Raw genomic sequence first — 57,671 nt, forward strand, 5'->3', positions numbered from 1 at the left:
AAAGTTAGGTGTCCCTTTAGACCAATCTAGTCGACCATGCTTACGAAGCCAAACCAAAACCGTAGAGCAACCTTGGATGCCATACTTCTCTTGGGCTTGTTTGTAAGTGAGGCTTCCTTTTTCAACCTCATCAACTACAGTGAGTTTAAAAGCGAGGGAGTAATCGCGCTGAGTTCTTTTAGTTGTTGATTTCATAACACTCTCCAATTTTGGGGGTGGAAAGTGTCAACCTTATTTAGGACGGCACAGTATTTACCATAAAAGCTGCGCTTTGAGCGCAGCTTTTTTGTATAGAACTAGTCACTGATATCTGGCAGTTGTTTGGCCATTACCACGCCAGCAAAAGTAATAAAAGAGAACACTAACACCACAGCTGAAAGGCTCAAGAAGTTCGAAATAACACCAAGAGAGCTCATTAGAAGCAGCATTATCCCAACCACTGTGTTACTCACGGCTACATAGCTCGTCCGTTTGTCACCTTCTGCGATATCAACTAAATAGGTTTTTCGTCCGACTCGTATTCCGTCGTGGGCAATACAAACACAAAAGTAAAGCAGAGGAATCACGAATAGGCCGCTTTGGCTAGCGGTGACCCATGTATCGTAAACAAATAACACAACACCAAGTAGCGCGCTCATCATTGCGCCTATGACCATCACACTGCGGCTAGAGCGATCGGACATTCTTCCCCAGAAAGGACCTGACACAAAGGAGGCTAAGCCACTCGCAAACATAAAGAGAGCTAGCACCCAGAGCTGTCCACCCAGAGATTGCTGTGCCAGCACAACGTAGTACGGTGCACTCAGCGCAGAACATAAAAATAATGTCCGCGTGATAACGAATCGACGAAAGGTCACGTCTGTCTTAAGTAACGCGAGTTGTTTAAATGCTTCGAGGACGCCATTTCGACCACCGTCTACCTCACCGGCATACTCATTAATTCGCGCATAGACGAATGCCGCGATGAGCCATATGACGCCCGCTAAGCCTAAACTCAGACCGTAAAAGCGCTCTGTCGGCTCTACGTCCCATAACCAGGCTAGTGCCAGAAGGCTAGCGAAAAGCAGCGTAACCAGGCCAGCAGCGCTTGAAGACCAGCCGTTGACTTGACCTCGTTGGTTTTTAGGGATGGTTTTGCCCAATACATCTTTTGATGCGACGGAATTTAAACCGCGTGAGAGGCTGAAGATCACAAGACATGCAATCACACCATAACCCGCAGCTGCTCCTGTTAGAGTTAATGCGACCAATCCGATTGCAAATATGGAAAGAGCCTGCAAGATGCTGCCAATTACCCAGACCCATTTTCTTACTGGAATGCGTCGGATGTAGTGCGCGATGCTAAGTTGTGGGATAAGGGATCCTGACTCACGAATAGGAACCAGCCAACCAATTAAGTAAACCGGAGCCCCGAGACTTTGTAGTATCCACGGCAACGTGACTTTAGGGTTGATTAACGCATCGCCGACCTTCGTTAAAAACTGAGCGAGAATGATTTTAAGAAAGTTGCCGGGAACTTGATGACAAGCTGATTCAGGAATCGCCTTACAGGCACGGGCATCTTCGTCATTAACGATCTTTTCGTAAATGCTGTTTTGTTTGTCCTTGTTCATCAACCTGCCTATGTTCAACTTATTCATTTCGCGAATAAATTAACATTAAACCCAGTTTGATGTTAAGTGAAGCACGTTATCAAGCCCCCAGAAAACCGGTTGTTATTCGCAGGAGCAGATTGTGCTAAAGTGGCGTAAACAAAATAACAACGATATTCAATAAGGATTCTTTCATGGACGCTCTCGATCTTTTGCTCAATCGCCGATCTATCGCGAAGTTATCCGCGCCTGCACCAGAAGGTAAAGCACTTGAGAACATCATTCGTGCAGGCCTTCGTGCGCCTGACCATGCGGGATTAACCCCTTGGCGTTTCGTTATCGCACAGGGCGATGGTTTGAAAAAACTGTCAGATATCTTGGTAAAAGCGGCAGAAGCTGAAAATAGTGATGAAGCGGTGGTAGAAAAGGTAAAGAATGCCCCATTTCGTGCACCAATGGTGATCACTGTTATTGCTAAAGTAACAGAACATGAGAAAGTACCAGCACTAGAGCAACACTTATCTGCGGGATGTGCTGTACAAGCGATGCAAATGGCAGCCGTAGCGCAAGGCTTTCAAGGGTTTTGGCGCTCAGGTAAGTGGATGTTCCATCCAGAAGTTCATCAAGCATTTGGTTTAGAAGGTGACGATGAGATTGTTGGTTTCTTGTACTTAGGCACGCCTGGTTGTACACCGATGAAAGTTCCTGAGCGTGATCTTTCTCAGTTTGTTGAGTTTCTATAACTGAAAACTCGAATATACTGACTGTTTATTTATACAGTTTTCTTGATTTATTAGGGCTACATTCGATAATGTGGCCCTAATTATATTTATTTCCAAAACGTTATGTCTCGTCTGTTTATTGCTGAAAAACCAAGTTTAGGCCGTGCGATTGCCGCTGCACTGCCAAACCCTCAAAAGAAAGATCAAGGATTCATCCGCTGTGGGAACGGGGATATCGTTACTTGGTGTATCGGCCACTTACTCGAACAGGTCGAACCCGACGCTTACGATGAGCGTTACAAAAAGTGGAATATGGCAGATTTACCAATTGTTCCGCAGCAATGGCAGCTCAGACCGAGGAAAAGTGCAAGTAAGCAATTAACAGTGATTCGTAAATTGCTCAAAGAAGCTAAAGAAGTCATTCATGCAGGAGACCCAGATCGAGAGGGTCAGCTGTTAGTTGATGAAGTTCTGGACTATTGCAAGTTATCTAAAACCAAGAAGGAATCCACACAGCGTTTGCTGATTTCCGACTTGAACTTACCTGCGGTGAAACGCGCACTCAGTTCTATGCGCAGTAATCGCGAGTTTATCCCACTTTCAGTTTCTGCATTGGCTCGCTCTCGGGCTGATTGGTTGTATGGCATGAACATGTCTCGTGCTTATACCTTGCTTGGTCAAAAAGCAGGGTATCAAGGTGTTCTCTCGGTAGGGCGAGTGCAAACGCCAGTTCTTGGCTTAGTGGTGCGTCGTGATGAGGAAATCGAAAACTTTGTCCCGAAGGACTATTTTACCCTACATGCTCTGATCCCATATCAAGACGCCAATGGTACTTTTGATATTCGTGCTCGTTGGAAGCCAAGTGAGGCATGTAAGCCTTGGCAGGACGAAGAAGGTCGAGTATTAAACCGTAAGTTGGTGGAAAATGTTGCAAACCGTATCGCAAATCAACCCGCAAAAGTAACAGAGTCGGAACAAAAGCAAACCAAGCAATCAGCACCATTACCCTATTCGTTATCTGCTTTACAGATCGATGCCGCGAAGCGCTATGGTATGAGTGCGCAACAAGTACTAGATACTTGTCAGGCATTGTATGAAAAGCACAAGCTGATCACTTACCCGCGTTCAGATTGTCGCTATTTACCAATGGAACACTACTCACAAGCAGGGACGGTGACAACTGCTATTGCGAATAACGCAAAAGAGTTGCAAGTTGCCGTTCAGGGAGCAGACTTAACATTAAAGTCCAAAGCCTGGAACGATAAAAAAGTGGATGCGCACCATGCGATTATCCCTACACCGAAGCAAGCTAATGTGAATGCGCTTTCCGGCAATGAGATGAAAGTGTATCAATTGATTGCGCGCCAGTACCTCATGCAGTTCTATCCGGCGGCGGTTTACGCAGAAGCTAAATTGGTTTTCGATATCGCTGGCGGTACGTTTGTCGCGAAAGGTCGTCAGTTAGTTTCGCCGGGTTGGAAAGCGCTAATGGGCAAAACTGACAAGGAAGATGAAGGTATTGATGCCGTGCCACCGCTACCCGAAGGCACCGTGTTAACTTGTCGTGAAGGGGAAATAAAAGACCGAAAAACCGAGCCACCAAAGCATTTTACCGAGGCATCGCTGTTGCAAGCGATGACCGGGATCGCCCGTTACGTTGCGGATAAAGAACTGAAAAAAATCCTTCGTGACACTGATGGGCTAGGCACGGAAGCGACTCGCGCTGGTATTTTGGACACGCTGTTCAAACGCCAACTGCTTACGCGTCAAGGTAAGTCAATTCTCAGTTCTCCTGCGGGAAGAGGTCTCATTCATGCCTTGCCAGAAGATTCAACATACCCTGATATGACGGCTCATTGGGAGCACCAGTTACAAGGTATGGCAGAGAGAAATCAAGCATATCAGCCGTTCATGCAAGCACTGGAACAACGCATTGATAGCTTGATGGCACAAGTAAAAGCAGGCCCTATCCCTGATTCATTACGTCATCTACCCAAGGTGGAACGTCCTGCGTTTAAACGTAAAAAGCGCAGTTATTCAAAGAATGGTGGCGCGACTAAATCTCGTGCAACCAAAGGTAAGCAGGCATAGGACAAGCGCGGTGTAATTAAACACCGCGCATGCTTGAAAATAGATTACTCGAACAGGTCACCGTGGTTTTGGATCGCGCCTCTTACTTCACCTTGAGTTAACACGCGTTTGTCCAGTACCTCTTTCACCTGGTTGCCCAAGTCAACTAATGTATCTCGATTCGCTTGAGTTTGGCGTTTACCAGCACTTCTCAAGCAGTAATTTAGTTCGTGCTCTTCGCTAAAATTAACCAAATCCCTATCTGCTGCCATCGTGCTTTCTCCTTATTTGTTCTACTTTTTCCTAAGTCTGGATTGGATGTAGATAAATTCAAGTTAGATTGCGCGAATTATGCTGGTGGATCACTGATGAACATTATGTTTGCCAACCAAGTCACGATTATGAAGCCTGGCTTTGATGGTATTTGGTTTAGTGATGGTTGTGTCTTAATGCTGCTACCAAGGTAACTCAGTACCATCGTAGTTAATAAATCGACCTGAAAGTTGCGGTGTACTCAGCTCTATCACGTTCGCGAGGCCCTGTGCGGAGGTTTGCGTATCTATCAATGCATTTGGTCCGCCCATTGCCGTTTTTACCCAACCAGGGTGAAGCGCTAAAACGGTAAATCCTTCAGGTGTTAAATCATTACTTAAGCTTTTCACAACCGAGTTAAGCGCCGCTTTCGATGAGCGATAAATATAACCGCCACCGGACGTGTTTTCGGTCATGCTCCCCACTTTTGATGAGATACAAGCAATCTTTTTTATCTTGCCTTGTTGTAAGCGAGGGTAACAGTGCTCAACCAGTTTTAACGGAGCAATGGTGTTTACTTCGAAGACTTTACGCCATGCTTCTACGTCAGTATTTCCAAAGCCATATCCCTTGGGGCCGTAATATCCTGCATTATTGATGAGTAAGTCGATGGCAGGGAGTTTATCGGCAAGCTTAGCGACTTGTTCGTAGTGCGTGACATCCAGTTCGTGCAAAACTAGATTGCTGAATTGTGAGGCTAGAGTTTGTAGTTCTGAACTGTTCTCTAAGGAGCGGCTAGTAGCATGTACTTGGTGGTCTTGGTTCAGGTACAGCTCAGTTAAGCTAAGGCCAATGCCGCGATTTGCTCCGGTAATAAAGACGGTTTGACTCATACAAACACCTATGTTTTTTTGATTTCAGTTGAAAGTCATTGTGTTAGCTAAGCACAATAAAATCAACCAACCACCACGCACCAACAACGAGAGATGAAAATAGGGACAGAGCACAAAGAGAGCCAAACAGTGCGCCGAGAATAGCAAAGAAAGTAGAATTCATATGTATATTAAATTTAATTGATATTGAAAATCATTATCAATTAAATTGCATTTTATTCAACCCTTGAAGTTGATACTATTTCGTTACCATTGTTATTAAGAATTTCTCATGCTGCCATTTATCTACCACCCGATTTATTCTCAACTTGAGTTGCCAGAGGGGCATCGTTACCCAATTATGAAATACCAGTACCTCTATGAATCGGTATTGGTGCACATGGAGAAAGATAACTGGAAAGAGCACACGCAGTTTTTCCAGCCCGAAGCATTAACTGTTGGGGAAGTAAAACGTGTTCATGACGAGGAATACGTCGAGTTGCTTGTTAGTGGAAACATGCCAGCTGCGAAGATGCGCCGAATAGGTTTTCCTTGGAGTGAGTCTCTCATTACCAGAACGCTAACTTCAGCAGCGGGCACGGCTCTGACCGCAAAAAAGGCACTTGAGTACGGAGTGGCCATTCATTTGAGTGGTGGGTATCATCACGCACACAAAGAGTTTGGTAGTGGTTTTTGTTTATTTAATGACTTAGTGATCGCGGCTAGGCAAGCACTCGAAGTTGAGCATGTCGATAAAGTATTGATCATTGACAGTGATGTTCATCATGGGGATGGAACAGCAACTTTATGTGACGATGAGCCAGATATTATCACGCTTTCTTTCCACTGTGATAAAAACTTTCCAGCGAGGAAGCCTCAGTCTGACCTCGATGTGCCTTTGGTGCGAGGAACAGGTGATGAGGATTTTTTAATGGCGTTTAAAGAAGTGGTCGATATGGCACTTAATCTTCATCGCCCTGATTTGGTTATCTACGATGCTGGTGTCGATATACATCAAGACGATGAGCTTGGATATTTTGATGTGTCGACGCAAGGGATTTTAGAACGTGATAGATTTTTAATGCAAACAGTGAAATCTCGAGGTATCCCTGTCGCAGCTGTCGTTGGAGGTGGATATCGAACGAATCATGCTGACCTCGTCCCAATCCATTTGCAGCTTATCAATGCCGCTAAAGAAGTCTTTATTGATGAGTAGATACAACTAGACGTAAATATCAAATTGATTCAACACTGGAACGAACGAAAAGGGCATTAATTTTTTGTGGGTTCTTTCTGAGTGTGGCGGAGTGCTTAGTTGCGTTCAAGAAGTGGTAAGTGATTTGTACAAATCTTTTTAAGTCTGGAGATACGAAAAAGCCCGCTAATTTCTTAGCGGGCTTTTTCTAAAAGTGGCGGAGAGATAGGGATTTGAACCCTAGATACGCTATTAACGTATGCCGGTTTTCAAGACCGGTGCTTTCAACCACTCAGCCATCTCTCCGTTGTTGAGGCGCATAATATAAGGCTTTGAAAATGTTGTAAACCCCTAGTTGAACTGATTGGATGTTTACTGCGCAAATTTGTGGTTTGTGTTGTTTAAATAAACAAAAACTCCCCAAAAAGGGGAGTTTGAATAGTATATGGATTGCTAGGTATTAATCGTTTTTAGAATAAAAACGCTGTAACTCAGTTAAACCTTGCATCAAAACTGGCAACTTCGGTGCATCATCTCGAAGTCGTTTGTAGTTTTTGTCATACAGCTTGTAGTTGCCAAACTTATCGATCACTGTGGTTTGTGAGCTAGTAATTAAGGCAAGCTCGCGAGTATCGCCCGCCAAGATCCAGCGACGACGACTTTCATCGAATAGGTTGCGACCACTACTGTAATCATATGGGTTGGAAGATACGCCGAGCATATCTTGCAACAGTGTAACTGAGAGGTCCAAGTGACTTGTGCTGTGATTAAATTCGCCAGCTAGCATTCCAGGCCAATGGATCACCATCGGAACTTGTAATTGATAACGGCTGTAGTTGCTGTTTGCTCCCCAGCTGTTCGTATTGGTTTCGTTAAATTCACTACCGTGATTAGAAGTGATGATTACGATGGTGTTTGTCAGTTGTCCCGTCGTTTCTAGTTCATCAATAATACCGGCGATAGTTCTATCCGCCGACTTCACTGCATATTCATAAGCTTTTTTGAATCGCTCACTTGCGGGCATTTCTTCGTCATTATTTGAAGGAATCGATTCAAAATTATCAACGGTGGTGACTTCGATGTAACTAAACCATGGCTGACTTGCTTTCTCTGCTAACCATGTATTCCAGTTTGCGATAGATTGTTTATCGGTATGAGCTTGCGTGCCATCTAGGTCTTCCGCTAAGTTCAAGTCGCGGAAAACAATTTCTGAGTAGAGATCATCTTCAAACCCACTGCCACTGAATAAACCAAAGTTGTAGCCCTGATCTTTCAGTACATCGAGCAATACTGGGGACGCACCTTGCGCCTTGATGCTTGATGCATAACTAGTCGGTAAGCCGTAGAACAAACCAAAGGCCCCGTATGTATCATTACTTGAGCTGTAATGATTACGGAAGTTCTGATTGTTTTCAGCAAACTCATAGAGGTTAGGCATCTCTTCTTGGTTCAGCGCATCCGCTCGTAAATTGTTTATGCTGATCATCAACACATTGAGCTTATTAACTCGGCGGTTAAACTCAAGCTTTTCAAGAGGGTAGTTGACTAACTCTACGTTGCCTTCGTTTTCTGCTAAACGTTTTAGGTATTCCTCACGGTCAAGTAGACCATGTTTTTCCATAAAACTCTTCGCTGTCATCGGGTAAGACAACGGGAAGTTTGAACGCTGGCTAGTAATTGGGTTGTAAAAATACGCATCTGCCCAAATGTAAACCAAATGGCTGGTCATAAAGCTGAGGAAAAAGACGGCCGCGAGAGGGCGTCCTACGTGCTTATGAGATAGTTTGCGCTGTTTTCGCCATACCCATTCGGATAGTGCGAGTTGAATAAGGAAGATCAGCGGCATCACAACAAATAAATGTTGTAGGTCAGTGCTGAGCGCACTTTTGTCTTCGCTGAATAGTAACTCCCAGACAACGGGAGTTAAGTGCAAATTGATCGACTGATACGCTTGGGTATCAATTAATAATATGGTTTGCCCAACGGTTGCGAAAATCACTGCCACCAAACGGAACAACTTCCGCGATGGCAGGATAAACGTCAACGGGAATAGAACAAGCAAGTAAAGTGCGAAAACTAGAAAGCCAAAGTGACCAACCCAAGAAACCGCCAGATAAAACTGACCAAGTAACGTCTCGGGCCAAGGAGACTGAACAATGTAGCGTGTGCCTATCAACATCGATGCAACGATATTGAAGAATGCAAACCAGTGACCCCAACCAACTAGTCGAGATACACGTTCGCCGTATGAGTTTCCGCTGTCTACCATGTATGTGTTCTATTGTCCGTGATTAGTGTGTTTTTGGTGTTTCTAAAGAAGACATCAGCGCCTGAGCAAATTTTTCAGCAATCGCTTTGCGTTGTGAAGCAGCAACACGTTGATTTAAGACATTGGTTGCGATATTTCCGGCAATCATTAGCGTCAACTCAGGAGAAGCAGCATGTTTTTCAAGAACTGTTGCTACTTCAGCAAGAATTTTTTCTACTTGCTCGTCAGTATATTTAGATGTAATCGGCATAAAGACTCTAATAATGATAGTAAAAGCGGCTTATGATAACCTACAATGCCCATCAACTAAAACCTTGTAGCAAGATAAAATCACTATGAGTCTTCATCTTTCAAACGTTATTCTGCATCAACTGTGCAAAAACGATCAGGACGAGCTGGTTGTAAACTTTCGTCCAGCATCATTAGAGAACGATGCATCTACAGAAAACTTAGTCGCTGAGCTTCACCGAGTATTCCATTCTAAAGCTGGTAAAGGTTTTGGCGCTTTCCAGTCAGACAGCGAATTTCAATTTTGGCTTCAAGAAATGCGCAAAGGAGAGCGAGATTTTTACGACTTCTCACAAATTAGTGCAAATCGCTTGAAAGAAGAGTTGATTAAGTACCCATTTGCGGATGAAGGTATCTTGGTTTTCGCTGAGTATCAGAGTTTAGCAACGGACTACTTGTTCATCGGTATCTTACCAATGAATCAGAGTTTAAAAGTGACCGAAGGTTTGGACATCAGTGCGACAGATTACTTAGATATCACCAAAATGGATATTGCCGCACGCATCGACCTGTCGAGCTACGAGACCGACAAGGAATCCAATCGTTATCTGCAATACATTAAAGGACGTGTTGGCCGTAAAGTGGCGGACTTCTTCCTAGATTTTCTGCAAGCGGATATTGGCTTAGATACTAAACAACAAAACTTAGTGTTGATGCAGGCGGTGGATGATTTTTGTGCTGACTCGAAGCTAGAAAAGCAAGAAGTGAACGAGTACAAGAAACAAGTTTACGACTACTGCAATGAGCAAATTAAATCCGGTGATGAAGTTCAAATCTCAGAACTTTCCGGAGAGCTTCCTCAAAGCCAAGATGGCACGAGCTTTATGGATTTCACCAAAGAGCAAGGGTACGAACTTGAAGAGTCTTTCCCAGGTGATCGTGCGACGGTTCGCAAACTGACTAAATTTGTTGGAGCTGGTGGTGGTTTGAATATTAGCTTCGATAGTCTCTTACTTGGCGAGCGTATTTTTTATGATCCAGAGACGGATACCTTAACGATTAAAGGGACGCCTCCAAATCTAAAAGATCAGTTAAGTCGCAATTAAAATCATATCGTTAAATAAAGAGAGCAAACGGCTCTCTTTTTTTATGTGAATAAGAAACATCCATAGTATATGCTTGTAATTAATGGAGATATGCGAGGGGCAAGTGTTGCTGAAGCTAAAAGAAGGAATACGGCGGTTTGTTTGGTTCTGGTTCGTTTTGTGGTGTGTTTTAGCACTTGGCATTTGGCTGCAAGCCAAACAAACGATTCAAACGATTTCGACTGTAAATGAGTTAGGAAGTAAAGTTGAAGAAGTCAGGCACTTTTTTAACTTCGATCTGCCTTACCGTGTTAAACACGTCGACCAAATTTCACTGAAACTTCAGTTGGCTTATGCAGTTCGATTACAGCTTGAAAGTGAGTTTTCTGAAGGGAAAATCACACCAGACATCACTCAATTACTTTATACGACCGACCGATTTTTAGAAAGTGCTCGAGCTTTTGTAAGAAGTGACAGTGAATTGGTTTCGTTAGCAGAACAGTTACGAAGCAGCCGTGCTCGAACAGAAAACTCTGAGCAAATTCAGGCAATGTACTATCGCTTAGGTGCGCTTGTTTTTGAGTCTGTCTTTAGTGACTCTGCAACGAATAGCGATACTTACCGTGACTTAGACCGACTTTTTATTGAATCAGAGACGCTCTCTCCCGAAGAGCGAAGTGCTCTTCAGCGCCAGCTTGCTCAAACCTCAAGCGCACTATCTGCTCAGGCACAGGGCAGTTATTTATCCAATCAACTGCTTAATCCAGATTTCCCGAACCAGTTAACTTCGATAAATGATCAGTTGGAACAGAAGCTAATGACTTTTATTGTTTGGTTGTCTGTAATCAGTGGTTTGCTCCTTTTCCTCATTTCATGGGGAGCCTTCTCCCCAAAAACGATTCAACCGATACCACTACCCAGAACCGATGATAAAAAGTCAGAGCAAGTTGGCGATGATGAAAATGGAGCTAACACTGTTCCCTCAGCTCAGTCAGAAAACTTTCAAAACGTCCAAATGAACGAAGAAAGTTGTAATGAGGTGAATTCATCACAAGTAGAAGTAGTGGAACGTGAGCCGTACATAGATATCAATAAAATGTTAGATTCTCTGTCTGGTGACGAGGGCGCTGTGCGGATGTTACTGGAGGTCTTTATTCAGGACCACTCTGGCGATGGCACTAAAATGTATCAGCTGTTAGAAGAGGATAAAGAGCAAGCGCAAAGAGCCGCACACAGCCTTAAAGGGGTCTCAGGGAGTTTAGGTGCAATGCCATTGCACTGTATTTCGGGTGATATTGAACTGTTGATTAAACAAGGGCAAAAAGTGCCGGAAGAGAAGTTGGCATGTTTAGATGATGTCCTAAAACAAACCATACTTTTTGCTAATAATGTTATCAATAGTGAAAAGATAACAGAAGCGCTAACAGATTGATATTGCTCTGACTTAATGTCATAAGAGTTGAGGTAATAAAGGTTCGAACTATATGACTTAGTTCGCTTTATTCCTGTTCTATACAATTTGTTAAAGGTGTTTTCATGTCCGTTCGCCGAATGTCTTCAATGATGTTGATAGGGCTGGTTATGATGCTTTCAGGGTGCTCCCTGCTCGAAGTCAAGATCGAGAGTCAAACCGTCCCTCTTACCAAACAAGAGCTCAATATGCGTCTTTTGACTCGTGAGTATGCGCAGCAGTTTTTTGCTCAGGTTGAGCAAGCAGCAGACGCACTACACGAACAATATGAGCCTCATGATAAAGTTCATCAATCTTATATTTTACTTTGGAAGATAAATGCTGAAGAAGGCATCCAAGCTTCTGCATACCAAGTGTCCCCAATGGCTGCACTGATTGATACATGGACTTTCACGCTACAAATGGAACAGTTCTTTACTACCGCTTCTGGTAATGAGCTCTTTGCGTCTGATGAGGCTAAGTTAGTTTCCGTTTATTTAGCGAAAGAGGTAGATAAACTGGCTCAATCTTTATTGAAGAAAGAAGCATACATCAAGACAAAAACGTTTGTTGCAGAGTTCGCCAAGCAGCATCCATTCGCTGATTTAAGCATGATTAGGACTCCGGCTTACCGTAGGTGGTTAGATGCAAACCAAATTAGCGAAGAGGAAGCCGTTACAACGCTAGGCACGATGCCAGAAGCACTCGGGGATGTCTCTGATCGTCTAAGTCTGGTATCAGAGCAGACACCAAAAATTATGACGTGGAAAGCGCAGTTGTTGGCCTTGAATAGCTCTGCCAGTATCGAAAAAGTCAATGCGGCGCTCAATAGTTTGCAAGTTACCGCTGATTCGATGAGGGATTTTATCGATAACAACCCAGAGTACATGCGCTATTTGGCAGAACAAATGGCGCTGGAGTTACAACCCTTGGTTGACGATATCGATCAAAGGACGGAGGCGCGTTTATCTCAGTTGGGTGAAGAACGCCAAGCTATAGAGCTGATGGTTGCCAGAGAGCGCCAAGAAATCGCACAGATCATTACCCATGAGCGCGAGAAGTTTGCTCAAGATATGGATCGAGTGTCGCAAGAGGTTGTGAATCTCGCCATGACTAAGCTGATTGAACTTGTCAAAAGTACCATCATCTACTTTATTCTGTTCATTGCCGTTATATTCTTTGCACCGCTTGGATTGGGCTATTGGTTTGGGAAGCGTGCAGCCGTGAAAACGCCAGTCAAACAAAGCTAACGATTTGTTTTGGAAATAAAAAAAGAGCGCTTTAAAGCGCTCTTTTTTAGTATTGAATTCGGAAGGTAGGTTCTTCCTATCTCTGCGAAGTTAAGCGGTTTGCTGCTTTAATTTGCCTTCAGCTTCTTCAACTGCTTCTGCTGTTGGTTCGCACTTATCAACAAACCAACCCATGTAAGAAGTGAAGATCGTTACGATGATACATACAAAACTCAGCCACATAAACGGGGCATAAGACAGTGTAGCAACACCCAAAATACTGGCCATGTAGATACCGTTGTCACTCCAAGGGACCATACCTGAGGTTAGCGTGCCGCCAAATTCTGCGTTACGAGACAAATTCTTACGTTTGTAGCCTAGACGGTCATAGTTCTTCGCACAGATTTTTGGGGTCAGAATAAGTGAAACGTACATCGCTGAACCAAATACGTTGCCCATAAAGGCCGTACCAATTGTGCTTGTTGCCAATGAACCTGCACTTTGAACGCGTTTTTCAAACAGCTTCGCGATAGTCTCTAGCACGCCTACTTTATCTAGTAGACCGCCAAAACCAAGGCCGAATACGATAACCGCTACCGACCCAAGCATTGAAGACATGCCGCCACGGTTAAGGATTGAGTCAATGAAATCTACGCCAGATGAGATTGCAAACGGAGCCCAAGCCGTGTTGAACGCGGTTAGGAAATCGACATCTTGGATCATCACTGCCCAAATAATACCTAGCAGAGAACCAAAACTGATCACTGGGAATGAAGGCATACGCATCGCTAGAAGTGACAATACGATGATCACAGGAACAAATGAGTAAGGGGTGATGTAGAACTGCTGTTCCATCGCTTTAATGACAGAGTCTACCTGGCTCATGTCAACTTGACCTGCGTAGTGGAAGCCAAATGCAGTAAACATAATGCCTGTAATAATGTAGCTAATGAGTGCTATCGGCAACATGCCTTTAATATGTTCCATCACTTCAACGTTAGACATAGATGAAGCAAGGATTACTGAATCCGATAGAGGCGACATTTTGTCACCAAAGTAACAGCCTGAAAGTACGGCACCTGCAGTGATTGGCGCAGGAACACCAAGACCTTGACCGATACCCATCATTGCAATACCTGCCGTGCCAGCCGCACCCCAAGACGTGCCAGTCGCTAGCGCAGTCAATGAACAGATGATCATGGTCGCGAGCAAAAAGATGGAAGGGTGGATTGCTTTAAGGCCGTAGTAAATAATGGTTGGAACAATACCACCAGAGATCCAAGTACCTACAAGCGCGCCAACGGCCAAAAGGATTAAAACGGCTCCAAGTCCATTGGAAATGCCATTTAGTGCTGCTTTTTCCAGATCTTTATACTGATGGCCAAGCTTTATGCCCAATATCATGACAATGAACCAACCGATGTATAGCGCTAGCTGAATCGGTAGGTCTAGCTTGGCTGTGAACGAAAATGCCAGCAGGAGAAATAAACCGAGCGAGATAAATACCTGTATCAAGCTTGGTAGGCGTGGTGTAACTTGCTTCATATGTGCCTCTGTCAATCTTGGAGCAATAGAGGAAGGCGCTCCTTGTTGTAATCGCGCATAACATACATTAACAAAAATTATATTTCGAACATTTGGTGTTTTATCTTGATGTTCGTCGGTAAAAACGTTTGCTTGTGAAATTAACTGTTAGTTTGTTTTAACTTTTTTGGTTTTAAATGTTGTGTGATGTGAAATTATTGTGCTTCATGTGTTATTTTCTCATTGAGTGGTAAGACCAATTAGGGGGCTAAAGTGCTTTCCCTACTTGAAAAATGGTTAAAACCGCAAACCAAACACTAAAAAATCTCGTGTAACCCTGTTTTTCAGAGGAAAAGGTTAAAAAACGCGCTTATTTACAAAATAGGGGTTGAGATTTTGCTGTGAAAAATTAACTATGGGGTAGGTTTTTTAATACATGGAGAGTTAATACGATGAGAGTTGGTTTAGTTGGTTGGCGCGGTATGGTTGGTTCAGTCCTTATGCAGCGTATGGTTGAAGAGAAAGACTTCGACCTAATCGAACCAGTATTCTACAGTACTTCTCAAGTTGGTATTCCTGCTCCTAACTTAGGAAAAGACGCAGGCTTACTGCAAGACGCGTATGATATTGAAAGCTTAAAACAGCTTGATGCGGTAATCACCTGTCAAGGTGGTAGCTACACAGAAAAAGTTTTCCCTGCACTTCGTCAGGCTGGTTGGAAAGGCTACTGGATTGACGCGGCCTCCACGCTACGTATGGCTGAAGATTCGATCATCACACTTGATCCAGTGAACTTAAAGCAAATCCAACAAGGCATCCACGGTGGCACGAACACATTTGTCGGTGGTAACTGTACGGTTAGTTTAATGCTAATGGGGCTAGGTGGTCTATTTGAGAAAGGCCTTGTTGAGTGGACAAGCGCAATGACTTACCAAGCCGCATCTGGTGCTGGTGCGCAAAATATGCGTGAATTGATCTCGCAAATGGGCGTTATCAATGACTCTGTTAGCTCTGAACTTGCAAACCCATCAAGCTCTATCCTAGATATCGATAAGAAAGTCGCGGATACAATGCGCAGCGGCTCTTTCCCTACAGATAAATTCGGTGTGCCACTAGCTGGTTCGTTGATCCCATGGATCGATGTGAAGCGCGATAATGGTCAGAGTAAAGAAGAGTGGAAAGCGGGCGCTGAGGCGAATAAAATTTTGGGTTCTCAAAGTTCACCTGTTCCAATTGACGGTACTTGTGTGCGTATTGGCGCGATGCGTTGTCACTCTCAAGCACTTACTATCAAGCTTAAACAAAATGTACCAATGGACGAAATCGAAGAAATCATCGCCACTCATAACGATTGGGTGAAAGTGATTCCTAACGACCGTGACATCACTGCTCAAGAGCTAACGCCGGCAAAAGTTACGGGCACAATGTCTGTACCAGTGGGTCGTCTACGTAAGATGGCAATGGGTGATGATTTCCTAAATGCTTTCACTGTTGGTGACCAACTGCTTTGGGGTGCTGCGGAGCCATTGCGTCGTACTCTGCGAATTATTTTGTCTGAGAAAGCATAATCACATCAATCCTTTATTTGATGACAAAATAAAAGAGCTCCTTAGGGAGCTCTTTTTTCATGCGTCGTCTTCCGTTCGAACGACTCTTTTGTCTGGATCGGCCAGTTCACTACCACAATGTTTACAGTAAATTGCGTCAGAGTCGTGCCCTGCGTGGGAGCAGTTTGGGCATTTCACCAATACTTTGTGCGATTGCATCTCTTGGTGCAGTTCGGCAGTGAAAATACCTGTAGGTACCGCCAAAATGGAATAACCCAGTAACATGGTGAGTGATGCAAGCCCTTTACCTAGGTCTGTTTGAGGGACCAAGTCACCATAACCAACCGTTGTGATGGTCACGATCGCCCAATAAATACTTTTAGGAATGCTAGTAAATCCGTTTTCAGGTCCTTCAATGATAAAAATCAATGAGCCGAAAATCGTTACCATAATGGCGACGGAACTAAAGAAGATAAAAATCTTTCTGCGCGCCATAAGCAGTGAACGTAAGAGGATATTGGACTCTTGGAGGTATCGGACTAACTTGAGTATGCGGAATATTCGCATCACTCGCAGCGCCCTGATCACACCCATAAACGAAGCGGATGGGAAGAAGAGTGCTAAATAGGTGGGCAAAATCGCAAGTAAATCGACGACACCATAAAAACTCTTTGCGTAGGCGGCAGGTTTAGGAGAGCAATAAAGCCTTAGAAGGTATTCAATCGTGAATAGGCCAGTAAATGTGTATTCAATAAACTTCAGCTCTTTTTCCCACTCGGCCCGAACGGAGGGTATCGAATCTAACACCAGTACGATTAACGAACTGATGATCGCGATAATGAGAGCAATATCGAACGTTTTACCAGCTTTGGTATGAGTACCAAAAATGGTGACATATAGAGTATGTTTAAGAGAGTCAGTCGTCATGACAAAGCGATCCATTGTTGAATCGCTCTATCATACAATTTTATAGAAACTCAGGCTAATCCTGGAAATAAGTTGCGTAAGCCATTCGCAATGAACTCTATGCCAAGCGCGCCCAATATCAAACCCATGATACGAGTAATGACGTTGATTCCAGTTTGACCTAAAAATCGTACGATCAATGGGGCAGAACGGAATAATAGCCATGAACAAAGGCAGAACAAACCAATCGTAATACTAATGCCCACGGTATCGAACATGCTTGGGTAGCGTGCACCATAAACAATAGTCGAACTGATTGCACCAGGACCTGCCATTAAAGGCATTGCAAGAGGGACCACACCAATCTGTTCACGACTGACGTATTCCGTTTTCTCTTGTTTGTTCTGCTTATCTTCCCCCAGTTTACCGCTCATCATCGAGAATGCGATGCTAAGTAATAGCAACCCGCCAGCGACACGAAACGAATCCAGAGAAATACTGAACATGTCTAACAGTAACTGACCAGCAAAAAGCGAAATGATCAGGATGACCGCAACAGCCACATTTGCTGTTGTTGCCGTATTGCGCTTTTCGTCTGGTGTCATATGCCCGGTTAGTGACACAAACACAGGCATGATACCAACAGGGTTTACTGCGGCGACCAAACCGAGAAAAAACTGCAAGAAGATAGCAAGTTCAAAAGTTTGCATGTTGCGTACTCATCAAAGTTCACATTAGTGAAAAGGAGAAGGGGTAATTTGGGCGTAATGTAAGGCAAAAGTTAGGTTGTAAGAAATGAAAAAAACTAACGCATTCCCTGCCATTTAAGTGAGAAAAACTAATTCTTTAATAAACTGTATCTAATCTGGAAAGGAAATGTTACGTATAAAGTTGCTGATAAATCGCACTGTTTTACATAAACGTTAACATTCGCACATTTTTGATAAAAACCAAGGTGGTTTGTAGAGAGATGTATTCGGTTCGATATACTCTCAGTAGCACAAAGAATTGGGCCTACATGTAATTTTGTTGGTCAAAAATGAAACTTTTTTACAGGTTGTTGTAGTTTCTTTTATTTATTTGTCCATTTGCTTCTTTTTTACTCAATAAAAAATGAAAGTTAATTTATTTGTTTATCAGTGATTTATGTCATTTTGGTGTGATGAGGCACCACTTTGGTAGTATTTAGGTGGTGAGAACTGATCCAAGTCAATTTTTTTCACACTCTGAAATATTATACTCAGTCCTGAAAGCAATTTACTAAGACGTTTGTTTTCTAAGTGACTGATAAACAGTAAAAACGATAAGTAATAGCCTTAGTAAAAAGTTTTTAATATTTGTTAATTTTAGGAGATTCCCTATGCCTGTAACTAATATGGCTGAACTAGATGCAATGGTTGCTCGCGTTAAGAAAGCGCAAGAAGAGTTCGCTACTTACTCTCAAGAGCAAGTAGATAAAATCTTTCGTGCAGCATCGCTTGCAGCTAACCAGGCCCGTATCCCGCTAGCTCAACAAGCGGTAGAAGAATCTGGTATGGGTATTGTTGAAGATAAAGTAATCAAGAACCACTTCGCTTCTGAGTTTATCTACAACAAATACAAAGACGAACAAACGTGTGGCATCTTAGAAGAGGATGACAACCTAGGTACTATGACTATCGCTGAGCCTGTAGGCATCATCTGCGGTATCGTACCAACGACTAACCCAACTTCTACAGCGATCTTCAAATCTCTAATCTCTTTGAAGACTCGTAACGGTATCATCTTCTCACCACACCCACGTGCGAAAAACTCAACTAACGATGCAGCTAAACTCGTTCTAGATGCAGCAGTAGCAGCAGGCGCACCAAAAGACATCATCGGTTGGATCGACCAGCCTTCTGTTGAGCTTTCAAACGCTCTAATGAAACACGATGACATCGCGCTTATCCTTGCAACTGGTGGTCCTGGCATGGTTAAAGCCGCTTACTCTTCTGGTAAGCCAGCAATCGGTGTAGGTGCAGGTAACGTTCCGGTTGTTATCGATGAAACAGCAGACATCAAACGTGCTGTTGCTTCTATCCTTATGTCTAAGACTTTCGACAACGGTGTAGTATGTGCTTCTGAGCAAGCTGCAATCGTAGTTGATGAAGTATACGACGAAGTGAAAGAGCGTTTTGCTTCTCACAAAGCTTATGTCCTAAGCAAAGCAGAAGCTGATAAAGTTCGTAAAGTGCTTCTTATCGATGGCGCGCTAAACGCGAAAATCGTAGGTCAGCCAGCAGCAGCAATCGCTGAAATGGCAGGCGTTAAAGTTCCAGCAGACACTAAAGTTCTTGTTGGTGAAGGTCTGGGCAAAGTATCTCACGATGACGCATTCGCTCACGAGAAACTATCTCCAACTCTAGGTCTATTCCGTGCTGACAACTTCGAAGACGCGGTTGCTCAAGCGGTAACTATGGTTGAGATTGGTGGTATCGGCCACACATCTGGTCTTTACACTAACCAAGATACTAACGCTGATCGTATCCGTTACTTCGGTGACAAGATGAAGACAGCTCGTATCCTAATCAACATCCCGACTACTCACGGCGGTATCGGTGACTTGTACAACTTCAACGTTGCGCCATCTCTAACGCTAGGTTGTGGTTCTTGGGGTGGTAACTCTATCTCTGAGAACGTAGGTCCTAAACACCTAATCAACAAGAAAACTGTAGCGAAGCGAGCTGAAAACATGTTGTGGCATAAACTACCTAAGTCAATCTACTTCCGTCGTGGTAGCCTTCCAATCGCACTGGGCGATCTAGAAGGTAAGAAACGTGCATTCCTAGTAACTGACCGTTTCCTATTCAACAACGGTTACGCAGATGACGTAGTAAGCCTACTAAAAGCTCAAGGCATGGAAGTTCAAACATTCTTCGATGTTGAAGCTGACCCAACACTGTCTGTAGTAGAAAAAGGTGCGGCTCAAATGGCTAGCTACCAACCTGACGTTATCCTAGCGCTAGGCGGTGGTTCACCAATGGATGCAGCGAAAATCATGTGGGTAATGTACGAGCACCCAGAAACTCACTTTGAAGAACTAGCAATGCGCTTTATGGACATCCGTAAACGTATCTACAAGTTCCCTAAAATGGGTAAAAAAGCTGAGCTTGTATGTATCACTACAACTTCAGGTACTGGTTCAGAAGTTACTCCATTCGCGGTTGTTACTGACGACAAGACTGGTGCTAAATACCCACTAGCTGACTACGAAATCACGCCAAACATGGCAATCGTTGATGCGAACCTAGTAATGAACATGCCTAAGTCTCTAACAGCATTTGGTGGTTACGATGCAGTAACTCACGCTCTAGAAGCTTACGTTTCTGTTCTTGCTAACGAATACTCAGATGGCCAAGCTCTTCAAGCACTTAAGATGCTAAAAGAGTACCTACCATCAAGCTATGCGAACGGTGCAAATGACCCAATCGCTCGTGAGAAAGTACACAACGCAGCTACTATCGCTGGTGTTGCATTTGCGAACGCATTCCTAGGTGTTTGTCACTCAATGGCTCACAAACTGGGTGCTGAGTTCCACTTGCCACACGGCCTAGCTAACGCACTACTTATCTCTAACGTGGTACGTTACAACGCGAACGACAATCCAACTAAACAAACTGCGTTCTCTCAATACGACCGTCCACAAGCACGTCGTCGTTACGCTGAAGTTGCTGACCACCTAGGCCTAAGCCAAGAAGGTGACCGCACTGCTCAGAAGATTGAACGTCTACTAGCATGGTTGGATGAACTAAAAGTTAACCTAGACATCCCAATGTCTATCCAAGCGGCAGGTGTTGCTGAATCAGATTTCGTAGCGAAACTGGATGAGCTAGCGGTAGAAGCGTTCGATGACCAATGTACTGGTGCGAACCCACGTTACCCTCTAATCAGCGAACTTAAAGATGTGTTGATGGCTTCTTACTACGGTAAAGCATTTGTTGAAGGCGAAACTTTCGAAGGTACAACTGTTATCAAGAAGAAAGCAGACCAAGAAGCAGCAAAAGCAGCACCTAAAGCAAAGAAAGAAAAAGCTGACGCGTAATTAAAAAATCGAGTGAGCAAGGTTTTCGCTAGCACGGAACCTTAATCGGGAAAAGGTTAAAGCCCCAGTAAAATGACTGGGGCTTTTTTTTATTTTGGTGCAGGAGTTACATCTGGCTTGGGAAAACAGAGTTGCTGTGTATGCTTACACTTCGGTCGCAACTACTCGGCCACTGAAGTATTCATTCGCGACGATGTATGCTGTGTTGCGGACTAGTTCGTCTTGGATCTCAGCCCAGTGCCTCTCGTTGAGCTCTTCTTTTGTATGATTTACCGAGGGAATAACGCCGCCCACTCGAATGTTGAATGGTGTGAGTTCTTTTGCCCAGCTGTGAGTAAAACCTGACACCAACGCCGCCATGCTTTCAACTCCCGTAAAGTCTTCATGGTTGTCATGAGAAATGACGTTAACAATGACGCCTTTCTTGTTTCTGGCTCGAAAGCGCTCTGCTCCTACTTGGCCGTAGGTATAAAGGAAGCGTGCCGCAGACGACAAGTGATCAATGTAAGTACTCATTGGTTCTGGCGCCATTAAGCCAGGCATAGGGGAGCTGGTCCAGCAATTAACAATCACATCTGGTGTCGCACGTAGCTGTGATTCTATCTGGTCAAACAATAAGTTAATGGACGTTGTGTTATCACTACACACATTCATCGCATACACTTTGTCAGTGAAAGCGCTGATTTGCTCATAGCTCGCTCTCAAAGCGCTAGAATTTTGGTCACAAAGAATCAACGTTGCTCCAAGGTGAGCAAAGTGATTTGCACAGGTTCTTCCTATAACTGAACCTGCAGACGTGACGAGAATAATTGATTCTTTGATATCCATAGCACCTTCACTGTATCCATATGTGAAAAACAATACACCAGTGGTTTGTGCTAATAGCATGGTTGAAATTCGTTGGGTTCAGTGTGAAAGGCTTCAAACTAACGCTTTCGAGTGAGGACTATTGTGCGGTAATTTGTAAGATGTCACATTTCTGACGTGTAGGTATTGCAAGCTATTGGATAAAAAGCGGATCTCTATGCTTTAGCTTGAATTTGATGCTGACGTTGAGCCGTCACTAGCTGATTATATAGCCCAGCATCTGGGATCAGTTGTTTGTTGCGTTCGCCCAATCTGCGTCGCTCATGACCAGATAGGTTGTGATAAACCTCCTCTGGTAGGTTGAATGTGTCTTCAGGCAGGTAAGTCAGCGCATCTGGTTTTAGGTAATGGCTCAGCTTTGCGGAAGGCAATCCTGCATCGTGAAACTGTTTCGCTTGTTCAGCTGCGAGTTCATAGCTGCTGCTATTAGAACGAAGAGCTTGAGGTTGCGATAAACCCAATTGTTGGCGAAGAATACTGTCACTGGTGATGACTTCCTGGACCTCTTCAACTGGGACCACATCGCGAACATCATTAGAGAACATAGACAGAATCAGCGAGAAATCCGCACGACGACCTTCGTGTACGGCATGGTTAATACCATTACCGAACTGAAGTTCGTTGATAATTGCAGCTTTGTCTAACGTATGAATTTGCATGATGTTCCTCGCTCGATGCTCTTTTAACGGCGTGGATAAGAAAAACTTTAGTAAAAGAGGGAATTATTTAAAGGTGCTAGGGAAGGCGAAACAAAAAAGCCCGCTAAATAGCGAGCTTTTGAATAAGACTAAATTGAACTTAGGGGGAAGTATATTACTTCGCTAGGTTCTCAGCTACGAAGTCCCAGTTTACTAGAGCCCAGAAGCCGTTCATGTAATCAGGACGTACGTTGCGGTAATCGATGTAGTACGCGTGTTCCCATAGGTCAACAGTTAGAAGTGGTGTTGTACCTTCTTCTGTTAGAGGAGTAGCAGCGTTAGAAGTGTTAACGATCTCTAGAGAGCCGTCAGCTTTCTTAACCAGCCAAGTCCACGAAGAACCAAAGTTGTTGATTGCTGAATCAGTAAACTTCGCTTTGAATTCTTCAAAAGAACCGAATGCTGCGTTGATAGCGTCTGCAACTGCGCCAGTTGGCTCGCCGCCCGCATTTGGAGCAAGACAGTGCCAGTAGAACGTGTGGTTCCAGATTTGCGCTGCGTTGTTGAATACGCCACCAGTAGAAGTCTTGATGATCTCTTCTAGAGTTTTGCCTTCGAACTCAGTACCAGGGATAAGACCGTTAAGCTTAACAACGTAAGTGTTGTGGTGCTTACCGTGGTGGTAGTCTAGAGTCTCTGCTGAGATGTGTGGTTCTAGTGCGTCTTTCGCGTAAGGAAGAGCTGGTAGTTCAAATGCCATTACTCGATTCTCCATTGATTTGAAAGGATGACCTTTCGATTGCTTCCAGTGTTTTTTTATAGCTATGTCGCCTTTAAGGCTGACTTGGTAAGTATTTTAGCAAGTTTTTACTTTATTAAAACCCCGATATGAAAATATTTTAAGAGGTTAGCAGTGGTGAAGTGCTGCATTGCTCGCCAATGAGCAACCTAAAATTAAGCCTTATTAATTATATGGTTTTTATTCTGTCGTTATTGAGTAGAATGTGGCAAATAAATAAAGTTCAAACCCATGAATGAGGAAGCGATGGAAACTATCGACAAAATCAAACAGCAGATCTCTGAAAACTCAATCCTGCTGTACATGAAAGGATCACCGAAACTACCTAGCTGTGGTTTCTCTTCTCAAGCGTCACAGGCACTAATGGCATGTGGTGAGAAGTTCGCTTACGTAGACATTCTGCAAAACCCAGATATCCGTGCTGAGTTACCAAAGTACGCGCAATGGCCAACTTTCCCTCAACTATGGGTTGAAGGTGAGCTTATCGGCGGTTGTGACATTATTCTAGAAATGTTCCAAAAAGGTGAACTGCAGCCTCTAATCAAAGAAGCAGCAGCGCGCGCTGAAGATCAAGCTGAGTAATTCGTAAATACTCACATTTAGCGATAGAATACGAAGGAGCCGTACTGGCTCCTTTTTCTTTTTAGGTTAGTGGAATGAACATAAAGCTTTGTTCTGACTGCCTATCTCGTAAACCTCGCGAAGCCATGTAAATTCCGCCTAGTGTATACAAAAACTTCAATATGCATTTTAATGCATTTTGGCGCGTAATTACGATGTATGCCGCCATCTATTTCGTAAAGTCGTTTTCAAACATCATTGCTTACAGGTCTTGACAAGGGAGTTGCTACAAATGGTATTTGGTTAAGGAATTACACTAAAGGCAATTTAAGTCCCCCAGAATTTTGAGGCCAACTTATTTCGGTACAAAATGCACTCGAAGAGTAAGCCCCATCATAAATCGGCATTGGACGCTAAAAATCAAGTTTTGGAAGGATTATGACAGTTTACAAGATAATAGATAATTTAAGAGAATTTCAAACGATCTGCTCTGGTCCCGATGAAATCGCTAGCCAGTTAGGTGACTTCGACTATTTTGAGAGGATCTTGTTACAGGCAATTAAAAATCAATCTCTGCAAGATATTTGGAAGCCTGTGGAGGTAAAGTTTCAAGATGTATTTAAGCACAATTCTCTATTGCCTGATATTAGTTTGTGGGCGCGAACATATCTTGTTTTATCTCCGAGGGCATATGAAATATTGAATGATTATCTAACTGAACACGGAGAGTTTTTACCTGCTAACTACCAAGGTGGGCAATGGTATTTATATGCATCACTGACTTTTGGACAAGAAAACAAGAGAAAGTGCGTAGAAAAAATTGCATATGGGAGCCGAGATGAGTTAGATACCCTTGTTTTTATTGACGATGATGTTAAAGACAAAATGGTTTTCAAGTCTCGGCTAGAAGGAGCGGGCACCTTGTACTGTACAGATAAGTTTAAGGCTTTGTGTGAACAAAATCAGCTCAATGGCATCATGTTTTCTTCTAATTTGACAGACCCATTTAATTAGTGATTTTTATTAATATGAAAATACTATTTCTCTGATACTGGGGTTTGGAAGCACTGTAATGGTCGACGAGAAAATTAGCTTTCTCCTCTAAAACGCAGCTTTTTTAGGCCTGTTTCCTTCATGAAGAATGATTTGAAAAGTAACTTACCCATAGGTAGCACCTGGTAGTAAAACATGAGGAGTTGATAGATTAATGACGGTTTATAAAATTTTCGACTGTCACAATGAATATAAAATCGTGAGCACTACGCCTAGTTCTGTAGCTAGGCAGTTAGGTGACATTGATTTAATAGAAAAAATCGTTGTGCAGCCATTAGAAAACTTTTCTTTCAAAAGTATATGGGGTGAAGTAGATATTGAGTTTGAAGATGTTCTCAAGAAAGACTCATTACTTCCTGATATCAGTTTATGGTTACGGGTTTTCTTAGTGCTTTCCCCTAAAGCTTATGCATCTTTAAAAGAGCCATTGAGCAAAGTAGGCGAGTTCTTATCGATTCGTTATAAAGGAGAGGAATGGTACCTGTATACACCGTTGGAGTTTGGGCAAGAAGATGAAGATAAGTGCGTCCAAAAAATTGAATATGGCAGCTTAGCAGGTGTAGAGGTGTTAGTATTTAATGAAAGCGACGTTGCAGAAAAGGTTGTTTTCAAGTCAAAGATGCTAGGAGCGAGCTTTCTGTATTGTACTGAACATTTTAAGAGTTTGTGCGAACAAAATGAGCTAGGTGGGCTAGAGTTCTCAGCTGACAGACTTGTTTATCTAACCTAAGATCTACAATGAAACTTAACACGCCTCGTATAGACTGGCTTTAGAGCGAATTATTAAGATAAAGCAGTTTTTCAACTTATGAGACTGTATAATTACTCTGAGATTTTGAAGTGATTTTAAAGGTTTAATTATTAAAGTGGATATAAAGCTTTACTACGTGCATGACCCAATGTGCAGTTGGTGTTGGGGTTACAAACCAACGCTGGATAAACTAAAACAGCAACTGCCAGGTGTGATTCAGTTTGAGTATGTGGTTGGTGGTCTTGCGCCAGATACTAATTTACCGATGCCGCCCGAGATGCAACAAAAACTCGAAGGTATTTGGAAGCAGATTGAGCGCCAGTTAGGCACTAAGTTTAACTACGATTTCTGGAAGCTTTGTACGCCAGTAAGAAGCACTTACCAATCTTGTCGTGCGGTTATTGCAGCGGGCTTTCAAGACTCTTATGAGCAGATGCTAGAAGCGATTCAGCATGCGTATTACTTACGTGCGATGCCTCCTCATGAAGAAGCCACTCACTTGCAACTAGCGAGAGAAATTGGCTTGAATGTTCAGCAATTCAAGAATGACATGGATGGCTCTTTCTTAGAAGGTGTGTTCGAAGATCAATTGAGCCTTGCAAAGAGCCTAGGTGTGAGCTCTTACCCTAGCTTGGTTCTTAAAATTAACGACGCTTATTTTCCGATTGCCATCGATTACCTGTCGACAGAACCAACCTTGAAGCTGATTCGTGAGCGTATTATTGACAATATGCCAGCGCAATAACCACAGTTATGAATAACAAAAAGCCGCTCATTGAGCGGCTTTTTCGTAACTAATGTACATCCATCCAAACAATAGTATTAAAGCACCATTGCTGCAATCCAACCAAAGATGATTAGAGGGATATTGTAATGGATAAAGGTTGGAACGACTGTTTCCCAAATGTGCTCATGTTGACCGTCGGCATTTAGACCAGATGTAGGGCCTAATGTAGAGTCAGAAGCTGGAGAGCCTGCATCACCTAACGCCGCTGCAGTGCCTACCAGTGCAATCGTTGCCATCGGCGAGAAACCGAATGCTAGCGCAAGAGGAACATAGATAGTTGCAAGGATTGGAATCGTAGAGAACGATGAACCAATGCCCATTGTTACTAATAGGCCAACGATCAGCATCAGTAGTGCAGCTAAAGGCTTATTGTCACCGATGCTGGTTGATAGCGATTGTACTAGTGTTTCAACACCGCCAGTTTGCTTCATTACTGCTGCAAAACCTGCCGCTGCAATCATGATGAAGCCAATCATTGCCATCATGTGTACACCTTTAGTGAATACGTCGTGCGTCTCTTTCCATGCAATAACGCCGCCGAAAGTGAACACCATAAAGCCAGCTAGAGCACCGATAATCATTGAACCCGTGTAAAGCTGAACACCCAAAGCAGCGACAATACCAAGTGCCGCAACTAAGATGTGCTTTTTATTAATGACGTGATCGGTTTCGTCAACGACAGTCAACTCAGTTTCTTTGTAGACACGCGGTTTACGATAGCTCACAAAGATAGCCAGTAATAGACCAAACAGCATCCCTGCACCTGGCAGTAACATGGCGGTTGGGACTTGGCTTGCAACCACATTCTCCAAACCGTTGTCATGTAGGTTCTTTAATAGAATGTTGTTTAAGAAAATACCGCCGAAACCAACAGGTAAGATCATGTAAGGTGTGATCAAACCGAAGGTAAGAACACACGCGACCAAACGTCGGTCGAGCTTAAGTTTCGCGAATACGCCCAAAAGAGGTGGAATCAAAATTGGAATAAAGGCGATATGGACCGGAATTACGTTCTGAGATGACATCGTGACAAGCACTAATGCCACCAACACGGCGTACTTTAACCCGGTAGTTGACGCCGAGTTTTCTTTACCATTTAAGCGCTTGATAACACTTTTGGCCAGTAGATCCGTGATGCCTGATTTCGAGATGGCAACAGCGAAAGTACCTAACATGGCGTAGCTTAGCGCGATAGTTGCACCGCCACCTAGACCACTTTCAAATGCGGCAACCGTATCCCCAAGGCTCATGCCTGCGACTAGGCCGCCTACGATGGCACTAAACGTGAGGGCAACCACCACGTTTACGCGCATCAATGCTAACACGAGCATGACGCACACTGATATAACGACAGGATTCATACTTTTCCTAATATGTTGTGTTTACTTATTATTCTTCGTCGACAAGCGGCCAACCGCCGAGGGCCTTCCATTTGTTGACAATTCCGCAGAATAATTCTGCTGTTTTTTGTGTATCGTAAAGCGCAGAGTGTGCTTCACGGTTATCAAATTCCATCCCGGCTGTTTTGCATGCTTTAGCGAGAACTGTTTGGCCATAAGCAAGGCCACTTAATGTAGCCGTATCAAAAGTAGCAAAGGGATGAAAAGGGACTCTTTTTAGTTTACAGCGTTCATTTGCTGCGTTTACAAAACCCAAGTCGAATGCTGCGTTATGAGCAACCATAATTGCACGTGAGCAATCTGCGGCTTTTTGTTCTTTGCGAATAAGCTTATAAATTTCCTTTAGCGCCTCTTGCTCAGAAACAGCACCACGAAGAGGGCTGAAAGGGTCACGAATACCATTGAATTCAAGCGCTTCTTTTTCTAAGTTAGCGCCTTCAAATGGTTCCACATGAAAATGAATGGTGGAGGCCGGATGCAACACGCCATGTTCGTCCATTTTCAACGTAACGGCACAGATTTCTAAAAGTGCATCAGTTTGAGCATTGAAACCAGCGGTCTCAACGTCTACTACCACAGGGAAATAACCACGAAAGCGTTTTTTCAAGGTTAGAGCTTCATTTTCTAGTGTCATGTTGGCTTATTTTTGTGTGACGAAGGCTGCATTATTGCAGATTATACCGATGAGAAAAACCGCAATTTAAGAGAAAACCGGAATTCTATTTTGCATCCAATCAATAAGTTTGTATTGCATATTATGTAGACGTTTATTCGCCATACTTTGCATCGTGTAAACCGATAAAACATGAGGAAGTAAAACGCTAAGTGGCGGTTAAGGTGATTGGAACACGGTGGCTCACATTAATGTCAGTGTGACAGATAGCCCTATATTGGCGAGATTTTTGCATGCCGGTTGAGGTGGTTTTATTGATGCAAATTGACGGCAACAGACTGCCGTTTAAGAGACAGTATTAGATGAAGAAATGGCTGATTACCAGTGGTGTTGTATTTTCGTTGTTTAGCACAAGCAGCTTCGCTTTGATGGGCAAACGTTATGCTGCAACTCCACAGCAATCTCAATGGGAAATGGTGGTCAATACACCATTAGAATGTCAGCTTGTACACCCCATTCCAAGCTTTGGAGATGCGGTATTTTCATCTCGTGCGAATAAAAAAATTAATTTAGACTTTGAGTTAAAAATGCGTCGTCCGATGGGAGAAACACGTAACGTCAGTCTCATTTCTATGCCGCCACCTTGGCGACCAGGTGAACACGCCGATCGAATTACAAACCTAAAGTTTTTTAAACAGTTTGATGGTTATGTCGGAGGGCAAACAGCATGGGGCATTTTGTCTGAGCTGGAAAAAGGCCGTTATCCGACTTTTAGTTACCAAGATTGGCAGAGCCGAGATCAGAGAATTGAAGTCGCATTGTCATCAGTACTATTTCAAAACAAGTACAACGCGTTTAGCGACTGTATTTCCAACTTATTGAAATACAGTTTCGAGGACATTGCTTTTACGATTTTGCACTACGAAAGACAAGGTGATCAGTTAACCAAGGCTTCTAAAAAGCGTTTATCACAAATTGCAGATTATATCCGACATAATCAAGATATCGATCTCGTGCTGGTGGCGACGTACACAGATTCAACCGATGGTAAAAGTGCGAGTCAAAGTTTATCAGAGCGACGTGCAGAGTCACTTCGTGATTATTTTCAGTCTCTAGGGCTACCGGAAGATCGAATTCAAGTGCAAGGGTACGGCAAGCGTCGTCCTATTGCAGATAACGGTTCGCCAATAGGAAAAGACAAAAACCGCCGAGTCGTGATATCTCTAGGGCGAACCCAAGTGTGATGCTTATAAAAACGCCGAAGCTGAAAGCTTCGGCGTTTTTGATTTACTGACGTTGTTAATAATATTTTAGTGGTATTTTGCCAAGCACCTTTCGGTGATTCCTACTGTATAATTTGAATGTTAGTTTAAGCGGAATTTGGCAATGACTTCGCAATTGGTTGCGGTATCTATTTTTTCAACCTGTTTGGCAATAGCCGGATTAGGGTGACGCTTCATAAAGTCTATCAACGCCTTAGTACAGCATCCTATCGAGTCGATAAAGCTTGCACACTCTTTATTTGGGCATTGTGGGATAAGTGTTAAGACTTTCTCAGAGGCCAGTTGAAGGTATTTGAGTTCATAGTCAGTATCTCCGGCCCAACGCCAGAACTGAGCTAAGTTATGACAAGAAATCACAGAAATTAATAATCGCTCGTCCGCCTCAATTTCCACACATTCGCTAATATCTTCACTCAGGCTTAGGGCTTGCTGGTAATGAAGAATGCTGCGAACAGGGTCATCTAGTTGAAGTGCCGTATCGGCTAGAAGTGTGTGTTTTTCCCATTCACTGATCATTATCGTAATCCCGCATATCGAAGTTGCGGATAAATCTAAACGATAACCATTATCAAGTAAAGAGTTTTGTTTATAAAAGGACAGGCAGATCGCAGACCTGCCTGTAATCGGAGTTCAACTTGCAGTACAAGTGATTATTAGAAGTGCCGCTTAGCCTTCAAGACCTGCTGAAGCTTGCTTATTTTGAATAAGCTCAATCATATAACCATCTGGGTCTTTTACGAATGCAATGTGCGTGCTTCCGCCTTTTACTGGACCTGGCTCACGCGTCACATTACCGCCCGCCGCTTTGATAGCGTCGCAAGTTGTGTAGATATCGTCAACACCAATGGCGATATGACCAAAAGCGGTACCTAAGTCATACTCAGTTTTACCCCAGTTGTAAGTCAGTTCGATCACTGCACCTTGGGATTCGTCACCATAACCAAGAAACGCTAGCGTGTATTCGTACTCTTTATTTTCGTTAGTACGAAGCAGCTGCATGCCCATAACTTCAGTGTAAAACTTGATGGATTTGTCTAGATCACCTACGCGAAGCATAGTGTGGAGAATTCGACCGTTTGACATTTTTTGCTCCTAGCTTTGATTTACAAATAGCGTTAGCTATCTGGGTATACTTTCTCTTTATATTCGCACAAATCTTCGATAATGCAGCTACCGCAGCGAGGCTTTCTTGCTACGCACGTATAACGACCATGAAGAATGAGCCAGTGGTGCACATCGAGTTTGAACTCTTTTGGCACAACTTTTAATAGCTTCTGCTCGACATCATCAACCGTTTTTCCCATCGCAAATTTAGTGCGATTCGACACGCGATAAATGTGCGTATCGACGGCAATAGTTGGCCAACCAAAAGCGGTGTTGAGCACGACGTTTGCGGTCTTGCGACCTACGCCTGGTAGCGCTTCTAACGCTGCACGATCTTCAGGAACTTCACCATTGTGTTTTTCCAACAAGATCTTACAAGTCTTGATTGTGTTTTCTGCCTTTGAGTTAAACAAACCGATGGTCTTTATGTATTCTTTTAAGCCATCGACTCCCAAATCAAGAATGCTTTGAGGTGTATTCGCTACAGGGAAAAGCTTATCGGTGGCTTTATTGACGCTTACATCGGTTGCTTGAGCTGATAGTAATACAGCGATTAGCAGCTCAAAAGGGGAGCTCCAGTTAAGCTCAGTTTGAGGATTCGGATTGTTTTCTCGTAATCGCTCAAGAATTTCGATTCTTTTTATTTTGTTCATTGCTGACTTCCAATACCGTCTCTGCGGTTTATGAAAAAGGCTCCTATGACAGAGCCTTATCTTGTTATGCGTTAGTGACGCGAGCACGTTCTATGGTTGGTTTTTCTTCTTTTGGTTGACGTGCCTGAATTGAATTATCTATGACATTTTTGAGCGCTATCAACAGCCCAACACCGATAAATGCACCAGGTGGGAGAAGCGCTAACAGGAAGCTATTGTCAAATTGGAAAACTTGAATCCGTAGAGCTGAAGCCCAGTCTCCTAGGAGAAGGTCTGCTCCGTCGAATAGTGTGCCATTACCAATTAATTCGCGCATGGCACCTAAAACAACCAAGACGCTCGTCATACCAAGGCCCATCCACAAACCATCTAGCGCAGCGGGCGCAACATCATTTTTTGAAGCATATGCTTCAGCTCGACCAATAATGATGCAGTTGGTTACAATCAGAGGAATAAAGATACCAAGAGATAGGTATAAACCATACGCATAGGCATTCATCAATAACTGAACACAGGTAACGAGAGAGGCAATGATCATCACGAACACAGGAATGCGGATCTCTTTTGGTACGTAATTACGAATAAGAGAAACCGTGACGTTGGAGCCGACCAGCACTAATAAGGTTGCAATACCAAGACCTAAGGCATTGGTTATCGTGGAAGAAACCGCTAGTAGTGGACACAGACCCAGCAGCTGTACGAGAGCAGGGTTATTGCTCCACATACCGTTTTTCATCAGCAATTTATTTTCACTCATTACTGCTCTCCTTCACAGCCCAAAGGCTGGCTAAGAATGTCTTCACGAGATTGGTTTACGTAGTTAACGGTATTTCGCACCACTTTTACGACGGCTCTAGGCGTGATCGTTGCACCAGTAAATTGATCGAAATCACCACCATCTTTACGAACTTTCCATGAGTTCCAGTTACTTTCCGTGACTTGTTTGCCCGTAAAGCTCAGGATCCAGTCGGTGACACGAAGATCGATTTTATCGCCCAGACCAGGGGTTTCTTGGTGGTTTAGGACGCGTGTCCCCAAAATATTGCCCTGATTATCAATCCCAGTAATCACTTTTATCTCACCATTGTAGCCATCTGGCGCGATAGATTCTATTGCGATTGCTGTTGGTTCACCATTCTTCGTGGCGAGGTAGGCTGGCATCGCACGTAATGTCCCCAGATCTGGAGACGTGACCATTGTACAAGCTTGCGTGAGTGCGTTGTCATGCATGTTTTCTGGAATGACTTGATTCAAAACAGAAAGTAATTGTTTTTGCTCTTGTACCTTGATTTGGTCTTTTGTTAGGTACTGAGTAAGGGCGACTAATCCGGTTGTTGCACATGCAAACATCGCGAGTGTCAGACCATTTTTTCTAATAGCGGTTAACATGTTTACCTCAGTGACCGTAAGTTCTAGGTTTGGTGTAGTAATCGATCAGTGGCACACACATATTTGCAAGCAACACTGCAAATGCAACACCATCTGGGAAACCGCCCCAACTGCGAATGATAAAAACCAAAGCACCAATAAGCGCACCGAAGATTAAACGTCCTTTGACGGTGGTAGACGCCGAAACGGGATCGGTTGCAATAAAGAATGCGCCAAGCATGGTTGCACCAGATAACAAGTGTAAAACTGGCGACGCAGTTTCCCCTGGCGTCAGCAACGTGAACACTAGGCTAAACAGAGTCAGACTCGCAAGGAAACCTGCTGGAATATACCATTGGATGATACGCTTTTTGATCATGACTATGCCGCCAAGAAGGTAAGCAAGGTTTACCCATTGCCAACCAATACCACCTAAGCCATCAAATATTGGCTGCGACATTACTTCGCTTGGAGTGGCACCTGTAAGAATGCCAGTCTTAAATGCATCAAGTGGTGTCGCCATTGTCACGCCGTCAACACCTGAGCGAACTTGCTGAAGTGATAAGCCGTCGTAATCATAGCCCGTAAAAATTAAAGAGAGTGTATCTGCAAAATTTACATGATCAGGTATGAGTGATGTCGGTGCACTCCAACTCGTCATTTGTACTGGGAAAGAGATCAACAAGACCACATAAGCGACCATTGCAGGGTTGAATAAGTTTTGTCCAAGGCCACCATAGAGGTGTTTAGCGATTACTATCGCAAAAATAAGCCCGATCACCATAATCCACCACGGAGACCATGGTGGTATAGCAACGGCTAATAACCAAGCGGTAACTATTGCACTGTTATCACGTAGCGCTCTCATTGGTGAGCGTTTACGACAGATCATGACTAAGGCTTCAAGGGATACAGCGACTGCAATGGCAAAAATCAGCTGAATAAGCGTACCCCAGCCAAAGAAGTAGGTTTGAGCTACTAAACCTGGAAGTGCGCAAAGTGCCACCCATTTCATTAAGTCTGGCGTACTACGACGACTGTGGGTATGCGGTGAACTGGCAATAAAAAACGACACTACTCGTTCTCCTCAGTATTATTTTTATTAGCTTCTTGTTGCGCTTTGCGTGCCTTCGCGCGCGCAATTGCTGCGGCAACCGCGGCTTTCTTCGGATCCACTTCTGGTTCTTCGGAGGTTGCTTCTTCAACAGGCTCTGTTTGCGTTTCTTGCTTCGCTTTGCGCGCTTTGGCTCGAGCGATGGCAGCAGCCACGGCGGCTTTTTTCGGATCGTCGGTTTGCTCGGCAGGTGCTTCAGCTTCTTCCGCTTCAGTTGAGTCTGCTTGTTTCGCTTTACGAGCCTTCGCGCGTGCAATTGCTGCGGCAACCGCGGCTTTTTTCGGATCCACTTCTGGTTCTTCAGAAGTTGCGTCTTCAACAGGCTCAGTTTGCGTTTCTTGCTTCGCTTTGCGCGCTTTGGCTCGAGCGATGGCAGCAGCCACGGCGGCTTTCTTCGGATCTTCGGTTTGCTCGGCAGGTGCGTCAGCTTCTTCCGCTTCAGTTGAGTCTGCTTGTTTCGCTTTACGCGCTTTGGCACGTGCAATGGCAGCAGCCACTGCGGCTTTCTTCGGATCGTCGGTTTGCTCAGCAGGTGCTTTAGCTTCTTCCGCTTCAGTTGAGTCTGCTTGTTTCGCTTTACGTGCTTTGGCACGTGCAATCGCGGCAGCCACGGCGGCTTTTTTCGGATCTTTGGTTTGCTCGGCAGGTGCTTCGGCTTCTTCCGCTTCAATTGAGTCTGCTTGCTTCGCTTTTCGTGCTTTGGCACGTGCAATCGCAGCAGCCACGGCGGCTTTCTTCGGATCGTCGGTTTGCTCAGCAGGTGCTTTAGCTTCTTCCGCTTCAGTTGAGTCTGCTTGCTTAGCTTTGCGCGCTTTGGCTCGAGCAATTGCAGCGGCAACTGCGGCTTTTTTCGGATCGTCGGTTTGCTCAGCAGGTGCGTCAGCTTCTTCCGCTTCAGTTGAGTCTGCTTGCTTCGCTTTACGTGCTTTGGCACGTGCAATGGCAGCAGCAACCGCGGCTTTCTTCGGATCGCTGTCTTGCTGTGCAGACGTTTCCGATTCTACAGATTCAGTTGAATCTTCTTGTTGTGCTTTTTTCGCTTTAGCTCGGGCGATGGCGGCCGCTACTGCCGACTTTTTATCATCAGCGTTATTGTCTGGCGTTTCGCCTTGTTCTTTTTGCGCTTTCCGTTCGCGAGCAAGACGTTTGCGTTCTTCGCGCAGTTTTGCCATTTCTGAGTTATCAGGTTCACTAGAGCCTGCTTTAGCTGCTGCCGCTTGTTTAGCCTTCGCTTTGGCAATGGCTGCCGCTACGGCTGGTTTTACTGCTGGCTCTGCTTTTTCAGTGGTTTCTGTCTTTTGAGCTTTCACTCGTGCGATCGCTGCTGCTATCGCATCATCGCTGCCAGAAGACTTCATCTCTTTTCGGCGTTGATCGGCAGCTTTCTTGAAGCGATTTTCACGTTCTGCTTTTTCTCGTTCCATACGCGCTTTTTTCTCTTCAAAACGCAGTTTTGCTCGCTCTGCAGCTTCCGCTTCTTGTGCTCTAGTTCTAATTTCTGCTTTCGCTTGGCGGTAGTACTGTACGAGCGGAATTTCACTTGGACATACAAACGCACAAGCGCCGCACTCGATACAATCCTTTAAGTTTAATTCTTCGAGTTTGTCATACTCTTCAGCTTTTGCATGCCATTGCAGTTGTTGAGGCAGCAGCGAAGCAGGGCACGCTTCTGCACATTGGCTACAGCGAATACATTCCATCTCATACTGGTGCGGAGAGATCTCACGACGAGTCGGAGCAAGGATACAGTTTGCTGTCTTGGTAATCGGCACTTGGGAGTGAGGAAGGGTAAAGCCCATCATTGGCCCACCCATAATTAAACGCTGTAACTTCTTATCTGCTTTATAGCCAAACTCATCCAACAGTGCTTGTACTGGTGTCCCTAACAATGCCCAAACGTTGCGTGGTTGTTTGAAGGTTTTACCAGTGAGAGTCACGATGCGCTTTATCATCGGTTCACCGTCGATGACTGCGCGTTTTATAGCGTAAAGAGAACCAACATTCTGAACCAAAATACCAATATCGGCTGGAATCGCGCCACTTGGTACTTCTTTATTGGTTAAAATTTTGATCAGCTGTTTTTCACCGCCAGAAGGATATTTAGTTGGGATAACGCGAATAACGATATCTTTGTTTATAGCCGCAGCTTCTAGCGCTTTGATTGCTTCTGGTTTGTTGTCTTCAATGCCAATAATCGTGAGCTTTGGTGTCAGGATATGTTCGACAATTTCGATACCTTGAATAAGCTCTTCGGCATGTTCTTGCATGAGCTTGTCATCAGACGTGATGTATGGCTCGCACTCTGCTGCATTAACGATAAGAATCTCGGTACGAGCAAAACCTGATTGGATTTTTTTTGCAGTAGGGAAGCCTGCGCCACCCATACCAGAAATACCAGCGAGACGAATAATATCAATCAGTGCGTCAGGGGTTTCTTGTTGGTAATCTGCGACGGGGTTTCTTTCACACCATGCATCTTTCCTATCAGGCGTGATGACTGCGCACAATTCACTTAACCCAGAAGGGTGCGCGACAGTTCGTGGCTCAATCGCGGTGAGCGTACCTGATGTTGGAGCATGCACTGGAACCGTAAAGCCGGTCTCCGATTGCGTTAATGGCTGACCTTTTAATACGTAGTCACCTTCGGCAACCAGTAGGTTACCCGCTTTACCAATGTGCTGTTTTAGCGGCAATACAATTTCTGACGGGATAGCCGCATGAGCGAGTTCAGTTTTGTTGGACTGCTTTTTATTTTCTGCCGGATGCACACCACCTGGGAAATCCCAAAGCGCGCCTGTACGAATTTGTTCAATCAAAGACAACATGTGAAACCTTACTTAATTGAATCTTTCACGTTCGCTGCATTGTCGGCAGCATCCGTAATGTTAAGTACCGGAATGGAGTGAAGTTGCCACTTCCAGCTTTCTGTGGTCGTTGCCACAGGAATCATTTCAATACAATCAGTCGGACATGGGGCAACACACAAGTCACAGCCCGTACATTCGTCTTTGATTACGGTATGGACCGCCTTTGTTCCGCCTACAATTGCATCCACCGGACACGCCTGAATACACTTAGTGCAGCCAATACACATGTCTTCATGAATAAACGCAACGGTTGGAATTTTGCTGTCGAGATCGTGCGCAGATTCTTCTGGCTCAACACCCATTAAGTCGGCGAGCTTTTCGATTGTTGCCTGACCACCAGGGGGACATTTGTTGATGTGGTCGCCATTTGCAATTGCTTCAGCATAAGGGCGGCAACCAGGGTAGCCACATTGACCGCATTGAGTTTGCGGTAAAATGGCGTCGATTTGATCCACAATAGGGTCCGCTTCAACTTTAAAGCGAATAGAAGCAAAACCAAGTATCGCGCCGAAAATCGCAGCCAGAACCGCTAACGCGATAATCGCAATTAAAATCGTACTCATCGCTTACTTCACCAAACCTGTAAAGCCCATAAAGGCGAGTGACATTAAACCTGCTGTAATCATTGCTATTGACGCACCTTTAAAAGGCACAGGAACGTCGGCGGCGGCTATGCGCTCTCGCATGGATGCAAAAAGTATCAACACCAATGAGAAACCAACAGCGGCGCCGAAGCCGTAGATGATCGATTCAATAAAGTTATGGTTTTCATTAATGTTAAGAAGTGCCACGCCCAATACTGCGCAGTTTGTTGTGATCAGCGGTAAGAAAATGCCAAGCAAGCGATAAAGCGTCGGGCTGGTTTTGTGCACAACCATTTCGGTGAACTGCACCACAACGGCTATCACCAAAATAAAACTCATGGTTCGAAGGTACTCAATACCTAGTGGACGAAGGATGTAGCTTTCCACTAAATACGCACACACTGACGCGAGCGTTAGCACAAAAGTTGTCGCTAAGCCCATACCTATTGCTGTTTCCAGTTTTTTGGACACACCCATGAAAGGACATAGGCCCAAAAACTTCACCAGTACAAAGTTGTTCACCAGCACAGTGCCGACCAACAACAAAACATATTCGGTCATAGTTATTACGTTCTTAAAATCCGATCTTGATATTATCGTGTTTTGTGACACCAATAACAACCAGTGAACGATGTGGTTTTACATACACGATGGAAAAATAGTCGTCTAATTGATGTATTTTGATGAATCAATAAGAAATTGAATCGTTTGCTGAATGTATTGTTAGCGAGAGGATACTACCTATTAATTTTCATCTAATGTGTGATTTTAAAAAAAGCCCGCCTCTCCCAGGTAGAAAAGAGAAGCGGGCAATGCATATTTACAAGCTAATTATTTAAATCTTCTGAGTGCTTGATGGACTATGTTTATATCTTACTTGTGAAAGTACGAGTGATGACGTCTTGCTGTTGCTCTGTCGTTAGAGAGTTAAAACGTACCGCATAACCAGACACTCGAATCGTCAACTGAGGGTATTTCTCTGGATGTTCAACCGCATCCAATAACATCTCTCGGTCTAGAACGTTGACGTTAAGGTGTTGACCACCTTCAATCGCAATACCCTCGTTGCTTGCTTCGTGATGGAAGTAACCATCCATTAGCGCAGCTAGGTTCTTCTTCTGACTCAAGTCATCTTTACCCAATGCGCTCGGCACAATTGAGAAAGTGTAAGAAATACCATCTTTAGCGTAAGCAAACGGTAATTTAGAAACCGATGCCAGAGACGCAACCGCCCCTTTTTCATCACGACCGTGCATTGGGTTTGCACCCGGGCCAAAAGGCATACCTGCGCGACGGCCATCTGGTGTATTACCCGTTTTTTTGCCGTAAACCACGTTAGATGTGATCGTTAGGATCGATTGAGTTGGCACTGCTTCGCGGTAGGTGTGCATCTTCTGAATTTTCTTCATGAAGCGCTCAACCAGATCACAAGCGATGTCATCAACACGGGCATCATTGTTACCAAATTTTGGATAATCACCTTCGATTTCAAAATCAACGGCGATGCCATCTTCATCACGAACAGGCTTTACCGTTGCGTATTTAATTGCTGCCAAAGAGTCTGCGACAACAGACAGACCTGCAATACCACACGCCATCGTGCGGTGCACGTCGCGATCCATCAGTGCCATCAGTGACGCTTCGTAGCTGTAACGGTCATGTGAGTAATGGATGATGTTCAACGCTGTGACGTATTGCGTTGCTAACCATTCCAACATGTTGTCGAAACGATGCATCAAAGCGTCAAAGTCGAGAATTTCATCTTGAACTTTGTCCACTACCGGACCCACTTGCGCTTTCGATTTTTCATCGATACCACCATTGATGGTGTAAAGCAGTGCTTTTGCAAGGTTGGCACGTGCACCAAAGAATTGCATGTGCTGACCAACAACCTGCGGGCTCACACAACAGGCAATCGCGTAGTCGTCATTGTTGAAATCAGGGCGCATTAGATCGTCGTTTTCGTATTGAACCGAAGAGGTATCAATCGACACTTTTGCAGCGTATTGCTTGAACGCTTCAGGTAATTGCTCTGACCAAAGAATCGTCATGTTTGGCTCAGGAGCAGGGCCCATAGTATGTAGTGTATGTAAGTACCGGAATGTCGTTTTAGATACTAGCGTACGGCCATCAACGCCCATACCAGCCATGGCTTCGGTTGCCCAGATTGGGTCGCCAGAGAACAATGAATCGTATTCTGGTGTGCGTAGGAAGCGAACCATGCGTAGCTTCATGATGAAGTGATCAATCATTTCTTGCGCTTGTGATTCATCAATCAAACCGTTTGCGATATCGCGTTCTAGATAGACGTCTAGGAAAGTCGAAGTACGGCCCAGTGACATTGCTGCGCCGTTTTGCGATTTAACCGCCGCTAGGTAGCCAAAGTAGGTAAATTGGATCGCTTCTTGTGCTGTTTTTGCAGGTAGCGACATATCAATGCCGTATTTCAGACCCATTTGACGAATGTCTTCAAGCGCTTGAACTTGATCGGCTATTTCTTCGCGCAGACGAAGTGTTTTCTCAAGATCGTTGCCTTGTTCTAAGAACGTTTGTGTTGAGTTGTATTGTTCTTTTTTGTCTGCTTTTAAGAAGTCGATACCGTATAGGGCGAGACGGCGATAGTCACCAATGATACGACCACGGCCATAGGCATCAGGAAGGCCCGTGATGATGCCGGATTTACGACAGGCTAGAATTTCTTTGGTGTAAAGGTCGAAACACGCTTTGTTGTGAGTTTTACGGTATTCAGTGAAGATCTTTTCAACCGTTGGATCCAGTTCGCGGCCATAAACTTCGCACGAGTTTTTTACCATGCGAATCCCGCCATTGGCGATGATTGCACGTTTTAGCGGTTGATCAGTTTGTAAGCCAACGATCTTTTCCAGATCTTTGTTGATGTAGCCTGCATCGTGGGAAGTGATTGTTGAGGGCAAGTCTGTGTCAAAATCAATAGGGGCGTGTGTGCGGCTTTCTTGTTTTATGCCTTCAAGCACTTGGTTCCATAATGCTGAAGTGGATTTGCTAACCTCGGCTAAGAAAGACTCGTCTCCCTCATAGGGTGTATAGTTTTTTTGGATGAAGTCACGAGTGTTGACAGAGTTTTGCCATTCACCAGCAGTAAATCCAGCCCATGCATCTAGCATGTCAGTTGTCGGAATAGTCATAAGTAAATCCCTAAGTTATTGATAATTAGAATGGAGGCGACGAGTAGGACGGAACCATTCTTAACCTTTTTAATCGTATGGATTTATTTGTTATGAGTAAAATGAATGCTTTTCATTTTTTTAATGATTAAATTGCATTAATAATAGATTCAACTATTTACGATTGTGTTTTGCTAGAAAAGAGACAGAATTAAATGTGTGGTGCTGTGAGAACACTATCTATAACAATGTTATGAGTTCTGTAATTTGAACTTATTTCGGTGTGATTTTATGACGCCTAGATTGGCTTAGATTTCATGGCGATTAAGATACAAAAAAAGCCGTGTCTTGCGACACGGCTTTTCTATAATCTGGCTCCTCCTGCTGGGCTCGAACCAGCGACCTGCGGATTAACAGTCCGTCGCTCTACCAACTGAGCTAAGGAGGAATTGCTTTGCTTGAAAGCGGGACGAATCTTACCGAGCACTCAAACTACTGTCAACAGTAAAAAAATACATTTTTAGCAAAAAATATTGAGTTAAGGGCTTTACTTTTCTGTATGGCTTGCCAGTAAAGGCTCGAGGTTAGTTATCCACTAAATTTGTGGATAAGTATGTTGATGAGATCTGGGTAAAGAAAACCGATATGCAACTAAGTTTTTATTTGATGAATTTTTAGTCGGAGTTATGCGTAAAATAAGCAAATAAAACAGAGATTTATCGATGTTAATCAAAAGGTATTCAAAGTGGATAAAAATCAATCTTTTGGGGATAAGAAAGTTTTAAGCTAATTTTTGGGGAAAAGTTGTGGAAACTATAATGTGAAGAATGTGTGTAGCTCTTCAACTAGGGCGAAGTACTATATCAGAGTCACTTTTGTATGGCTATAGCATTCTAGACAAACAAGAAAATTTATTAACAATGATGGTTAGATTCTCGATAGACGTAGATTTCATTAGCTAAGGTGTATATATATACAGCCAAAGCGCAGTAAAATTGAGGAAGGGTATGAGTAAAGTCTATGAATTGGTCTCCGATTATCAGCCGTCGGGCGATCAACCAGGAGCGATCAATCAGTTGCTTGAGGGGCTCGATGCTGGGCTAGCACATCAAACATTGTTGGGGGTCACAGGCTCAGGTAAAACCTTCACACTAGCGAATGTGATTGCTCAAGCCCAACGACCTGCAATATTACTTGCGCCAAACAAAACGCTTGCTGCTCAGTTATATGGTGAGATGAAGTCATTCTTTCCTAATAATGCGGTTGAGTATTTTGTTTCTTACTACGATTACTACCAACCTGAAGCATACGTTCCCACAACAGATACTTTCATTGAAAAGGACGCTTCGGTTAACGCCCACATTGAGCAAATGCGACTGTCTGCCACTAAAGCTTTATTGGAACGGAAAGACGCTATTATCGTTGCTTCGGTTTCAGCTATCTATGGTTTGGGTGATCCGGAATCCTACTTACAAATGATGCTTCATTTGCGACGTGGAGATGTGATTGATCAGCGTGATATGCTTCGTCGCCTAGCGGAGCTCCAATACTCGCGCAATGACGTTGCATTTGAGCGTGGCCAATTCCGTGTTCGAGGTGAAGTGATTGACATCTTCCCAGCCGAATCAGACCAAGACGCTGTGCGCGTTGAGATGTTTGACGATGAGGTGGATTGCATCAGTGTGTTCGACCCATTGACAGGCGTGGTCAAACAACGAGACTTGCCGCGCTATACCATCTATCCCAAGACGCACTATGTCACGCCAAGAGATCGCATTCTTGAAGCGATTGAAAATATTAAAGTCGAACTAGAAGTGCGCAAAAAGCAGCTTCTAGATAACAACAAGCTACTGGAAGAGCAGCGAATTAGCCAGCGCACTCAATTCGATATCGAAATGATGAATGAGTTGGGCTTTTGCTCCGGTATCGAAAACTATTCTCGTTATCTCAGTGGACGCTCGGAAGGTGAGCCGCCACCAACCCTGTTTGACTACTTACCTCATGATGGCTTGTTGATCATCGATGAATCTCACGTGACAGTACCGCAGATAGGTGCCATGTATAAAGGTGACCGTTCGCGTAAAGAAACGCTGGTGGAGTTTGGTTTCCGGTTACCTTCAGCTTTGGATAATCGTCCACTGAAGTTTGAGGAGTTTGAAGCACTAGCGCCACAAACGATTTTCGTCTCTGCTACGCCCGGAAATTACGAACTAGAAAAATCGGCGGGTGATGTGGCGGATCAAGTCGTTCGTCCTACAGGCTTGCTTGACCCTGAGTTGGAGGTTCGCCCAGTAGCGACCCAAGTCGACGACCTATTGTCTGAGATTCGTATTCGCGCTGCTAAAGATGAACGAGTTCTGGTTACAACACTGACCAAACGAATGGCTGAAGATCTCACCGAATACCTTCACGAACATGATGTTAAGGTACGTTATTTACACTCAGACATTGATACTGTTGAGCGTGTGGAAATTATCCGTGACCTTCGTCTTGGGGAATTTGACGTGCTGGTGGGAATAAACTTATTGAGAGAGGGCCTGGATATGCCAGAGGTCTCGTTAGTTGCAATTTTGGATGCGGATAAAGAGGGCTTCTTGCGGTCTGAACGCTCACTCATTCAGACCATTGGTCGTGCTGCGCGAAACATCGAAGGTAAGGCGATTCTATACGCTGACCGAATCACCAACTCAATGAAAAAGGCGATGGATGAAACTAACCGTCGTCGCGAGAAGCAGGAAGCGTACAACGAAGAAATGGGTATTTCGCCACAAGCGCTCAAACGAAATATCAAAGACATAATGGAACTTGGCGATATCACTAAGTCTAAACGCCAGCGTAACACTAAACAGGTACCATTATCGAAAGTGGCGGAGCCTTCGCAAACTTACGAGGCACTGTCCCCTCAGCAGCTAGAAAAAGAAATCAGTCGACTGGAGGCGGCGATGTATCAGCATGCGCAAGATTTAGAATTTGAGTTAGCGGCACAAAAGCGTGACGAGATTGAAAAACTACGAGCGCAGTTCATCGCAAATAGTTGAACAAACTTACCGATTTAGCTATCCAAGCATTTTAGGTCGCTTGTAAAAAAAAAGAAGCCAATAGGCAGTCGGGTCTATTGGCTTGTTTTGTGAACATATCGTTCACTAACAACGTCAGTTGGCTAGGTGACCCGAGGGGTCACTATCGTTACAGCATGGTTTGTGCCACTTTTTAAATAATTGATATTATTTTTGAATTTTTTCCTTTGCCCATAATTTAGCTAATGTTATTTGCAAAATGCAAAGCGTAATGCGATTATTGTTTAAAACACAACAAAATAATAGCTAGGTTATGCAACAAAAACCCGAAGGCCCAAAGTCTCGTTACCTTTTAATGGTCGAGGACACAGCATCTGTTGCGGCTCTGTACCGCTCATACCTGACACCGCTTGGCATAGATATCAATATTGTCGGCACAGGTAGGGATGCCATTGAGAGCCTAAATCATCGAATTCCAGATCTTATTTTACTCGATCTCCGTCTGCCAGATATGACGGGGATGGACGTTTTACATGCCGTTAAAAAGAGTCATCCCGACGTACCTATAATTTTTATGACCGCTCACGGTTCTATCGATACCGCTGTCGAGGCCATGCGTCATGGCTCACAAGACTTTTTAATCAAACCGTGTGAAGCAGACCGTTTACGTGTCACGGTTAACAATGCAATTCGTAAAGCGACCAAGCTAAAAAATGAAGCCGATAATCCAGGTAATCAGAGCTATCAGGGGTTTATCGGCAGTAGCCAAACCATGCAGCAGGTTTACCGTACGATAGATTCAGCGGCGAGCAGTAAAGCGAGTATTTTTATCACAGGTGAAAGTGGTACTGGTAAAGAGGTATGTGCCGAGGCTATTCACGCAGCAAGTAAACGTGGTGACAAACCTTTTATTGCAATTAACTGTGCTGCAATTCCAAAAGATTTGATTGAGAGTGAACTGTTTGGTCACGTAAAAGGGGCCTTTACTGGCGCTGCGAATGATCGTCAAGGGGCTGCTGAGTTAGCGGATGGCGGCACACTTTTTCTAGATGAGCTTTGTGAGATGGACTTGGATTTACAAACCAAGTTGCTACGATTTATTCAAACGGGCACATTCCAAAAAGTGGGTTCCTCAAAAATGAAGAGCGTGGATGTGCGCTTTGTGTGTGCCACTAACCGTGATCCCTGGAAAGAGGTACAAGAAGGTCGATTCCGTGAAGATTTGTACTATCGTTTGTATGTCATTCCTTTGCATTTACCGCCTTTACGCGAACGAGGCGAAGATGTTATTGAAATTGCATACTCACTGTTAGGTTACATGTCACACGAAGAAGGAAAAAGCTTCATACGTTTTGCGCCTGATGTCATCGAGCGATTCAACAGCTATGAGTGGCCGGGTAACGTTCGTCAGTTACAAAACGTGCTACGCAATATCGTTGTTCTAAACAACGGTAAAGAGATTACGTTGGACATGTTACCGCCACCGTTGAATCAACCGCTTGACCGTCCGTGGTCTGTGGCTAAATTAATTGAGCCGAAAGCGATGACCGCATCTGAGATTATGCCATTATGGATGACGGAAAAAATGGCAATCGAGCAAGCGATTGAAGCATGTGATGGCAATATTCCTCGAGCGGCGGGATACCTTGATGTCAGTCCGTCGACGATTTACCGCAAGTTACAGGCATGGAACGGCAAGGAAGAGCGGCAAAAAGTATGAGTGTAAATGTATTAAATCAGCAAAAAATAGATGAACTGTCGATGGAAATTGGCAGTGACAACGTACCTGTACTGTTCGATATCTTCCTAGGAGAAATGGATACCTATATCGAGAACTTATCCCAACTGCAGGGGGCAGAGCGATTAGCTTACTCAAAAGAAATCAGCCACGCGTTGAAAAGTAGTGCTGCGAGCTTTGGGGCAGATCGCCTTTGTGAACTGGCGATGTCTATAGACAAAAAAGCGAAAGCCGGTGAGTTAACTGCGGAGTCTGAGGAATTAGAGGCGATGTTCGATCTTTTGCACGAAACTCGAGATGCTTATCGCTCTTGGCGACAGTAGCTATTTATTCCTATTAACCATTTTTTCTTAGTAAACATCTGTTCTTACTGGATGCCTGAACTAAAACCCTTCGATGACAGAAGGGTTTTCATTATCAATAAACAACTTAAAAGAGGGCGCTAGTCAGGTAACGTGCTCCTAGATAGAAAGTTGTAGCTGATTTTCAATCGCTAGTTTGAGCTTGTTTCTATCGTGACGCCAGTCTCGGTTAGAGGAGGCGAGTGACTCCGTCACTACATTCCATTGACTTAAGACGTCTTGCTCGGTTTTCTCTGCTAGAACCACGTCTATTTTTCTTCCTTGACAGGCACGTTCACACCATTCTAATTTTTGAGCCATCGTCATTCGTCCCGCTGGGCCGTATTCTGGACTCAGGTTAGCAACAAAAATGACTTTTGCTTTTGTGTTTGCTGCAATCGCTTTGCCGAGTTCAGGCAGCAATAAAGGAGGCATGATACTAGTTAAAAAACTGCCAGGGCCAAGAATAATCGCGTCCGCTTCCGCCAAAGCTGTGATGGCTTCTTTGGTAGCAGGCACTTCTGGTGAAAGATCCAAACGTCGCAAGTCTGCTTTCATTTCGTCGACATTTGTTTCTCCCGTAACCCACTTCCCATCTACGGATAACGCGGAAAGATCCGAAGGGTGTTCGGACATAGGAAGGATGTTAACATCGACTTTTAACATATTGCGAATCAGATTAATGGCATCTAAAGGTCTGACCGATAAGTTATCGAGTGCAGTAAGCATCAAATTACCAAGATTATGACCATCAAGTTCGCCAGTGCCTTTGAAGCGATATTCAAACATCATAGAACTGATCGAAGGCTCTGTAATGAGCTGATTAATACAGTTACGTGTGTCTCCCCAAGCGATTCCTCCTTGGCAGTGACGAATTCTTCCTGTTGAACCACCATTGTCAGTCGTGGCAACAATCCCAGTTGCATTGCTGCCAAAATCTCGTAATGCGGCCAGCATTCGACCTAAGCCATGACCACCGCCAACAGCGACCACTTTTTTATCTGTGTAGATATTCATTATGTTCTTCTAATAATCTAATAAAAAACGGCTACAATTTATCTTAAGGAGTGTCTTAAAGGTACTCACTTAGCGGTAAATTGTGTCTCTAGAGAGTTTTTTATCACTCAAGTCTGGATTCCATTACAAATATTAAGTATTTTACACCGCAAAGCTATCAGAGATTTCATATCTCTGGTTGCCATAACTCCGAGCTCACTATTGCTAAGTCCGAGGATAAGCGTTTTGAGCCAGTGGCGTACTGTCACAAGGGCATGATTGGAAATGGCCATGCCTCCCGTGTTTGGAAAGGTGTTCCGTGGCGCAACAATTCGAAGACAAATTTCATCGTAAGTTCTATTACTTGCGTCTGTCTGTGACCGACGTATGTAATTTCAAATGTACCTATTGCCTTCCTGATGGCTATAAGCCTTCGGGCAATAAAAACTCGTCTTTTTTATCTCTCCCTGAAATCAAACGGGTCGTAAAAGCATTCGCTGATTGTGGCACGTCAAAAGTGCGCATCACTGGTGGTGAGCCTAGCTTGCGCAAAGATTTCACTGACATCATTCATTCTGTCGCAACGACGCCAGGCATCAAAAAGGTGGCGACGACGACCAACGGCTACAGAATGGCGAAGCAAGTTGCAGACTGGCGTGAAGCCGGTTTAACAAACATCAACGTGAGTGTAGATAGCCTTGACCCGCGTATGTTTCGTCAAATCACAGGTGAAAATAAGTTTACTGAAGTCATGAATGGTATCGAACGTGCGTTCGAGGTCGGTTATGAGCAAGTAAAAGTTAATGTGGTGTTGATGAAAGATCTGAACCATCACGAGCTGCCAGCGTTTCTTAACTGGATAAAAGATCGTCCAATCCAACTGCGTTTCATTGAGTTGATGCAAACGGGTGAGATGGATGAGCTATTTAATAAGCACCATGTATCCGGAGTGGCAATTCGTAACCAGCTAATTGCAAATGGTTGGTTGCTGAAAGTGCGCTCGCATAATGATGGTCCTGCGCAAGTATTTGTTCATCCTGATTACAAGGGTGAAATAGGTCTTATCATGCCTTATGAAAAAGACTTTTGTGAAAGCTGCAACCGACTGCGCGTTTCTGCGATGGGTAAGCTGCACCTATGTCTGTTTGGAGACCACGGTGTAGAATTGCGTGATCTTTTGGAACGTGATGAGCAAGAGAGTGAGCTTATTGAACGTATCCAGGCGCAGTTACAAACCAAGTCGGTAAGCCATTTCTTGCATGATGGCAATACTGGTATGACGCCACACCTCGCGTCTATCGGCGGCTAACTTCATTCAATTTTTAGAGCGAGTTCACTGATAAGCTGGCTCTAACTTTTTCCGAATCGATACCAAGCGTATCAAAGCTAATTAAGAGAATAGGTGAACAAATGGGTCACGCTGAAAGCAAATTCCAACCTGCAAATATTGCCGTTCTAACGGTATCTGACACTCGTACTGAAGAAAACGATACCTCTGGTCGTTACCTTGCTGAACATGCTCAAGAAGCGGGTCACAACGTAGTAGACAAGCAAATTGTTATTGATGATATGTACAAGATCCGCGCGATTGTTTCTCAATGGATTGCTGATGAAAGCGTACAAGCGATCATGATTACTGGCGGTACAGGTTTCACCTCACGTGATAGCACGCCAGAAGCACTTAAGCCTCTATTTGATAAAGAAGTTGAAGGTTTTGGTGAGTTGTTCCGTATGGTGTCGTACGAAGAGATCGGTACGTCAACTATTCAGTCTCGTGCGATTGCTGGTTTTGCTAACCACACCGTGATCTTCGCAATGCCAGGTTCAACTGGTGCGTGTCGCACAGGCTGGACAAAAATTATTAAACAGCAGTTGGATGCAAGTCATCGCCCTTGTAACTTCATGCCACACCTATCTGTATAACCTTTCCTAAAAGCGAAGGAAAAACAATGACCCAATTTACACATATCAATGCTTCTGGCGAAGCAAACATGGTTGACGTGTCAGCAAAAACGGAGACGGTTCGTGAAGCTCGTGCTGAAGCATTTGTTCACATGGCCCCAGAAACACTTCAACTGATTGTCTCTGGCCAGCACCACAAAGGTGATGTATTTGCGACGGCTCGTATTGCTGGTATTCAAGCTGCGAAGAAAACCTGGGATTTGATTCCACTTTGTCATCCGCTACTACTCTCTAAAGTTGAAGTTCAACTGGAAGCTATCGAAGCAGAAAACAAAGTTCGCATCGAATCAGTATGTAAACTTGCGGGTAAAACTGGTGTGGAAATGGAAGCGCTCACGGCAGCTTCCGTTGCTGCTCTAACGATTTACGATATGTGTAAAGCAGTACAAAAAGACATGGTCATTGGTCAAGTTCGTCTATTAGAGAAAACGGGTGGTAAATCTGGTCACTTTAAGGTGGAATCATGATTAAAGTACTTTTCTTTGCTCAAACTCGAGAGCTGATTGGCATCGACAGTGTCGAGTTAGACGGGCCGTTTGAAACGGTTGAATCAATTCGTGCACATCTAGTGGAAGAAGGCACTAAGAAAGATGGCAAGTGGGATTTAGCGCTCGAGCCAGGAAAGCTACTTGCTGCAGTGAACCAATCCATCGTCCCTCTGGATACACAAGTAAAAGCAGGTGACGAAGTTGCGTTTTTCCCGCCGGTAACTGGGGGTTAAGATGGATTCTCGTGTTTCTGTACAAATTGAAGACTTTTCGGTTGAGCAAGAATATCAACGTCTATCTGAAGGGACGGCTGCCGGCGCTGTCGTTACATTCGTTGGTAAAGTTCGAGATATGAACCTTGAGGATAATGTCATTGGTTTACATCTAGAGCACTATCCGGGGATGACAGAGAAGAGCTTGAGCGACATTTGTGATCAAGCTGAGTCTCGCTGGCCACTATTAGGTGTACGCGTGATTCATCGTGTCGGAGACATGGATAGCGGTGATCAAATTGTATTTGTGGGCGTTTCCAGTGCGCACCGCGGCGCGGCATTTGATGCGTGCGAGTTCATCATGGATTATCTGAAAACCCAAGCACCATTTTGGAAAAAAGAGCGTACGACGAATGAAGATCGTTGGATTGAGTCGCGCGACACCGATCATCAAGCTGCACAGCGTTGGGAAAAATAGAACTAACCCGCATTCTAGTGAAAAAAGCTAAGTGCTAATGGTACTTAGCTTTTTTTGTATTTATCTTCATTGTATTGCTCACTTTGTTTCAATATTTCCTATCTTTTGTCTGGTGATATTCTTCACAATAAAAGTTTTTTGCCCAATATATAAACAATTATTTGTTAGACTTGATTTGTCATAAATGTTAAATGATGTGTAAATATCTAGCATAAGATGCTAGTAAATGGTTTAAACTCAGATTAATCGAAAGTTTCGCCTGTTAAATGTCGCTTCTGGTCTTTATTTGGCTGGTGAATGCTTTGGGGTTAGAGTTTACTGCTAGATATGTGTGGTTTAGTCAGCATTATTGGTTTTTTTGCTACATTTTTATGGCAAATTACTTCAATGATTGCTAATGTGTGCCGCAGTCTTTGTAAGGTTTTAGACTTTTGTGCTCAGAAAGTGCACTAAAAAAATCTAAAACTCTGACCGTTCCAGGCCCTTACAAAGAAGTCATGGATGCTAACGAAAAAATTTGGAGTTTTACGCATGTATAAGAATAAAATCACGCGCGCTTTATTTATTGGTGCTGGTCTTTCTCTCGCTCTAGCTGGTTGTGGTGAAAAGCCTGCGGAGAAACAAGCTGCTGAGCCTGCTCCGGCTCCAGCCCCTGAAGCTAAATCTGATTCTAAAGAGCCAAAACTTGCTGCTGTTCAAGAATTGGTGCGTGGTAACGGTACAGAAGTTGCGACAATAGACCCTCATAAATCTCAAGGTGTTCCAGAATCCCACGTGATTCGCGATCTTCTTGAAGGCCTTGTAAACCAAGATGCGGACGGTAACACTATCCCTGGTGTTGCAGAATCTTGGGAAACTGAAGACAACAAAACATACACTTTCCACTTACGTGAAGACGCAAAATGGTCAAACGGTGATCCTGTCACTGCAGGTGATTTCGTTTACAGCTTCCAACGTGCAGTCGATCCAGCAACCGCCTCTCCATATGCTTGGTACATGGAATACACCAAGATGAAGAACGCAAAAGACATTGTTGCGGGTAAAAAAGATAAGAGCGAGTTAGGTGTTAAAGCGGTTGACGACCACACGTTAGTGGTTGAGTTAGATACTGCAGTACCATATTTTGTAATGATGATGGGCCACACGACAGTGAAACCTGTTCATCAAGCAACTGTTGAAAAGTTCGGCGATCAATGGACGAAGCCAGAGAACTTTGTAGGTAACGGTGCTTATGTTGTTGACAACTGGGTTGTAAATGAGCGTTTGGTTCTAAAACGTAACGAACAGTACTGGGACAACGAAAACACGACGCTTGATCAAGTGACTTTCTTACCAATCGAGAACCAAGTAGCGGAAATGAACCGCTTCCTAGCGGGTGAAATCGACTTCACGAACGAGCTGCCTACAGAGCACTTCAAGCGTCTGAAGAAAGAGCACCCACAAGAAGTGTCTGTAACCGGTAACTTATGTACTTACTACTACATCTTCAATACGAAGAAAAAGCCGTTTGATGATGTTCGTGTGCGTAAAGCGATTTCTTATGCGATTGACCGTAACATTGTGACTGATGCGATTTTAGGTCAAGGTCAAAAGCCAGCTTACTTCCTAACACCTGAAATTACGGCAGGTTTCAACCCAGAAATCCCTGCATACGGCAAAATGACGCAAGAAGAGCGTAACGCAGAAGCTGCGCGTCTATTGGAAGAAGCGGGTTACGGCGCAGACAACCCTCTTGAATTTAACCTTCTATACAATACATCAGAGAACCACAAGAAACTTGCGGTTGCACTGGGTTCAATGTGGAAGAAGACACTTGGTCTTGACGTTACGCTAGAAAACCAAGAGTGGAAAACTTACCTATCTACCAAAGATTCTGGCAACTTTGAGGTTGCTCGTGCAGGTTGGTGTGGCGACTACAACGAAGCTTCATCTTTCCTAACGCTGATGATGAGTAATAACACTACTGGTGGTATTCACTACGACAGCAAAGAGTACGATGCGATCATGAACAAAGCATTTGCTTCAACTTCTGACGAAGAGCGCCAAGCGCTTTACCTAGAAGCAGAGAAGTTGATGGCAAAAGATATGCCAATCGCACCTATCTACCAGTACGTGAAATCACGTCTACTATCACCGAAAGTTGGTGGCTTCCCAGTAAATAACGCGGAAGACAAGATTTACTCTAAAGATCTCTACATCACAGAGTAATTCGTAACTCGATAGAACTATAAAAATGAGGCCCTACATGTGAGAAATTGCATGTAGCGCCTATCTTTAGTCCAAAAGAATTGGACGACTTCTTTAATTTAACTGTCACAGACTGAAAGAGTGAGTTTATGCTTAAATTCATCGCAAAAAGGATATTTGAGGCGATCCCAACAATGTTGGTTTTGATCACCGTATCTTTCTTTCTTATGCGCTTTGCACCGGGAAACCCTTTCTCGACAGAGCGTCCATTGCCACCCGAAGTAATGGCAAATATCGAAGCTAAATATGGCTTGGATAAACCTGTATTTGAACAATACACCACGTATTTGACCAATGTTATCCAAGGTGATTTCGGACCGTCATTTAAATACCTTGATTACTCAGTAAACGAGCTGATCGCGGTTGCCTTACCTGTTTCGGCTAAAGTGGGCTTCATCGCCTTTATCTTTACTTTGATAATGGGGGTTACCGTCGGTACCATTGCTGCGCTCAAGCAAAATACTTGGATTGATTACACCATTATGTCGACTGCGATGCTTGGTGTCGTAATGCCATCCTTTGTATTAGCGCCTGCGCTTATCTACATATTCTCGCTTCACTGGAATATCTTCCCTGCGGGCGGTTGGCAAGATGGTAGCTGGCAGTATTTAGTGCTTCCTGTTATTGGTATGTCGCTACTGTATGTTGCTACCTTTGCTCGTATCACGCGTGGTTCGATGATCGAAACCCTAAACAGTAACTTTATTCGTACGGCACGTGCTAAAGGTCTAAGTTACCGTTACATCATTATCAAACACGCTCTGAAGCCGGCACTTCTCCCTGTTGTTTCTTACATGGGGCCAGCTTTCGTAGGTATCATCACCGGCTCCGTTGTTATCGAAACCATTTTTGGTCTGCCTGGTATTGGTAAACTATTCGTTAACGCTGCATTTAACCGTGACTACTCGCTAGTAATGGGGGTAACCATTCTGATTGGTTTCCTATTCATTCTATTCAACGCGATTGTAGATATTTTACTTGCAATGATTGACCCGAAAATTCGCTACTAACAGGGACGTTTGGTTATGTTAACGAAAAAAGAAAACCTAGAAGCGATTGAGAAATTCTCCGAAAACTTGGAGATTGAAGGTCGCAGTCTTTGGCAAGATGCTCGTATCCGTTTCATGCGCAATAAAGCGGCGATGGTGAGCTTATTCCTTCTTGTTCTAATGACGTTGGCGGTTATTATCCTGCCAATGATCGCACCGTACACATTTGATGATACTGACTGGTACGCGATGCACGTTGCACCGAATGCTGACCATTGGTTTGGTACTGACAGCTTAGGCCGTGATTTATACGTGCGTACGCTAATTGGAGGTCGTATTTCGTTGATGGTGGGTGTTATGGGTGCATTTGTAGCGGTACTGATTGGTACGCTCTACGGCGCAGCATCTGGTTTCATCGGCGGTAAAGTTGACCGCGTAATGATGCGTATTCTAGAAATTTTATACGCGGTACCGTTTATGTTCCTGGTGATTGTACTGGTAACATTCTTCGGTCGTAACATCATGCTGATCTTCGTTGCGATTGGTGCTATCGCATGGCTAGATATGGCGCGTATCGTACGTGGTCAGACTCTTAGTCTACGTAGCAAGGAGTTTATCGAAGCGGCACATGTGTGTGGTGTAAGCAACTGGAAAATCATTACTCGTCATATCGTACCGAACGTACTGGGTATTGTAGCGGTATACTCTACGCTGCTTATCCCAAGTATGATTCTAACGGAATCATTCCTATCATTCCTTGGTCTTGGTGTTCAGGAACCAATGACAAGTTGGGGCGCTCTTCTACAAGAAGGTGCACAGACAATGGAAGTAGCAATCTGGCAGCTGGCATTCCCAGCAGTGTTCATGGTTGTGACGCTATTCTGCTTCAACTACGTTGGTGACGGCCTGCGCGATGCGCTGGATCCAAAAGACAGATAATTAAAAGATAAGATTAAGGAAGCAATGATGAGCTTATTAGATGTCAAAGATCTGCGCGTCGAATTCACCACGCAAGATGGTATCGTAACCGCAGTAAACGATTTGAACTTCTCTCTCAACCAAGGCGAAACCTTAGGTATCGTTGGAGAGTCGGGATCAGGTAAATCTCAAACCGTATTCGCAATCATGGGCCTTTTGGCTAAGAACGGTATTATTTCTGGTAGCGCAAAGTTTGAAGGCAAAGAAATCCTAAATTTACCGGAAAAAGAACTGAACAAAGTGCGTGCGGAACAGATCGCAATGATCTTCCAAGACCCAATGACATCACTGAACCCTTACATGAAAGTGAGTGATCAGTTGATGGAAGTGCTTATGCTGCACAAAGGCATGGGCAAAGCGGAAGCATTTGAAGAATCAGTACGCATGCTGGAAGCGGTAAAAATCCCTGAAGCGCGTAAGCGTATCACGATGTACCCGCATGAGTTTTCAGGCGGTATGCGTCAGCGTGTAATGATCGCGATGGCGTTGTTATGTCGTCCTAAACTGCTTATTGCCGATGAGCCAACAACAGCACTTGATGTGACGGTACAAGCACAGATCATGGACTTGTTGAATGAGCTGAAATCTGAGTTCAACACAGCGATCATCATGATCACGCACGACCTTGGTGTGGTTGCAGGTTCGTGTGACAAGGTGCTGGTGATGTATGCAGGCCGTACTATGGAGTACGGCAACGTAAACGAAATTTTCTACAATCCAAGCCATCCTTATGCGGAGGGGCTGCTGAAGGCGATTCCTCGCCTCGATACTGAGGGTGAAATTCTGCCGACCATTCCTGGTAATCCACCAAACTTGCTTCGTCTACCGCCGGGCTGCCCTTATCAAGAGCGCTGTCACCGTGTGATGGATCGTTGTAAGCGCGAGGCGCCAATTCTGACACCATTTGGTGATGGTCGTCAGCGTGCATGTTTTTCTGAATGGGAGGCTTGGAACAAATGAACGCAGTAGACAAAAAACTAATTCTGGACATTTCTGAGCTGAAAGTTCACTTCAGCATTGCCTCAAAGTCGGCATGGCCGTGGTCAAAGCCTTCGAGCCTGAAAGCGGTAGATGGCGTGAACGTTCGACTATACGAAGGGGAAACGCTTGGTGTAGTAGGTGAATCAGGTTGTGGTAAATCGACGTTTGCTCGTGCCATCATTGGTCTGGTTGAAGCTACTGACGGCCAAGTAGTTTGGTTGGGTCAAGACCTTACTAAAATGAAAAGCGTTCAGCGCCGTGAGACGCGTAAAGAAATTCAGATGATTTTCCAAGACCCATTGGCATCGCTGAATCCGCGTATGACTGTTGGTGATATCATTGCTGAACCTCTTGAGACATTCTATCCAGAACTGTCTAAGCAGGAAGTGAAAGATCGCGTTAAAGAGATGATGGCGAAAGTTGGCCTATTACCTAACGTGATTAACCGTTACCCACACGAGTTCTCGGGTGGTCAGTGTCAGCGTATCGGGATAGCGCGTGCGCTTATCCTTAAGCCTAAGATGATCATTTGTGACGAGCCAGTATCGGCGCTTGATGTATCTATTCAAGCTCAGGTGGTTAACCTACTTAAAGAGATTCAAAAAGAGTTAGGGCTTTCTCTGGTATTCATTGCGCATGACTTGTCTGTCGTTAAACACATTTCAGATCGCGTTTTAGTTATGTATTTAGGTAATGCCGTGGAACTTGGCGAGGCCGAGGCTCTGTTTGCTGATCCTAAGCACCCATATACGCGTGCGCTGATGTCTGCGGTTCCGATCCCGGACCCGGATATTGAGCGCAATAAGAAAATCCAAATGCTAGAGGGTGATCTTCCTTCACCTATCAACCCACCGTCGGGTTGTGTATTCCGCACTCGTTGCCCACAAGCAACCGAAGAGTGTGCGAAGACGAAGCCAACCATTTTAGGTAATGACGTTCACGCGGTATCTTGTTTACACGTTAGTGTATAAATTCAGCCTGTGACGGGCTTAAGCGCGACACCTTCATCGGGTCGCGCTTTTTTTATGTGTCTGATTTATACATTCGAATTTCTTGAACATGATGTCCTAAGTTCGATGATTCTCTGTTTGATAGGAAACGCTAATATAGACACAAACAGAACGAGAGGAGAGCAATCATGGGTAAGTTGGTTGAAGGTGTTTGGCAAGATGTCTGGTATGACACAAAATCAAATGGTGGCAAATTTGTGCGCGAAGATGCCGGATTCCGTAACTGGGTTAAAAACGACCCTGATGCGGAGTTTACGCCAGAGTCCGGTCGATACCATTTGTATGTCTCTCTTGCTTGTCCTTGGGCACATCGAACCCTCATTTTCCGCAAGCTGAAAGGTTTAGAACCACATATTGATGTCACGGTCGTTTGCCCTGATATGCTCAGCCAAGGTTGGCAAATGGGGCTTCCTGAGCCATTGTTTGGTCACACGCGCATGTATCAAATTTACACGCAGGCCAAACCCGATTACACGGGCCGCGTAACCGTGCCTGTACTTTGGGATAAAAAGACCAATACTATTGTGTCGAACGAGTCGTCAGAGATCATTCGTATGTTTAACTCGGAGTTCAATGCGTTAACAGGGAATCACGACGACTACTATCCAGAACATCTAAAACACGTTATTGATGAGTGGAACGATTTTGTTTATCCGAATGTCAACAACGGAGTGTATCGTTGTGGCTTCGCGACTACGCAAGAGGCGTATGAAGAAGCGTTTGATTCTTTGTTTAATGCGTTAGATAAAATCGATGCTCACCTAGCGACGCATCGTTACTTAGCAGGGAACACAATTACTGAGGCGGATTGGCGTTTGTTTACGACTCTTATTCGTTTTGATGCGGTGTATGTGGGGCATTTCAAGTGTAACAAGCAGCGCATCGCAGACTACGAAAATATACAAGGCTACTTAAAAGAGTTGTATCAAGTTGAAGGCGTCGAAGACACGACGGATTTCTATCACATTAAACGCCACTACTACTTCAGCCACACAGGGATTAATCCGACGCAAGTTGTACCAAAAGGGCCTGATTTAGACCTAAATACTCCTCATGGAAGAGAAAGGATTGGCTAGTTTGCTGCTTCCATCGCAAATGAAAAAGTACTTAACGGTTAGCAATGCCGTTAAGTACTTTTGTGTCATCTAAATACCGGGAGTAGGAAGTTTACTTTTTCATTCATCGTCACCTTACTTAGCGCGTACGATGTCCATCACTAGCTTTCCGTCCACTTTTACAGGACCGTCCTCTTTAGCGCCGAGCGTATACTCAAACACACCAGTCTTCATGCCACCTTTCTCTCCGTGGACCATTAACATCAGCATATCGCCTGATTCTACTGGTTCCATCAAAATTGCATTTACGTTTTCATTCTTTCCCATTTTTAACGGAGCGTAGCCGATAACAGGACCAGGCTTCATTGATTCGTCTGTTCGGTGGACAACCATCCACCCATTGTCATCAGCATGAGCCATTTCAGCGGTCACCGTTCCTCCGGACATATCTTGATCGACGCCTTTAATACTCGGGGCGGAAAAGCTGAATGAAGAAAAACTAATCAGAAACGCAGCTAAACCAAACTTTATCAGTGATGTATTGATGAAATCCTTCATATGTATTCCTTAGCAGTCAATGAGTTTGTGTA

At 44.2% G+C, this 57,671-nt stretch carries 52 protein-coding genes, 2 tRNA genes, 1 pseudogene and 1 riboswitch; of the genes and pseudogenes, 27 read left to right on the forward strand and 28 right to left on the reverse strand.

Annotated features, from left to right (window positions below; all coding sequences use genetic code 11):
* Both NL626_RS10545 and NL626_RS10550 read right to left on the reverse strand, forming a co-directional pair.
* Positions 1-195: pseudogene (locus NL626_RS10545) on the reverse strand (IS3 family transposase); the annotation flags it as partial.
* A gap of 101 nt (positions 196-296) precedes the next feature.
* Positions 297-1,613, reverse strand: coding sequence for an MFS transporter (locus NL626_RS10550; protein WP_253657323.1), 1,317 nt, complete (start codon positions 1,611-1,613; stop codon positions 297-299).
* A 173-nt stretch (positions 1,614-1,786) separates the two neighbouring features.
* Between NL626_RS10550 and NL626_RS10555 the strand changes: the two genes are divergently transcribed.
* Positions 1,787-2,335, forward strand: a complete 549-nt coding sequence (locus NL626_RS10555) for an NAD(P)H nitroreductase (RefSeq protein WP_005380711.1) — start codon at positions 1,787-1,789, stop codon at positions 2,333-2,335.
* Between the two features lie 102 nt (positions 2,336-2,437).
* A complete protein-coding gene (locus NL626_RS10560) occupies positions 2,438-4,405 on the forward strand; it encodes a DNA topoisomerase III (protein WP_253657324.1) in 1,968 nt (655 codons plus the stop codon).
* A 44-nt stretch (positions 4,406-4,449) separates the two neighbouring features.
* Here NL626_RS10560 and NL626_RS10565 read toward each other — a convergent pair whose 3' ends face one another.
* Both NL626_RS10565 and NL626_RS10570 read right to left on the reverse strand, forming a co-directional pair.
* Positions 4,450-4,656: a hypothetical protein gene (locus NL626_RS10565; RefSeq protein ID WP_005380717.1), complete on the reverse strand. Its 207-nt coding sequence runs from the start codon at positions 4,654-4,656 to the stop codon at positions 4,450-4,452.
* Positions 4,657-4,839: 183 nt separating this feature from the next.
* Entirely contained in the window at positions 4,840-5,529 is a 690-nt protein-coding gene (locus NL626_RS10570) for an SDR family oxidoreductase (RefSeq protein ID WP_253657325.1), read from the reverse strand.
* A 271-nt stretch (positions 5,530-5,800) separates the two neighbouring features.
* Between NL626_RS10570 and NL626_RS10575 the strand changes: the two genes are divergently transcribed.
* Positions 5,801-6,724, forward strand: coding sequence for a histone deacetylase (locus NL626_RS10575; protein WP_005384909.1), 924 nt, complete (start codon positions 5,801-5,803; stop codon positions 6,722-6,724).
* Positions 6,725-6,918: 194 nt separating this feature from the next.
* On the opposite strand, the gene NL626_RS10580 is transcribed toward NL626_RS10575, so the two are convergent.
* The 3 genes from NL626_RS10580 to NL626_RS10590 form a co-directional block, all read right to left on the reverse strand.
* A tRNA-Ser gene (locus tag NL626_RS10580) sits at positions 6,919-7,009 on the reverse strand.
* Positions 7,010-7,163: 154 nt separating this feature from the next.
* Entirely contained in the window at positions 7,164-8,972 is a 1,809-nt protein-coding gene (locus NL626_RS10585; protein WP_253657326.1) for a DUF3413 domain-containing protein, read from the reverse strand.
* Between the two features lie 22 nt (positions 8,973-8,994).
* The gene (locus NL626_RS10590; protein WP_005380722.1) at positions 8,995-9,222 is read right to left on the reverse strand and encodes a YejL family protein; all 228 of its coding nucleotides are present in this window, start codon (positions 9,220-9,222) and stop codon (positions 8,995-8,997) included.
* An 85-nt stretch (positions 9,223-9,307) separates the two neighbouring features.
* Here NL626_RS10590 and yejK point away from each other — a divergent pair, with 85 nt between their 5' ends.
* From yejK to NL626_RS10605, 3 genes are all read left to right on the forward strand, one after another.
* Positions 9,308-10,306, forward strand: coding sequence for a nucleoid-associated protein YejK (gene yejK / locus NL626_RS10595; RefSeq protein ID WP_005380723.1), 999 nt, complete (start codon positions 9,308-9,310; stop codon positions 10,304-10,306).
* Positions 10,307-10,388: 82 nt separating this feature from the next.
* Complete coding sequence (locus tag NL626_RS10600) at positions 10,389-11,717, forward strand: Hpt domain-containing protein (protein ID WP_253657327.1); 1,329 nt, start codon at positions 10,389-10,391, stop codon at positions 11,715-11,717.
* A 104-nt stretch (positions 11,718-11,821) separates the two neighbouring features.
* Positions 11,822-12,985: a chemotaxis protein gene (locus NL626_RS10605; RefSeq protein WP_253657328.1), complete on the forward strand. Its 1,164-nt coding sequence runs from the start codon at positions 11,822-11,824 to the stop codon at positions 12,983-12,985.
* Positions 12,986-13,075: 90 nt separating this feature from the next.
* Here NL626_RS10605 and nhaC read toward each other — a convergent pair whose 3' ends face one another.
* Entirely contained in the window at positions 13,076-14,509 is a 1,434-nt protein-coding gene (gene nhaC, locus NL626_RS10610) for a Na+/H+ antiporter NhaC (RefSeq protein ID WP_005384900.1), read from the reverse strand.
* Positions 14,510-14,940: 431 nt separating this feature from the next.
* Between nhaC and asd the strand changes: the two genes are divergently transcribed.
* The gene (gene asd, locus NL626_RS10615) at positions 14,941-16,056 is read left to right on the forward strand and encodes an aspartate-semialdehyde dehydrogenase (protein ID WP_005380727.1); all 1,116 of its coding nucleotides are present in this window, start codon (positions 14,941-14,943) and stop codon (positions 16,054-16,056) included.
* Positions 16,057-16,113: 57 nt separating this feature from the next.
* Here asd and NL626_RS10620 read toward each other — a convergent pair whose 3' ends face one another.
* Together NL626_RS10620 and NL626_RS10625 are read right to left on the reverse strand one after the other, a co-directional pair.
* Positions 16,114-16,977, reverse strand: a complete 864-nt coding sequence (locus tag NL626_RS10620; protein ID WP_005380728.1) for an ion transporter — start codon at positions 16,975-16,977, stop codon at positions 16,114-16,116.
* 35 nt (positions 16,978-17,012) lie between these two features.
* Positions 17,013-17,651 carry a YchE family NAAT transporter gene (locus NL626_RS10625; protein ID WP_104975506.1) on the reverse strand — a complete coding sequence of 213 codons (639 nt, stop codon included), beginning with the start codon at positions 17,649-17,651 and terminating at the stop codon, positions 17,013-17,015.
* Between the two features lie 650 nt (positions 17,652-18,301).
* Here NL626_RS10625 and adhE point away from each other — a divergent pair.
* The gene (gene adhE, locus NL626_RS10630; protein ID WP_005380731.1) at positions 18,302-21,004 is read left to right on the forward strand and encodes a bifunctional acetaldehyde-CoA/alcohol dehydrogenase; all 2,703 of its coding nucleotides are present in this window, start codon (positions 18,302-18,304) and stop codon (positions 21,002-21,004) included.
* Positions 21,005-21,148: 144 nt separating this feature from the next.
* Here adhE and NL626_RS10635 read toward each other — a convergent pair whose 3' ends face one another.
* The 3 genes from NL626_RS10635 to sodB form a co-directional block, all read right to left on the reverse strand.
* Positions 21,149-21,892: an SDR family oxidoreductase gene (locus NL626_RS10635; protein WP_005380732.1), complete on the reverse strand. Its 744-nt coding sequence runs from the start codon at positions 21,890-21,892 to the stop codon at positions 21,149-21,151.
* A 134-nt stretch (positions 21,893-22,026) separates the two neighbouring features.
* Positions 22,027-22,530, reverse strand: coding sequence for a VC2046/SO_2500 family protein (locus tag NL626_RS10640; RefSeq protein ID WP_213874813.1), 504 nt, complete (start codon positions 22,528-22,530; stop codon positions 22,027-22,029).
* A 154-nt stretch (positions 22,531-22,684) separates the two neighbouring features.
* A complete protein-coding gene (gene sodB / locus NL626_RS10645; protein WP_005396533.1) occupies positions 22,685-23,269 on the reverse strand; it encodes a superoxide dismutase [Fe] in 585 nt (194 codons plus the stop codon).
* 285 nt (positions 23,270-23,554) lie between these two features.
* Here sodB and NL626_RS10650 point away from each other — a divergent pair, with 285 nt between their 5' ends.
* The 4 genes from NL626_RS10650 (at position 23,555) to NL626_RS10665 (ending at position 26,418) form a co-directional block, all read left to right on the forward strand.
* Positions 23,555-23,890 carry a Grx4 family monothiol glutaredoxin gene (locus tag NL626_RS10650; protein WP_017635833.1) on the forward strand — a complete coding sequence of 112 codons (336 nt, stop codon included), beginning with the start codon at positions 23,555-23,557 and terminating at the stop codon, positions 23,888-23,890.
* A gap of 417 nt (positions 23,891-24,307) precedes the next feature.
* On the forward strand, positions 24,308-24,883 hold the full coding sequence (locus NL626_RS10655; RefSeq protein ID WP_065274721.1) for a hypothetical protein: 576 nt from the start codon (positions 24,308-24,310) through the stop codon (positions 24,881-24,883).
* 193 nt (positions 24,884-25,076) lie between these two features.
* Entirely contained in the window at positions 25,077-25,652 is a 576-nt protein-coding gene (locus tag NL626_RS10660; RefSeq protein WP_065274720.1) for a hypothetical protein, read from the forward strand.
* 136 nt (positions 25,653-25,788) lie between these two features.
* Positions 25,789-26,418, forward strand: coding sequence for a DsbA family protein (locus tag NL626_RS10665; protein ID WP_017821191.1), 630 nt, complete (start codon positions 25,789-25,791; stop codon positions 26,416-26,418).
* Between the two features lie 77 nt (positions 26,419-26,495).
* Here NL626_RS10665 and NL626_RS10670 read toward each other — a convergent pair whose 3' ends face one another.
* Complete coding sequence (locus tag NL626_RS10670; protein ID WP_017821192.1) at positions 26,496-27,821, reverse strand: Na+/H+ antiporter family protein; 1,326 nt, start codon at positions 27,819-27,821, stop codon at positions 26,496-26,498.
* A 28-nt stretch (positions 27,822-27,849) separates the two neighbouring features.
* Positions 27,850-28,494: a ribonuclease T gene (gene rnt / locus NL626_RS10675; RefSeq protein ID WP_005384888.1), complete on the reverse strand. Its 645-nt coding sequence runs from the start codon at positions 28,492-28,494 to the stop codon at positions 27,850-27,852.
* Between the two features lie 341 nt (positions 28,495-28,835).
* Between rnt and NL626_RS10680 the strand changes: the two genes are divergently transcribed.
* On the forward strand, positions 28,836-29,717 hold the full coding sequence (locus NL626_RS10680; protein WP_005384887.1) for an OmpA family protein: 882 nt from the start codon (positions 28,836-28,838) through the stop codon (positions 29,715-29,717).
* Between the two features lie 120 nt (positions 29,718-29,837).
* Here the strand turns inward: NL626_RS10680 and NL626_RS10685 are convergent, their stop codons facing one another.
* The 11 genes from NL626_RS10685 to NL626_RS10735 all read right to left on the reverse strand — a co-directional run bounded on the left by NL626_RS10685 (position 29,838) and on the right by NL626_RS10735 (position 41,037).
* Positions 29,838-30,272, reverse strand: a complete 435-nt coding sequence (locus tag NL626_RS10685) for a DUF2753 domain-containing protein (protein ID WP_005384886.1) — start codon at positions 30,270-30,272, stop codon at positions 29,838-29,840.
* 150 nt (positions 30,273-30,422) lie between these two features.
* Positions 30,423-30,839 (reverse strand): lactoylglutathione lyase, encoded by a 417-nt coding sequence (gene gloA, locus NL626_RS10690; RefSeq protein ID WP_005380739.1) that lies wholly within the window; start codon positions 30,837-30,839, stop codon positions 30,423-30,425.
* 32 nt (positions 30,840-30,871) lie between these two features.
* Positions 30,872-31,513 carry an endonuclease III gene (gene nth, locus NL626_RS10695; RefSeq protein WP_005380743.1) on the reverse strand — a complete coding sequence of 214 codons (642 nt, stop codon included), beginning with the start codon at positions 31,511-31,513 and terminating at the stop codon, positions 30,872-30,874.
* A gap of 64 nt (positions 31,514-31,577) precedes the next feature.
* Positions 31,578-32,270, reverse strand: coding sequence for an electron transport complex subunit E (locus tag NL626_RS10700; protein WP_005384881.1), 693 nt, complete (start codon positions 32,268-32,270; stop codon positions 31,578-31,580).
* On the reverse strand, positions 32,270-32,902 hold the full coding sequence (gene rsxG / locus NL626_RS10705) for an electron transport complex subunit RsxG (RefSeq protein ID WP_205390966.1): 633 nt from the start codon (positions 32,900-32,902) through the stop codon (positions 32,270-32,272). Before rsxG ends, NL626_RS10700 begins: the two co-directional genes overlap by 1 nt.
* A 7-nt stretch (positions 32,903-32,909) precedes the next feature.
* Positions 32,910-33,956 carry an electron transport complex subunit RsxD gene (gene rsxD, locus NL626_RS10710; protein WP_005390256.1) on the reverse strand — a complete coding sequence of 349 codons (1,047 nt, stop codon included), beginning with the start codon at positions 33,954-33,956 and terminating at the stop codon, positions 32,910-32,912.
* Positions 33,956-36,820 (reverse strand): electron transport complex subunit RsxC, encoded by a 2,865-nt coding sequence (gene rsxC / locus NL626_RS10715; RefSeq protein WP_253657329.1) that lies wholly within the window; start codon positions 36,818-36,820, stop codon positions 33,956-33,958. Before rsxC ends, rsxD begins: the two co-directional genes overlap by 1 nt.
* An 8-nt stretch (positions 36,821-36,828) precedes the next feature.
* The gene (gene rsxB, locus NL626_RS10720; RefSeq protein ID WP_005380760.1) at positions 36,829-37,425 is read right to left on the reverse strand and encodes an electron transport complex subunit RsxB; all 597 of its coding nucleotides are present in this window, start codon (positions 37,423-37,425) and stop codon (positions 36,829-36,831) included.
* Between the two features lie 3 nt (positions 37,426-37,428).
* Entirely contained in the window at positions 37,429-38,007 is a 579-nt protein-coding gene (gene rsxA / locus NL626_RS10725; protein ID WP_005380762.1) for an electron transport complex subunit RsxA, read from the reverse strand.
* Between the two features lie 305 nt (positions 38,008-38,312).
* Positions 38,313-40,610 (reverse strand): formate C-acetyltransferase, encoded by a 2,298-nt coding sequence (gene pflB / locus NL626_RS10730; protein WP_253657330.1) that lies wholly within the window; start codon positions 40,608-40,610, stop codon positions 38,313-38,315.
* 351 nt (positions 40,611-40,961) lie between these two features.
* A tRNA-Asn gene (locus NL626_RS10735) sits at positions 40,962-41,037 on the reverse strand.
* A gap of 559 nt (positions 41,038-41,596) precedes the next feature.
* Here NL626_RS10735 and uvrB point away from each other — a divergent pair.
* From uvrB to luxU, 3 genes are all read left to right on the forward strand, one after another.
* Complete coding sequence (uvrB, locus tag NL626_RS10740; RefSeq protein ID WP_017636056.1) at positions 41,597-43,627, forward strand: excinuclease ABC subunit UvrB; 2,031 nt, start codon at positions 41,597-41,599, stop codon at positions 43,625-43,627.
* Between the two features lie 292 nt (positions 43,628-43,919).
* Positions 43,920-45,326 (forward strand): quorum-sensing sigma-54 dependent transcriptional regulator LuxO, encoded by a 1,407-nt coding sequence (gene luxO, locus NL626_RS10745; RefSeq protein WP_253657331.1) that lies wholly within the window; start codon positions 43,920-43,922, stop codon positions 45,324-45,326.
* A complete protein-coding gene (luxU, locus tag NL626_RS10750; RefSeq protein ID WP_017636054.1) occupies positions 45,323-45,667 on the forward strand; it encodes a quorum-sensing phosphorelay protein LuxU in 345 nt (114 codons plus the stop codon). Before luxO ends, luxU begins: the two co-directional genes overlap by 4 nt.
* Before the next feature lie 138 nt (positions 45,668-45,805).
* Here luxU and NL626_RS10755 read toward each other — a convergent pair whose 3' ends face one another.
* A complete protein-coding gene (locus NL626_RS10755) occupies positions 45,806-46,702 on the reverse strand; it encodes a YvcK family protein (RefSeq protein WP_005388931.1) in 897 nt (298 codons plus the stop codon).
* 175 nt (positions 46,703-46,877) lie between these two features.
* A riboswitch (molybdenum cofactor riboswitch) is annotated at positions 46,878-47,012 on the forward strand.
* Between NL626_RS10755 and moaA the strand changes: the two genes are divergently transcribed.
* From moaA to NL626_RS10810, 11 genes are all read left to right on the forward strand, one after another.
* Positions 47,001-47,990 carry a GTP 3',8-cyclase MoaA gene (moaA, locus tag NL626_RS10760; RefSeq protein ID WP_253657332.1) on the forward strand — a complete coding sequence of 330 codons (990 nt, stop codon included), beginning with the start codon at positions 47,001-47,003 and terminating at the stop codon, positions 47,988-47,990. It overlaps the preceding riboswitch by 12 nt.
* Before the next feature lie 101 nt (positions 47,991-48,091).
* Positions 48,092-48,604, forward strand: coding sequence for a molybdenum cofactor biosynthesis protein B (moaB, locus tag NL626_RS10765; protein ID WP_005388935.1), 513 nt, complete (start codon positions 48,092-48,094; stop codon positions 48,602-48,604).
* Between the two features lie 26 nt (positions 48,605-48,630).
* A complete protein-coding gene (moaC, locus tag NL626_RS10770; RefSeq protein WP_005380779.1) occupies positions 48,631-49,110 on the forward strand; it encodes a cyclic pyranopterin monophosphate synthase MoaC in 480 nt (159 codons plus the stop codon).
* Entirely contained in the window at positions 49,107-49,364 is a 258-nt protein-coding gene (moaD, locus tag NL626_RS10775; protein ID WP_005388938.1) for a molybdopterin synthase sulfur carrier subunit, read from the forward strand. Before moaC ends, moaD begins: the two co-directional genes overlap by 4 nt.
* Position 49,365: 1 nt before the next feature.
* The gene (gene moaE / locus NL626_RS10780; protein WP_253657333.1) at positions 49,366-49,821 is read left to right on the forward strand and encodes a molybdopterin synthase catalytic subunit MoaE; all 456 of its coding nucleotides are present in this window, start codon (positions 49,366-49,368) and stop codon (positions 49,819-49,821) included.
* Positions 49,822-50,352: 531 nt separating this feature from the next.
* Entirely contained in the window at positions 50,353-52,029 is a 1,677-nt protein-coding gene (locus NL626_RS10785; RefSeq protein WP_017633862.1) for an ABC transporter substrate-binding protein, read from the forward strand.
* A gap of 128 nt (positions 52,030-52,157) precedes the next feature.
* Positions 52,158-53,078: an oligopeptide ABC transporter permease OppB gene (gene oppB / locus NL626_RS10790; protein ID WP_005380786.1), complete on the forward strand. Its 921-nt coding sequence runs from the start codon at positions 52,158-52,160 to the stop codon at positions 53,076-53,078.
* 15 nt (positions 53,079-53,093) lie between these two features.
* The gene (gene oppC, locus NL626_RS10795) at positions 53,094-53,996 is read left to right on the forward strand and encodes an oligopeptide ABC transporter permease OppC (RefSeq protein ID WP_017633861.1); all 903 of its coding nucleotides are present in this window, start codon (positions 53,094-53,096) and stop codon (positions 53,994-53,996) included.
* Positions 53,997-54,023: 27 nt separating this feature from the next.
* Positions 54,024-54,995: an ABC transporter ATP-binding protein gene (locus NL626_RS10800; RefSeq protein WP_005380792.1), complete on the forward strand. Its 972-nt coding sequence runs from the start codon at positions 54,024-54,026 to the stop codon at positions 54,993-54,995.
* Complete coding sequence (gene oppF / locus NL626_RS10805; protein ID WP_005387265.1) at positions 54,974-55,987, forward strand: murein tripeptide/oligopeptide ABC transporter ATP binding protein OppF; 1,014 nt, start codon at positions 54,974-54,976, stop codon at positions 55,985-55,987. Before NL626_RS10800 ends, oppF begins: the two co-directional genes overlap by 22 nt.
* A gap of 167 nt (positions 55,988-56,154) precedes the next feature.
* A complete protein-coding gene (locus NL626_RS10810) occupies positions 56,155-57,102 on the forward strand; it encodes a glutathione S-transferase family protein (protein ID WP_042523110.1) in 948 nt (315 codons plus the stop codon).
* 114 nt (positions 57,103-57,216) lie between these two features.
* Here NL626_RS10810 and NL626_RS10815 read toward each other — a convergent pair whose 3' ends face one another.
* Positions 57,217-57,639, reverse strand: coding sequence for a hypothetical protein (locus tag NL626_RS10815; RefSeq protein WP_005380804.1), 423 nt, complete (start codon positions 57,637-57,639; stop codon positions 57,217-57,219).
* Positions 57,640-57,671: the final 32 nt, after the last annotated feature.

Source organism: Vibrio sp. Y58_MX_L22 (genome assembly GCF_024181865.1).
Lineage (GTDB): Bacteria > Pseudomonadota > Gammaproteobacteria > Enterobacterales > Vibrionaceae > Vibrio > Vibrio alginolyticus.

What these genes read in the sequence shown, in the direction of transcription:
- NL626_RS10570 (WP_253657325.1), bottom strand. Translation starts at nt 5,529, where the DNA reads ATGAGTCAAACCGTCTTTATTACCGGAGCAAATCGCGGCATTGGCCTT.
- NL626_RS10600 (WP_253657327.1), top strand. Translation starts at nt 10,389, where the DNA reads ATGGAGATATGCGAGGGGCAAGTGTTGCTGAAGCTAAAAGAAGGAATA.
- moaD (WP_005388938.1), top strand. Translation starts at nt 49,107, where the DNA reads ATGATTAAAGTACTTTTCTTTGCTCAAACTCGAGAGCTGATTGGCATC.
- NL626_RS10625 (WP_104975506.1), bottom strand. Translation starts at nt 17,651, where the DNA reads ATGCAAACTTTTGAACTTGCTATCTTCTTGCAGTTTTTTCTCGGTTTG.
- NL626_RS10635 (WP_005380732.1), bottom strand. Translation starts at nt 21,892, where the DNA reads ATGCTATTAGCACAAACCACTGGTGTATTGTTTTTCACATATGGATAC.
- NL626_RS10650 (WP_017635833.1), top strand. Translation starts at nt 23,555, where the DNA reads ATGGAAACTATCGACAAAATCAAACAGCAGATCTCTGAAAACTCAATC.
- NL626_RS10605 (WP_253657328.1), top strand. Translation starts at nt 11,822, where the DNA reads ATGTCCGTTCGCCGAATGTCTTCAATGATGTTGATAGGGCTGGTTATG.
- NL626_RS10550 (WP_253657323.1), bottom strand. Translation starts at nt 1,613, where the DNA reads ATGAACAAGGACAAACAAAACAGCATTTACGAAAAGATCGTTAATGAC.
- moaC (WP_005380779.1), top strand. Translation starts at nt 48,631, where the DNA reads ATGACCCAATTTACACATATCAATGCTTCTGGCGAAGCAAACATGGTT.
- NL626_RS10700 (WP_005384881.1), bottom strand. Translation starts at nt 32,270, where the DNA reads ATGAGTGAAAATAAATTGCTGATGAAAAACGGTATGTGGAGCAATAAC.
- yejK (WP_005380723.1), top strand. Translation starts at nt 9,308, where the DNA reads ATGAGTCTTCATCTTTCAAACGTTATTCTGCATCAACTGTGCAAAAAC.
- NL626_RS10585 (WP_253657326.1), bottom strand. Translation starts at nt 8,972, where the DNA reads ATGGTAGACAGCGGAAACTCATACGGCGAACGTGTATCTCGACTAGTT.
- NL626_RS10575 (WP_005384909.1), top strand. Translation starts at nt 5,801, where the DNA reads ATGCTGCCATTTATCTACCACCCGATTTATTCTCAACTTGAGTTGCCA.
- luxO (WP_253657331.1), top strand. Translation starts at nt 43,920, where the DNA reads ATGCAACAAAAACCCGAAGGCCCAAAGTCTCGTTACCTTTTAATGGTC.
- NL626_RS10620 (WP_005380728.1), bottom strand. Translation starts at nt 16,977, where the DNA reads ATGGATCGCTTTGTCATGACGACTGACTCTCTTAAACATACTCTATAT.
- rnt (WP_005384888.1), bottom strand. Translation starts at nt 28,494, where the DNA reads ATGACACTAGAAAATGAAGCTCTAACCTTGAAAAAACGCTTTCGTGGT.
- nth (WP_005380743.1), bottom strand. Translation starts at nt 31,513, where the DNA reads ATGAACAAAATAAAAAGAATCGAAATTCTTGAGCGATTACGAGAAAAC.
- NL626_RS10785 (WP_017633862.1), top strand. Translation starts at nt 50,353, where the DNA reads ATGTATAAGAATAAAATCACGCGCGCTTTATTTATTGGTGCTGGTCTT.
- oppB (WP_005380786.1), top strand. Translation starts at nt 52,158, where the DNA reads ATGCTTAAATTCATCGCAAAAAGGATATTTGAGGCGATCCCAACAATG.
- luxU (WP_017636054.1), top strand. Translation starts at nt 45,323, where the DNA reads ATGAGTGTAAATGTATTAAATCAGCAAAAAATAGATGAACTGTCGATG.
- NL626_RS10655 (WP_065274721.1), top strand. Translation starts at nt 24,308, where the DNA reads ATGACAGTTTACAAGATAATAGATAATTTAAGAGAATTTCAAACGATC.
- NL626_RS10560 (WP_253657324.1), top strand. Translation starts at nt 2,438, where the DNA reads ATGTCTCGTCTGTTTATTGCTGAAAAACCAAGTTTAGGCCGTGCGATT.
- NL626_RS10640 (WP_213874813.1), bottom strand. Translation starts at nt 22,530, where the DNA reads ATGCAAATTCATACGTTAGACAAAGCTGCAATTATCAACGAACTTCAG.
- rsxG (WP_205390966.1), bottom strand. Translation starts at nt 32,902, where the DNA reads ATGTTAACCGCTATTAGAAAAAATGGTCTGACACTCGCGATGTTTGCA.
- moaE (WP_253657333.1), top strand. Translation starts at nt 49,366, where the DNA reads ATGGATTCTCGTGTTTCTGTACAAATTGAAGACTTTTCGGTTGAGCAA.
- oppC (WP_017633861.1), top strand. Translation starts at nt 53,094, where the DNA reads ATGTTAACGAAAAAAGAAAACCTAGAAGCGATTGAGAAATTCTCCGAA.
- pflB (WP_253657330.1), bottom strand. Translation starts at nt 40,610, where the DNA reads ATGACTATTCCGACAACTGACATGCTAGATGCATGGGCTGGATTTACT.
- oppF (WP_005387265.1), top strand. Translation starts at nt 54,974, where the DNA reads ATGGGAGGCTTGGAACAAATGAACGCAGTAGACAAAAAACTAATTCTG.
- uvrB (WP_017636056.1), top strand. Translation starts at nt 41,597, where the DNA reads ATGAGTAAAGTCTATGAATTGGTCTCCGATTATCAGCCGTCGGGCGAT.
- NL626_RS10565 (WP_005380717.1), bottom strand. Translation starts at nt 4,656, where the DNA reads ATGGCAGCAGATAGGGATTTGGTTAATTTTAGCGAAGAGCACGAACTA.
- gloA (WP_005380739.1), bottom strand. Translation starts at nt 30,839, where the DNA reads ATGTCAAACGGTCGAATTCTCCACACTATGCTTCGCGTAGGTGATCTA.
- NL626_RS10670 (WP_017821192.1), bottom strand. Translation starts at nt 27,821, where the DNA reads ATGAATCCTGTCGTTATATCAGTGTGCGTCATGCTCGTGTTAGCATTG.
- rsxB (WP_005380760.1), bottom strand. Translation starts at nt 37,425, where the DNA reads ATGAGTACGATTTTAATTGCGATTATCGCGTTAGCGGTTCTGGCTGCG.
- NL626_RS10755 (WP_005388931.1), bottom strand. Translation starts at nt 46,702, where the DNA reads ATGAATATCTACACAGATAAAAAAGTGGTCGCTGTTGGCGGTGGTCAT.
- NL626_RS10680 (WP_005384887.1), top strand. Translation starts at nt 28,836, where the DNA reads ATGAAGAAATGGCTGATTACCAGTGGTGTTGTATTTTCGTTGTTTAGC.
- NL626_RS10685 (WP_005384886.1), bottom strand. Translation starts at nt 30,272, where the DNA reads ATGATCAGTGAATGGGAAAAACACACACTTCTAGCCGATACGGCACTT.
- NL626_RS10815 (WP_005380804.1), bottom strand. Translation starts at nt 57,639, where the DNA reads ATGAAGGATTTCATCAATACATCACTGATAAAGTTTGGTTTAGCTGCG.
- nhaC (WP_005384900.1), bottom strand. Translation starts at nt 14,509, where the DNA reads ATGAAGCAAGTTACACCACGCCTACCAAGCTTGATACAGGTATTTATC.
- asd (WP_005380727.1), top strand. Translation starts at nt 14,941, where the DNA reads ATGAGAGTTGGTTTAGTTGGTTGGCGCGGTATGGTTGGTTCAGTCCTT.
- NL626_RS10800 (WP_005380792.1), top strand. Translation starts at nt 54,024, where the DNA reads ATGAGCTTATTAGATGTCAAAGATCTGCGCGTCGAATTCACCACGCAA.
- NL626_RS10590 (WP_005380722.1), bottom strand. Translation starts at nt 9,222, where the DNA reads ATGCCGATTACATCTAAATATACTGACGAGCAAGTAGAAAAAATTCTT.
- NL626_RS10555 (WP_005380711.1), top strand. Translation starts at nt 1,787, where the DNA reads ATGGACGCTCTCGATCTTTTGCTCAATCGCCGATCTATCGCGAAGTTA.
- NL626_RS10660 (WP_065274720.1), top strand. Translation starts at nt 25,077, where the DNA reads ATGACGGTTTATAAAATTTTCGACTGTCACAATGAATATAAAATCGTG.
- moaB (WP_005388935.1), top strand. Translation starts at nt 48,092, where the DNA reads ATGGGTCACGCTGAAAGCAAATTCCAACCTGCAAATATTGCCGTTCTA.
- adhE (WP_005380731.1), top strand. Translation starts at nt 18,302, where the DNA reads ATGCCTGTAACTAATATGGCTGAACTAGATGCAATGGTTGCTCGCGTT.
- NL626_RS10810 (WP_042523110.1), top strand. Translation starts at nt 56,155, where the DNA reads ATGGGTAAGTTGGTTGAAGGTGTTTGGCAAGATGTCTGGTATGACACA.
- rsxA (WP_005380762.1), bottom strand. Translation starts at nt 38,007, where the DNA reads ATGACCGAATATGTTTTGTTGTTGGTCGGCACTGTGCTGGTGAACAAC.
- sodB (WP_005396533.1), bottom strand. Translation starts at nt 23,269, where the DNA reads ATGGCATTTGAACTACCAGCTCTTCCTTACGCGAAAGACGCACTAGAA.
- rsxC (WP_253657329.1), bottom strand. Translation starts at nt 36,820, where the DNA reads ATGTTGTCTTTGATTGAACAAATTCGTACAGGCGCGCTTTGGGATTTC.